The organism is Amycolatopsis sp. CA-126428, from assembly GCF_002904335.1.
Lineage (GTDB): Bacteria > Actinomycetota > Actinomycetes > Mycobacteriales > Pseudonocardiaceae > Amycolatopsis.
The window spans coordinates 394,634-451,746 of record NZ_PPHF01000030.1 but is presented as its reverse complement, the minus strand read 5'-3'; the positions used below and the strand labels follow the sequence as shown (position 1 = coordinate 451,746).

General features: G+C 72.1%; 50 protein-coding genes and 1 pseudogene (1 of these 51 cut by a window edge). 28 read left to right on the top strand and 23 right to left on the bottom strand.

Features of this window, described 5'->3' with window-relative positions:
- The 3 genes from C2L58_RS08825 to C2L58_RS08815 all read left to right on the top strand — a co-directional run.
- Positions 1-655: the end of an RICIN domain-containing protein gene (locus C2L58_RS08825; protein ID WP_233225626.1), read on the top strand. It extends 1,040 nt beyond the left edge of the window; the window shows 655 of its 1,695 coding nt (coding positions 1,041-1,695); its start codon lies beyond the left edge, outside the window; the stop codon is at positions 653-655.
- A gap of 68 nt (positions 656-723) precedes the next feature.
- Complete coding sequence (locus C2L58_RS08820; protein ID WP_103337030.1) at positions 724-2,091, top strand: 3' terminal RNA ribose 2'-O-methyltransferase Hen1; 1,368 nt, start codon at positions 724-726, stop codon at positions 2,089-2,091.
- The gene (locus C2L58_RS08815) at positions 2,088-4,580 is read left to right on the top strand and encodes a polynucleotide kinase-phosphatase (RefSeq protein ID WP_103337029.1); all 2,493 of its coding nucleotides are present in this window, start codon (positions 2,088-2,090) and stop codon (positions 4,578-4,580) included. The genes C2L58_RS08820 and C2L58_RS08815 overlap by 4 nt, the downstream gene beginning before the upstream one ends.
- 82 nt (positions 4,581-4,662) lie before the next feature.
- On the opposite strand, the gene C2L58_RS08810 is transcribed toward C2L58_RS08815, so the two are convergent.
- Both C2L58_RS08810 and mca read right to left on the bottom strand, forming a co-directional pair.
- A complete protein-coding gene (locus tag C2L58_RS08810) occupies positions 4,663-4,986 on the bottom strand; it encodes a hypothetical protein (RefSeq protein WP_103337028.1) in 324 nt (107 codons plus the stop codon).
- Positions 4,983-5,903: a mycothiol conjugate amidase Mca gene (gene mca / locus C2L58_RS08805; RefSeq protein WP_103337027.1), complete on the bottom strand. Its 921-nt coding sequence runs from the start codon at positions 5,901-5,903 to the stop codon at positions 4,983-4,985. Before mca ends, C2L58_RS08810 begins: the two co-directional genes overlap by 4 nt.
- A 134-nt stretch (positions 5,904-6,037) precedes the next feature.
- On the opposite strand from mca, the gene C2L58_RS08800 reads away from it, so the two are divergent.
- The 3 genes from C2L58_RS08800 to C2L58_RS08790 all read left to right on the top strand — a co-directional run bounded on the left by C2L58_RS08800 (position 6,038) and on the right by C2L58_RS08790 (position 8,053).
- Positions 6,038-6,493: a DUF4307 domain-containing protein gene (locus C2L58_RS08800; RefSeq protein ID WP_103337026.1), complete on the top strand. Its 456-nt coding sequence runs from the start codon at positions 6,038-6,040 to the stop codon at positions 6,491-6,493.
- 195 nt (positions 6,494-6,688) lie between these two features.
- Positions 6,689-7,192 carry a transcription elongation factor GreA gene (greA, locus tag C2L58_RS08795; protein ID WP_103337025.1) on the top strand — a complete coding sequence of 168 codons (504 nt, stop codon included), beginning with the start codon at positions 6,689-6,691 and terminating at the stop codon, positions 7,190-7,192.
- Between the two features lie 48 nt (positions 7,193-7,240).
- Positions 7,241-8,053 (top strand): MBL fold metallo-hydrolase, encoded by an 813-nt coding sequence (locus tag C2L58_RS08790; RefSeq protein WP_103337024.1) that lies wholly within the window; start codon positions 7,241-7,243, stop codon positions 8,051-8,053.
- 121 nt (positions 8,054-8,174) lie between these two features.
- On the opposite strand, the gene C2L58_RS08785 is transcribed toward C2L58_RS08790, so the two are convergent.
- Positions 8,175-8,648, bottom strand: coding sequence for an Lrp/AsnC family transcriptional regulator (locus C2L58_RS08785; RefSeq protein WP_103337023.1), 474 nt, complete (start codon positions 8,646-8,648; stop codon positions 8,175-8,177).
- 108 nt (positions 8,649-8,756) lie between these two features.
- On the opposite strand from C2L58_RS08785, the gene hppD reads away from it, so the two are divergent.
- From hppD to C2L58_RS08755, 6 genes are all read left to right on the top strand, one after another.
- Entirely contained in the window at positions 8,757-9,956 is a 1,200-nt protein-coding gene (hppD, locus tag C2L58_RS08780) for a 4-hydroxyphenylpyruvate dioxygenase (RefSeq protein ID WP_103337022.1), read from the top strand.
- A gap of 124 nt (positions 9,957-10,080) precedes the next feature.
- Positions 10,081-10,620, top strand: a complete 540-nt coding sequence (locus C2L58_RS08775) for a YbaB/EbfC family nucleoid-associated protein (protein ID WP_199191164.1) — start codon at positions 10,081-10,083, stop codon at positions 10,618-10,620.
- Between the two features lie 10 nt (positions 10,621-10,630).
- Positions 10,631-10,939: a type VII secretion target gene (locus C2L58_RS08770; RefSeq protein ID WP_103337020.1), complete on the top strand. Its 309-nt coding sequence runs from the start codon at positions 10,631-10,633 to the stop codon at positions 10,937-10,939.
- Positions 10,939-14,913, top strand: coding sequence for a hypothetical protein (locus C2L58_RS08765; RefSeq protein WP_233225625.1), 3,975 nt, complete (start codon positions 10,939-10,941; stop codon positions 14,911-14,913). Before C2L58_RS08770 ends, C2L58_RS08765 begins: the two co-directional genes overlap by 1 nt.
- Positions 14,870-15,760: a hypothetical protein gene (locus C2L58_RS08760; protein ID WP_146073557.1), complete on the top strand. Its 891-nt coding sequence runs from the start codon at positions 14,870-14,872 to the stop codon at positions 15,758-15,760. The genes C2L58_RS08765 and C2L58_RS08760 overlap by 44 nt, the downstream gene beginning before the upstream one ends.
- A gap of 2 nt (positions 15,761-15,762) precedes the next feature.
- Positions 15,763-16,608 carry a ferredoxin gene (locus C2L58_RS08755; protein ID WP_103337018.1) on the top strand — a complete coding sequence of 282 codons (846 nt, stop codon included), beginning with the start codon at positions 15,763-15,765 and terminating at the stop codon, positions 16,606-16,608.
- Here C2L58_RS08755 and ilvA read toward each other — a convergent pair.
- Positions 16,593-17,795 (bottom strand): threonine ammonia-lyase, encoded by a 1,203-nt coding sequence (gene ilvA / locus C2L58_RS08750; RefSeq protein ID WP_103337017.1) that lies wholly within the window; start codon positions 17,793-17,795, stop codon positions 16,593-16,595. The genes C2L58_RS08755 and ilvA overlap by 16 nt on opposite strands.
- 95 nt (positions 17,796-17,890) lie before the next feature.
- Between ilvA and C2L58_RS08745 the strand changes: the two genes are divergently transcribed.
- Both C2L58_RS08745 and C2L58_RS08740 read left to right on the top strand, forming a co-directional pair.
- Positions 17,891-18,163, top strand: a complete 273-nt coding sequence (locus C2L58_RS08745) for a hypothetical protein (RefSeq protein WP_103337016.1) — start codon at positions 17,891-17,893, stop codon at positions 18,161-18,163.
- 81 nt (positions 18,164-18,244) lie between these two features.
- Positions 18,245-18,718 carry a TIGR03618 family F420-dependent PPOX class oxidoreductase gene (locus C2L58_RS08740; protein WP_103337015.1) on the top strand — a complete coding sequence of 158 codons (474 nt, stop codon included), beginning with the start codon at positions 18,245-18,247 and terminating at the stop codon, positions 18,716-18,718.
- Between the two features lie 11 nt (positions 18,719-18,729).
- Here the strand turns inward: C2L58_RS08740 and C2L58_RS08735 are convergent, their stop codons facing one another.
- The 7 genes from C2L58_RS08735 to C2L58_RS08710 all read right to left on the bottom strand — a co-directional run bounded on the left by C2L58_RS08735 (position 18,730) and on the right by C2L58_RS08710 (position 25,554).
- Positions 18,730-19,887, bottom strand: coding sequence for a cystathionine gamma-synthase (locus C2L58_RS08735; protein WP_103337014.1), 1,158 nt, complete (start codon positions 19,885-19,887; stop codon positions 18,730-18,732).
- Positions 19,888-19,937: 50 nt separating this feature from the next.
- Entirely contained in the window at positions 19,938-20,372 is a 435-nt protein-coding gene (locus C2L58_RS08730) for a hypothetical protein (RefSeq protein ID WP_103337013.1), read from the bottom strand.
- A complete protein-coding gene (locus C2L58_RS08725) occupies positions 20,373-20,825 on the bottom strand; it encodes a hypothetical protein (protein ID WP_103337012.1) in 453 nt (150 codons plus the stop codon).
- Positions 20,826-21,170: 345 nt separating this feature from the next.
- On the bottom strand, positions 21,171-22,640 hold the full coding sequence (locus C2L58_RS08720; RefSeq protein ID WP_103337011.1) for a hypothetical protein: 1,470 nt from the start codon (positions 22,638-22,640) through the stop codon (positions 21,171-21,173).
- Positions 22,641-22,885: 245 nt separating this feature from the next.
- Positions 22,886-24,256 carry a cystathionine beta-synthase gene (locus C2L58_RS08715; RefSeq protein WP_103337010.1) on the bottom strand — a complete coding sequence of 457 codons (1,371 nt, stop codon included), beginning with the start codon at positions 24,254-24,256 and terminating at the stop codon, positions 22,886-22,888.
- 143 nt (positions 24,257-24,399) lie between these two features.
- Positions 24,400-24,558 carry a hypothetical protein gene (locus C2L58_RS49155; RefSeq protein ID WP_158264095.1) on the bottom strand — a complete coding sequence of 53 codons (159 nt, stop codon included), beginning with the start codon at positions 24,556-24,558 and terminating at the stop codon, positions 24,400-24,402.
- A 51-nt stretch (positions 24,559-24,609) separates the two neighbouring features.
- Entirely contained in the window at positions 24,610-25,554 is a 945-nt protein-coding gene (locus C2L58_RS08710; RefSeq protein WP_103337009.1) for a pentapeptide repeat-containing protein, read from the bottom strand.
- Between the two features lie 112 nt (positions 25,555-25,666).
- Here C2L58_RS08710 and C2L58_RS08705 point away from each other — a divergent pair, with 112 nt between their 5' ends.
- Positions 25,667-26,887, top strand: coding sequence for an acetyl-CoA C-acetyltransferase (locus C2L58_RS08705; protein WP_103337008.1), 1,221 nt, complete (start codon positions 25,667-25,669; stop codon positions 26,885-26,887).
- Between the two features lie 61 nt (positions 26,888-26,948).
- Here the strand turns inward: C2L58_RS08705 and C2L58_RS08700 are convergent, their stop codons facing one another.
- Positions 26,949-27,641, bottom strand: coding sequence for an LppU/SCO3897 family protein (locus C2L58_RS08700; RefSeq protein ID WP_103337007.1), 693 nt, complete (start codon positions 27,639-27,641; stop codon positions 26,949-26,951).
- A 193-nt stretch (positions 27,642-27,834) separates the two neighbouring features.
- Positions 27,835-28,668 (bottom strand): Bax inhibitor-1/YccA family protein, encoded by an 834-nt coding sequence (locus C2L58_RS08695; RefSeq protein WP_103337006.1) that lies wholly within the window; start codon positions 28,666-28,668, stop codon positions 27,835-27,837.
- Positions 28,669-28,986: 318 nt separating this feature from the next.
- On the opposite strand from C2L58_RS08695, the gene C2L58_RS08690 reads away from it, so the two are divergent.
- From C2L58_RS08690 to C2L58_RS08675, 4 genes are all read left to right on the top strand, one after another.
- Positions 28,987-30,459: a hypothetical protein gene (locus C2L58_RS08690; RefSeq protein WP_103337005.1), complete on the top strand. Its 1,473-nt coding sequence runs from the start codon at positions 28,987-28,989 to the stop codon at positions 30,457-30,459.
- A gap of 4 nt (positions 30,460-30,463) precedes the next feature.
- Positions 30,464-31,288: a class F sortase gene (locus C2L58_RS08685; protein ID WP_103337004.1), complete on the top strand. Its 825-nt coding sequence runs from the start codon at positions 30,464-30,466 to the stop codon at positions 31,286-31,288.
- 102 nt (positions 31,289-31,390) lie between these two features.
- Positions 31,391-33,385, top strand: coding sequence for an SDR family oxidoreductase (locus tag C2L58_RS08680; protein WP_103337003.1), 1,995 nt, complete (start codon positions 31,391-31,393; stop codon positions 33,383-33,385).
- Between the two features lie 198 nt (positions 33,386-33,583).
- On the top strand, positions 33,584-34,753 hold the full coding sequence (locus C2L58_RS08675) for a cell division protein DivIVA (RefSeq protein WP_103337002.1): 1,170 nt from the start codon (positions 33,584-33,586) through the stop codon (positions 34,751-34,753).
- A gap of 96 nt (positions 34,754-34,849) precedes the next feature.
- Here C2L58_RS08675 and C2L58_RS08670 read toward each other — a convergent pair whose 3' ends face one another.
- From C2L58_RS08670 to C2L58_RS08655, 4 genes are read right to left on the bottom strand one after another with little or no spacing between them, the layout of a single operon-like run.
- Entirely contained in the window at positions 34,850-36,175 is a 1,326-nt protein-coding gene (locus C2L58_RS08670) for an amidase family protein (RefSeq protein ID WP_103337001.1), read from the bottom strand.
- A 48-nt stretch (positions 36,176-36,223) separates the two neighbouring features.
- The gene (locus C2L58_RS08665; RefSeq protein WP_103337000.1) at positions 36,224-36,826 is read right to left on the bottom strand and encodes a helix-turn-helix transcriptional regulator; all 603 of its coding nucleotides are present in this window, start codon (positions 36,824-36,826) and stop codon (positions 36,224-36,226) included.
- Positions 36,827-36,872: 46 nt separating this feature from the next.
- Positions 36,873-37,118, bottom strand: a complete 246-nt coding sequence (locus tag C2L58_RS08660; RefSeq protein ID WP_103336999.1) for a WXG100 family type VII secretion target — start codon at positions 37,116-37,118, stop codon at positions 36,873-36,875.
- Entirely contained in the window at positions 37,115-37,360 is a 246-nt protein-coding gene (locus C2L58_RS08655; RefSeq protein ID WP_103336998.1) for a WXG100 family type VII secretion target, read from the bottom strand. The genes C2L58_RS08660 and C2L58_RS08655 overlap by 4 nt, the downstream gene beginning before the upstream one ends.
- A 171-nt stretch (positions 37,361-37,531) precedes the next feature.
- On the opposite strand from C2L58_RS08655, the gene C2L58_RS51370 reads away from it, so the two are divergent.
- Positions 37,532-40,789, top strand: a complete 3,258-nt coding sequence (locus C2L58_RS51370; RefSeq protein ID WP_103336997.1) for a BTAD domain-containing putative transcriptional regulator — start codon at positions 37,532-37,534, stop codon at positions 40,787-40,789.
- A gap of 177 nt (positions 40,790-40,966) precedes the next feature.
- Positions 40,967-44,596, top strand: a complete 3,630-nt coding sequence (locus C2L58_RS08645; RefSeq protein WP_233225623.1) for a BTAD domain-containing putative transcriptional regulator — start codon at positions 40,967-40,969, stop codon at positions 44,594-44,596.
- Here the strand turns inward: C2L58_RS08645 and C2L58_RS08640 are convergent.
- Genes C2L58_RS08640 through C2L58_RS08620 form a run of 5 tightly spaced genes read right to left on the bottom strand, consistent with a single transcriptional unit; the run spans position 44,555 to position 49,523 of the window.
- A complete protein-coding gene (locus C2L58_RS08640; protein ID WP_103336995.1) occupies positions 44,555-45,940 on the bottom strand; it encodes a GH1 family beta-glucosidase in 1,386 nt (461 codons plus the stop codon). The two genes, C2L58_RS08645 and C2L58_RS08640, sit on opposite strands and share 42 nt — an antisense overlap.
- Positions 45,937-46,761: a carbohydrate ABC transporter permease gene (locus C2L58_RS08635; RefSeq protein WP_103336994.1), complete on the bottom strand. Its 825-nt coding sequence runs from the start codon at positions 46,759-46,761 to the stop codon at positions 45,937-45,939. The genes C2L58_RS08640 and C2L58_RS08635 overlap by 4 nt, the downstream gene beginning before the upstream one ends.
- A complete protein-coding gene (locus C2L58_RS08630) occupies positions 46,758-47,663 on the bottom strand; it encodes a carbohydrate ABC transporter permease (protein ID WP_103336993.1) in 906 nt (301 codons plus the stop codon). Before C2L58_RS08630 ends, C2L58_RS08635 begins: the two co-directional genes overlap by 4 nt.
- A gap of 6 nt (positions 47,664-47,669) precedes the next feature.
- Positions 47,670-48,935 carry an ABC transporter substrate-binding protein gene (locus tag C2L58_RS08625; protein ID WP_103336992.1) on the bottom strand — a complete coding sequence of 422 codons (1,266 nt, stop codon included), beginning with the start codon at positions 48,933-48,935 and terminating at the stop codon, positions 47,670-47,672.
- Between the two features lie 9 nt (positions 48,936-48,944).
- A complete protein-coding gene (locus C2L58_RS08620; RefSeq protein ID WP_103336991.1) occupies positions 48,945-49,523 on the bottom strand; it encodes a helix-turn-helix transcriptional regulator in 579 nt (192 codons plus the stop codon).
- 151 nt (positions 49,524-49,674) lie between these two features.
- Between C2L58_RS08620 and C2L58_RS08615 the strand changes: the two genes are divergently transcribed.
- The 5 genes from C2L58_RS08615 to C2L58_RS08595 all read left to right on the top strand — a co-directional run bounded on the left by C2L58_RS08615 (position 49,675) and on the right by C2L58_RS08595 (position 54,665).
- Positions 49,675-50,859, top strand: a complete 1,185-nt coding sequence (locus C2L58_RS08615) for a glycoside hydrolase family 3 N-terminal domain-containing protein (RefSeq protein ID WP_369904170.1) — start codon at positions 49,675-49,677, stop codon at positions 50,857-50,859.
- 57 nt (positions 50,860-50,916) lie between these two features.
- Complete coding sequence (locus C2L58_RS08610) at positions 50,917-52,341, top strand: serine hydrolase domain-containing protein (protein WP_199191163.1); 1,425 nt, start codon at positions 50,917-50,919, stop codon at positions 52,339-52,341.
- A gap of 24 nt (positions 52,342-52,365) precedes the next feature.
- Positions 52,366-53,079 (top strand): MerR family transcriptional regulator, encoded by a 714-nt coding sequence (locus C2L58_RS08605; RefSeq protein ID WP_103336988.1) that lies wholly within the window; start codon positions 52,366-52,368, stop codon positions 53,077-53,079.
- A 265-nt stretch (positions 53,080-53,344) separates the two neighbouring features.
- Positions 53,345-54,214 carry an oxidoreductase gene (locus tag C2L58_RS08600; protein ID WP_103336987.1) on the top strand — a complete coding sequence of 290 codons (870 nt, stop codon included), beginning with the start codon at positions 53,345-53,347 and terminating at the stop codon, positions 54,212-54,214.
- A 43-nt stretch (positions 54,215-54,257) separates the two neighbouring features.
- Positions 54,258-54,665, top strand: a complete 408-nt coding sequence (locus C2L58_RS08595; protein WP_103336986.1) for a hypothetical protein — start codon at positions 54,258-54,260, stop codon at positions 54,663-54,665.
- On the opposite strand, the gene C2L58_RS08590 is transcribed toward C2L58_RS08595, so the two are convergent.
- Complete coding sequence (locus C2L58_RS08590) at positions 54,643-55,992, bottom strand: MFS transporter (protein WP_103336985.1); 1,350 nt, start codon at positions 55,990-55,992, stop codon at positions 54,643-54,645. The genes C2L58_RS08595 and C2L58_RS08590 overlap by 23 nt on opposite strands.
- On the opposite strand from C2L58_RS08590, the pseudogene C2L58_RS50290 reads away from it, so the two are divergent.
- Together C2L58_RS50290 and C2L58_RS50285 are read left to right on the top strand one after the other, a co-directional pair.
- Positions 55,880-56,698, top strand: a pseudogene (locus tag C2L58_RS50290) (Lrp/AsnC family transcriptional regulator); the annotation flags it as partial. The gene C2L58_RS08590 and the pseudogene C2L58_RS50290 overlap by 113 nt on opposite strands.
- Positions 56,699-56,844: 146 nt before the next feature.
- Positions 56,845-57,048 carry an Lrp/AsnC ligand binding domain-containing protein gene (locus C2L58_RS50285; protein ID WP_233225622.1) on the top strand — a complete coding sequence of 68 codons (204 nt, stop codon included), beginning with the start codon at positions 56,845-56,847 and terminating at the stop codon, positions 57,046-57,048.
- The last annotated feature ends 65 nt before the right edge of the window (positions 57,049-57,113 follow it).

The window sequence follows — 57,113 nt, the reverse complement described above, 5'->3', positions numbered from 1 at the left end:
GCAGGACATGATCGACATCGAGCCCGACTTCTGGGGCTACGTCCGCTCCCTCGGCAGCCCGCACCAGGTCGCCGCGCAGGTCAAGGCCGCGAACCCGGCGGACTGCGGCGGGCAGGAGAACAGCGCCGCCGGCCTGGCCGCTTGCCTGGTGGCGATGGCGCACAAGTACGCACCGAACGCGGGCGCCGGGCTCCACCTCACCTGCTGGGACTGGGAGACCAACGTCCAGGGGTGTGTGAAGGACTACGCGGAACTCGGCGCGAAGAACGCCGACTTCCTCGTCACCGACGTGTCGGACCGCGACGCCGGCTGGTACGCGAAGCCGGCGAACGGCGGCCGCAACACCTTCTGGACCGACCAGCAGGCCAGGGCCGCGCTGAAGTTCTACAAGACCATGGCCGAATCGGCGGGCAAGCCCGTGGTGCTGTGGCAGGTCCCGGTGGGCAACATGGCGCAGAACAACACCCTGAACCACTACCAGGACGACAAGGTCGACTGGTTCTTCGCGCACCTGGACCAGGTGGCGGACGCCCACGTCGCCGCCCTCCTGTTCGGTGCGGGGCAACAGGAACAGACCGGCGTCGAGACCGACGGCGGAAACCTGATCGGCAAGACGATCGCGTACCGCAGCTCGGGCGGCACTCCGCTCGAGTAGCCGACCGGTGACCGCGCACCCGGGAAAACCGGGCGCGCGGTCACCGGCCGCTCCGCCACACTGAGCCGGTGTTGCTGACCATCACCACGACCCGGAACCCCGCCACCGACCTGGGCTTCCTCCTGCACAAGCACCCGGAGAAGGCGCAGTCGGTCGAGCTGTCCGCCGGTATCGCGCACGTCTTCTACCCGGAGGCGGCGCCGGACCGCTGCACCGCCGCGCTGTTCGTGGAGATCGACCCGATCGAGCTCGTGCGCGGAGGCGGGACGTCGCTGACCCAGTACGTCAACGACCGGCCGTACGCCGGGGGCTCGTACCTCGCGGTCGCGCTGCGGGCCGCGTTCACGACGGCGCTCGCGGGCCGGTGCGCGGCGCGGCCGGAACTGGTCGACGAGGCCTTCGACCTGGCGATCCACGTGCCGTCGCTGTCGGCTCGTGGCGGGGCCGAGGTCGTGCACCGGCTGTTCGAGCCGCTCGGCTGGCGGGTTTCGGCGACGCCGATCCCGCTCGACCCGGAGTTCCCGCAGTGGGGCGACAGTCGCTATGTCGACTTGACGCTCACCGGCACCCAGCGGGTCACTGACGCGCTGCGCCACCTGTACGTCCTCCTGCCCGCGCTAGACGGCGACAAGCACTACTGGGTCGGCCAGGACGAGGCCGACAAGCTCCTGCGCGCCGGTGAGGGCTGGCTCGCCGGGCACCCCGAACGGACGCTCATCACGAACCGCTACCTGGAGCGGCGCCGCCCGGTCGTCACGTACGCGCTTTCGCGGCTGGCCGAGGCCGACGACGTCCCGGCGGAGGCCGAAGCGCTGGTCACCGAGGTGCCGGACAAGCCGGAGAGCCTCGCGTCGCAGCGCCACGGCAGCGTGCTCGCCGCACTGCGGGCCGTGGGCGCCCGGCGCGTACTGGACCTCGGGTGTGGCTCCGGCGCGCTGCTGCGTGTGCTCGAGAAGGAGCGGTCGTTCACCGAGATCGTCGGCGTCGACGTGTCGAGCAGTGCGCTCAACATCGCGGAGAAGCGGCTGAAGGACCGCTCCCGCGTCACGCTGCGCCAGTCCGCGCTGACCTACGCCGACCCGGCGCTGGCCGGGTTCGACGCCGCCGTGCTCATGGAGGTCGTCGAGCACGTCGACTCCGACCGGCTGCCGGCCCTGGAACACGCGGTGTTCGGGGTCGCGGCGCCGCGCACGGTGCTCGTCACGACGCCCAACGCGGAGTACAACCGGCTGTTCGAGTTCCTGCCGATGGGGCATTTCCGGCACGCCGACCACCGGTTCGAATGGACGCGAGCCGAGTTCCGCGCCTGGGCGGACGGTGTCGCGACCCGGCACGGCTACGACGTCCGGTACCTGCCGATCGGACCGGAGGACCAGGAATCGGGACCGCCGACCCAGCTGGCGGTCTTCACCACCCACGAGGAGGTGGCCGCGTGAAGCTGACCGTTCCCGACATGGCGCTCGTCGTGCTCGTCGGCGCTTCCGGCTCCGGCAAGTCGACGTTCGCGCGCACGCACTTCGCGCCGACGCAGGTGCTCTCCAGCGACTTCTTCCGCGGGCTCGTCGCCGACGACGAGAACGACCAGTCGGCCTCGGCCGACGCCTTCGACGCACTGCACTACGTCGCGGCGAAGCGGCTCGCGGCCGGGCGGACGACCGTCATCGACGCGACGAACGTCCAACGTGCTTCGCGGGCAAGCCTGGTGAAGCTCGCGAAGGAGCACGACGTGCTGCCCGCGGCGATCGTGCTCGACCTGCCGGTGGCCGTCTGCGCCGCCCGCAACGCGTCGCGCACCGACCGTGAATTCGGCGACCACGTGATCCGGCGGCAGCGCGGTGAGCTGCAGCGGTCGCTGAAGTCGTTGGAGCGCGAGGGTTTCCGGCGCGTGCACGTGCTGCGCTCCGAAGCCGAGGTCGCCGAGGCCGAGATCGTCGTCGAGCCGCTGCGCAACGACAAGCGTGTGCTGACCGGGCCGTTCGACGTGATCGGCGACGTCCACGGCTGCGCGGCGGAACTCGAGGAACTGCTGGCGGAGCTGGGGTACGTCGACGGCGTGCACCCGCACGGGCGGACCGCGGTGTTCGTCGGCGACCTCGTCGACCGCGGGCCGGACACCCCGGGCGTGCTGCGGCGCGTGATGGCGATGGCGGAGACCGGCAGCGCGCTGGTCGTCTGCGGCAACCACGAGCAGAAGCTGGTGCGTGCCCTGCACGGGCGGAAGGTCAACGTCGCGCACGGGCTCGCCGAGTCGCTGGACCAGCTCGGCGCGGAGAGCGAGGAGTTCCGCCGTCGCGTCCACGAGTTCTGCGACGGGCTGATCGCGCACTACGTCCTCGACGGCGGGAAGCTCGTCGTCGCGCACGCCGGGCTGCCGGAGCGGTACCACGGGCGCGCGTCCGGGCGGGTCCGGAGCATGGCGCTCTACGGCGACACGACCGGCGAGACCGACGAGTACGGCCTCCCGGTGCGGCTGCCGTGGGCGCGTGACTACCGCGGGTCGGCGATGGTGCTCTACGGGCACACGCCGACGCTGGAGCCGGAGTGGGTCAACAACACGATGTGCCTCGACACCGGCGTCGTGTTCGGCGGGAAGCTGACCGCGCTGCGCTACCCGGATCGCGAAGTCGTCTCGGTGAAGGCGCACCGGGTCTGGTACGAGCCGGTGCGCCCCTTGGACGCGGCGCGGCCGCTGGCCGGGCGCGAGCCGGCGGTGCTGGAGCTGACCGACGTCACCGGGAAGCGGATCGTGCAGACCGCGCACCACGGCCGGGTCGGCGTCTCGGCGGAGCAGTCGGCGGCGGCTCTGGAGGTGATGAGCCGGTTCGCGGTCGACCCGCGGTGGCTGGCCTACCTGCCGCCGACGATGGCGCCGTGTTCGACGTCGTCGCGCTCCGATTACCTGGAGCACCCCGAAGAGGCGTTCGCCGAGTACCGGGCGGCCGGGGTCGGCGCCGTGCTGTGCGAAGAGAAGCACATGGGCTCACGGGCCGTCGTGCTGGTCTGCCGGGACGACGAAGTGGCGTACCGCCGCTTCGGGATCCGCGGCGGCGGCGCGGTGTACACGCGGACCGGGCGCCCGTTCTTCTCGGCCGCGCAGAACGAGGCGCTCCTGGCGGACGTGCGCGCGGCGGCGGCCGGGCTGTTCGAGGAGCTGGACTCGGGCTGGTTGCTGCTCGACGCCGAGCTGCTGCCGTGGAGCGCGAAGGCCGGTTCGCTGATCGCTTCCCAATATGCGTCGGTGGGAGCGGCCGCCCAGGCCGTGCTGCCGGAGGCGGTTTCGGCGCTGGCGACGGCGGTCGCGCGGGGCATCGACGTTTCGGATTTGCTGGCACGAACGGCTTCCCGGTCGTCCACAGTGGACTCCTACCGGACGGCGTACCGGCGTTACTGCTGGCCGACATCGGGCCTGGACGGCGTCCGGCTGGCGCCGTTCCAGCTGCTGGCGTCGGAGGGGAAGGCCTACCACGACCGGCCGCACGCGTGGCACCTCGCGCAGCTGGATCTTTTGCGCGGATCGCGCTTCCAGCGCACCCGGACGCTCGAGGTGGACCTGCTGGACGACGCGTCGGTCGCCCGGGGCGTCTCGTGGTGGGAAGAGCTGACGGCCGCCGGCGGCGAGGGCATGGTCGTCAAGCCGGCGGGGAACCTCACCCGCGGGACGCACGGGCTGGTCCAGCCCGGGGTGAAGGTGCGCGGGCGCGAGTACCTGCGGATCATCTACGGCCCGGACTACACGCTGCCGGAGAACCTGGAGCGGTTGCGCAAGCGCGGGCTGAACCGCAAGCGCATGCTGGCGCTGCGCGAGTACGCCCTGGGCCTGGAGGCCCTGGAGCGCGTCGCGCGCGGCGAGCCGCTCTGGCGCGTGCACGAGTGCGTGTTCGCGGTGCTCGCGCTGGAGTCGGACCCGGTGGACCCGCGGCTCTGACCTGCCGCGCCCCTCGTGAGTGGTAAGGCGGGTTAGAACCCGCCTTACCACTCACGACCCGCTGCGGCAGGGGTCGAACGTGTCACTCCGATTTGGCCGGGGAGGCGCCGTTCGGCTGCTTCTTCTCCGGCTCCGCGGGCGCCTCGGCCGGCGGCTCGGCGGCCGAGGCCTCCTCCGCGGGCGGGTCGTCGAAGCTCGCCGGGACGCGCTTGAGGTGCTTGGTCATCGAGCGGACCAGGAAGGCCACCGCGATGAGGAACAGGATCAGCACCAGGAAGCCGACCGGGGACGACTTGCCGAAGTCCTCCCCCTGCCCGCCGTTGTCGCCGTTGCCCGGCTGCTGCGTCAGGACCAGGGCCGACGCGGTCACCGGAAGGGCCACGCCGGCCGGCAGCGTCAGACTCATGTGTTCACCTTCTCCTCGGCGCCGGCGATGCCGGCGAACAGGTCGTCCTCCGGCAACGTGCTGTCGACCAGCGACTTCACCAGCTCGTACTCCTCGGTCGGCCAGACCTCGCGCTGCATCTCCCGGGGCACGGCGAACCAGCGGCTGGTCGGGTCGATCTGCGTGGCGTGCGCCTTCAGCGCCTCGTCCCGCACCTCGAAGTATTCACTGCACTCGACGCGGGTCGTCACCCGCTCCATCACATCGCCGCGGTTCGGGTCCCAGTTCGCCAGCCACTCGGTGTACGGCGACTCCAGGCCGGCCTCCTTGAGCGCCTCGTCGAACAGCACCATCCGGGCGCGCGAGAAGCCGTGCATGTAGTACAGCTTCAGCGGCTGCCACGGCTCACCGGCGTCGGGGAACCGGCTCGGGTCCGGCGCCGCGTCCCACGCCGCCATCGACACCTCGTGGGTGCGGATGTGGTCGGGGTGCGGGTAGCCGCCGTTCTCGTCGTAGGTCGTGATGACGTGCGGGCGGAACTCCCGGATCACGCGCACCAGCGCCTCGGTGGACTCCTCCAGGGGCACGACGGCGAACGACCCCTCCGGCACCGGCGGCAGCGGGTCGCCCTCCGGCAGGCCGGAGTCGACGAAGCCCAGCCAGTGCTGGCTCACGCCGAGGATCTTGGCCGCCCGGGCCATCTCCTCGCGGCGGATTTCGCGCATGTTCGCCAGCACCTCGGGCCGGTCCATGGCCGGGTTCAGGATGCTGCCTGCTTCGCCCCCGGTGCACGTGACCACCAGCACCTCGTGACCTTCGGCGGCGTAGCGCGCCATCGTGGCGGCACCCTTGCTCGACTCGTCGTCCGGGTGCGCGTGCACGGCCATCAGCCGCAGGCGCGGGTTGGCGGTGTTCCTCAGCTCGTCGGCGTCCACCATGCTCCGAACGACTCCCCTTCTGCCCTTATTCCGCGACCCACCTGCGGGTCGCCCACCCAGCGGGCGGATAATCGAGACGTACCCGCGTCACCATTGTCCTCACGGGTACGACAAGAACGAGCAGGAGGCCCGGGTTGGCAGGCGGACCGGCGAAAACGGCCGTCGGTGGCAGTGCGCCCGCGCTGCCCGAGGGCCGGTACGGCACCGGGCGCGCGCAGACGTCCCGGCGCTGGCGGCGCTGGCTCTTCCTGGCCATCGCCCTGCTGGTCAGCGGCCTGATCGCGTGGGTCGCGTACGTCAACCTCGGCTCGGCGCCGATCGACGCCGAGCGCGTCGCGTTCAGCGCGAAACCGGGCAACGCGATGGAAATCACCCTCAACGTCACCCGGGACGACGACAACAGGCCGGGCGTGTGCGTCGTCCGCGCCCGCGACAAGACCGGCGCCGAGAGCGGCCGCAAAGAGCTCCTGATCCCCGCCGGCGCGAAGCACAACCGGATCACCACGACGATCAAGAGCATCGGGGAACCGGTGACGGCCGACGTCTTCGGTTGCTCGTACGCTATACCACGGTATCTGTCAACCCCATAGCGGCCAACGGGGTGAACCGCGCGCTCAACGCCCGGGGCGCGGGGAAATAATGGGCGTCGACCTCTCGCGCCGTGATACTCTGACCCCTCAGCACGGCCCGCGACGGGCCGTGTTTTTCCTTTATCTCAGCCACGCGGGCACCTAGGCCCGCGTGGGCCGGCTTGAACACGCAAGCCTGGCAGGCCCGACGAGGAGATGGTGACCGTGAGCGACACCAAGGTGACCTGGCTCACCCAGGATGCCTACGACCGGCTCAAGCACGAGCTCGACGAAATGATCGAGAATCGTCCGGTCATCGCCGCGCGCATCAACGACAGCCGCGAAGAAGGTGACCTCAAGGAAAACGGCGGTTACCACGCGGCTCGCGAGGAGCAGGGCCAGGCCGAAGCGCGCATCCGGCACCTGCAGGAGCTGCTGCGCTCGGCCAAGGTCGGTGAGAAGCCCGCGAACGACGGCACCGCCGGCCCCGGCAAGGTGCTCACCGTGCGGTACGAGGGTGACGACGAGGACGAGAGGTTCCTGCTCGCCACCCGCGAAGAGGGCGCCGAGGGCGAACTCGACGTGTATTCCCCGGAATCGCCGCTCGGCAAGGCGCTGCTCGGCGCCAAGGAGGGCGAGTCCCGCGAATACGAACTGCCCAACGGCAAGGTCCAGAAGGTGACGCTCGTCAAGGCGGTTCCGTACACCGACGCGAAATAGCCCGGCTAGCGTGTCCTCCCAGGATCCACGTTCTGGGAGGACGAAGTCGTGAGCACCGAACCGATGTGCCAGGCCTGCGGCATGCAGTACGCCGCGGCCCGTGAGGACTGCCCGATCTGCGAGGACGAACGCCAGTACGTCCCGCGGTCCGGGCAGCAGTGGACGAACCTGTCCGCCCTCCGCGAAAGCGGCACCTACACCCCGCGGATCGAGGACCAGGGCCCCGGCATCATCGGTGTCGGCTCGGACCCGGGGTTCGCGATCGGCCAGCGCGCGCTGCTGGTGCGGGCCCGCTCGGGGAACTTCCTCTGGGACTGCGCGGCGTACCTGGACGACGCCCTGATCCAGCAGGTCCGCGACCTGGGCGGCATCACCGGCATCGCGATCAGCCACCCGCACTACTACACGACGATGGTGGAGTGGGCGCACGCGTTCGACGTGCCGATCCACCTGCACGAGGGCGACCAGCAGTGGATCGGCCGGCCCGACCCGGCGGTGGAGCTGTGGTCGGGCACCACCCTCGACGTCGCCGACGACCTGCGGCTGATCAACCTCGGCGTGCACTTCACCGGCGGCACGGTGCTGCACTGGCCGGACGGCGAAGACGGCCGGGGCGCGCTGCTGTCCGGCGACATCGTGCAGGTGATCCCCGACCGCACGCACGTCGGCTTCATGTACAGCTACCCGAACCTGATCCCGGAGCGGCCCCAGGTCGTCCGCCGCGCGGCGGAGCTGCTGGCGGGGTACCGCTTCGAGGCGATCTACGGCGCCTGGTGGGACGCGGTCGTGCGGACCGACGGCTTCGAGGTCGTCCAGCGCTCGGCCAAGCGGTACCTGGCCCACGTGACCGCCGAGGACTGAGCAGGTAGCCGACGAGGACTGAGCAGGTAGCCGACGAGGACTGAGCAGGTGGCCGACGAGGACTGAGCAGTCTGCCGCGGCTTTCGTGAGTGGTAATGAGGGTTCTAACCCTCATTACCACTCACGACCGGGCGGTGCGTTCGAGCAGGGGGCGGACCCGCGGCGGCACCGGCGTGGACAGCGCGATCGACGTCGACGTGCGCAGGACGTCGGGGACGCCGACCACCTTGTCGATCACCCGCTGCAGGTCGTCGTTGCCGCGCGCGACCATGCGGACGAACAGGTCGCCCTGGCCGGTCGTCGCGTGGACCTCGCACACCTCGTCGATCGCGGCGAGGGCCTCCGCGACCTCCGCGCGACGGCCCTGCGCGATCTCCAGCACGGCGAACGCCGTCAGGCCGTAGCCCATCGCCGCCAGGTCGAGTTCCGGCGGGAAGCCGCCGAGGATGCCGCGCTCGGTGAGGCGGTCGAGGCGGGCCTGGACCGTGCCGCGGGCGACGCCGAGCCGCCGCGCGCACTCCAGCACCCCCAGGCGCGGGGAGTCGGTGAGCAACAGCAGCAGTCGCGCATCCAGCGCATCCAGGTTCTCCGGCATGCGCAGATTGTCCACGATGACGGCCGATCTCCCATGATCACCGGTCATCTTGCCCAGTAAATTCTCGCTCCATTGCTCAACTTGCCTCGCTGGGTTGATCCTTCGGGTATGACCCAGACTGCCGAACCCCAGGGTGCCCTCGACGACGTCAGCTATGACCAGCTGCGTCAGCTGGTCGGGCTCGTCGACCACGACGCCTCGACCGACCCGTTCCCGGTCAAGGCCATGGACGCGGTGGTGTTCATCGCCGGCAACGCCACCCAGACCGCCTGGTACTACCAGATCGCGTTCGGGATGCAGCTCGTCGCGTACTCGGGACCCGAGACCGGCGACTTCGAGCGCAAGTCCTACGTGCTGAAGTCCGGCTCGGCCCGGTTCGTCATCACCGGCGGGGTGAAGCCGGACTCCCCGCTGCTGGACCACCACCGCAAGCACGGTGACGGCGTCATCGACCTGGCGCTGGAGACCACCGACGTCGACAAGTGCATCGAGCACGCCCGCGCGCAGGGTGCGACCGTCCTCGAGGAGCCGCACGACGTGTCCGACGAGCACGGCACCGTGCGCGTCGCCGCGATCGCGACCTACGGCGAAACCCGCCACTCGCTGGTCGACCGGTCGCGCTACAAGGGCGTCTACCTGCCCGGCTACGAGCCGCGCGAGAGCACGATCAAGCGGCCCGAAGGTGCGCCGAAGCGGCTGTTCCAGGCCGTCGACCACTGCGTCGGCAACGTCGAGCTCGGCAAGATGGACTACTGGGTCGACTGGTACCACCGCGTCATGGGCTTCGTGAACATGGCGGAGTTCGTCGGCGACGACATCGCGACCGAGTACTCGGCGCTGATGAGCAAGGTCGTCTCGAACGGCAACCACCGGGTCAAGTTCCCGCTGAACGAGCCGGCCGTGGCGAAGAAGAAGTCGCAGATCGACGAGTACCTCGAGTTCTACGGCGGCGCCGGCTGCCAGCACATCGCGCTGGCCACCAACGACATCATCGCCACGGTTACGGCGATGCGCGCCGCCGGCGTCGAGTTCCTCGACACGCCGGACTCCTACTACGACGACCCGGAGCTGCGGGCCCGGATCGGCAACGTCCGCGTGTCGATCGAGACGCTGAAGGAGCACAGCATCCTGGTCGACCGCGACGAGGACGGCTACCTGCTGCAGATCTTCACGAAGCCGATCGGCGACCGCCCGACCGTGTTCTACGAGCTGATCGAGCGGCACGGCTCCCTCGGCTTCGGCAAGGGCAACTTCAAGGCGCTGTTCGAAGCGATCGAGCGGGAGCAGGAGCGCCGAGGCAACCTGTAACGCACAACTGCGTGAAGGCCACCGTAGGAGACCTCCGGGTCCCCTATGGTGGCCTTTGACGTGAATCGGGAACCGAGGGCGGCCCGGATCCGTCAGTGTGGGGAAGCAGAGAGAAGGGGCCGTGATGCCGGACAGCATCGACGCCAGCGACGCGATGATCGACAACTGGACCAAGCGGCTCGAGGAGAACGCCGCCCGGTACCAGGCGCTGGCCGATCGCATGCAGGGCCAGTCGGTCACCGAGCGGTCGAAGGACGGGTCCGTTCAGGTGACCGTCGATTCCCGCGGGCTGCTGAAGAACCTCGTGATCGCGGAGTCGGCGGCCGGCAAGCGGATGGCCGAGGTGTCGGCGCAGGTCATGCAGCTGGTGCAGCGGGCGCAGGCGCGGATCCCCGAGCTGCTGCAGCAGGCCATGACCGAGACCACCGGCACCGGCGACCAGGCCGCGGCCGAAATCGTCCGCGAGGCGCAGAGCACGTTCCCGGAACCGCCGCCCGAGGCCGAGCCGGCGTTCCCGGGACCCGACCGCGTCCGCCGGTTCCTGCCGGACGACGCCGAGGAGCCGCCGCCCGCGGCGCCGCGCACCCCGCCGCCACCACCGCGCCGCCGCCGTCCGGGCGGCGACGAGGACGACGACGACTTCGGCGGACCGATCCTTTCCTGAGGGGGAACCGATGACGGATGTGGAACTCAGCACCGACCTGACGGCGCACGCGAAGCAGCTCGACGCCATCGGTGACGGGCTGCAGCAGGCCGTCGACGCGGCGAACCAGGTGAGCATGCCGACCGACGCGTACGGCATCCTCTGCCAGCCGTTCCGGATGCTGCTCGACCCGGTGGAGCAGTACGGGATCGACGCGCTCAAGGACGCCGTGCAGGCGATGACGGCCGTGTCCGGCAAGGTCCGCGAGGCCGCGGCGGCCTACCACAAGTACGAAGGCGGCGTCGCCGACGACCTGAACAAGTCCGTGGACGGTGCCTGATGCCGGACGGGAACCCGCTCGTCGCGGACGCCAAGAAGGACCCGGACGGGCCGGGCGCGTTCACGGCGGGCAACGGCGACTACGGCTGGGCGGGCGGCATCGGGATCGCCGAGTCGTCGATGGACGCGTTCAACGGGATCAAGGACGGCGACTGGGTTTCCGGCGGTCTCGGCATGCTGTCGCTGGCCGGCGAGATCGCCGGGGCGGCGATCGACCCGTTCGGGTACCTGATGTCGTCGGTGGCGTCGTTCCTGATGGAGCACGTGCAGCCGTTGAAGGACATGCTGGACTCCGTCGCGGGCAACCCGCCGGTGATCCAGTCCTATGCGGACACTTGGGGCAACGTCTCGAAGGCGCTCGGCGAGCGGAAGACCGACTTCGACAACGCGGTCAAGAACGGCACGACGGGCTGGACCGGCGCGGGCGCGGACGCGTACCGCAAGTTCGCGGCCGAGCACAGTGAAGCCCTCTCCGGCGCGGCCACGGTGGCCGGCGCGATCAGCACGGTCACGATGATCATGGGCCAGGTCGTCTCGTTCGTGCGCGAGACGGTGCGGCAGCTGATCGCCGACCTGGTCGGCAAGCTCATCGCGTGGGTGATGGAGGAGGTCTTCTCCCTCGGCTTCGGCACGCCGGTGGTGGTGGCGCAGGCGTCGGCCGCGATTGCCAAGTGGGGCAAGAAGATCGGCGAGCTGCTCAAGAAGCTGACCGACACGATCCGGAAGGTTTCGCCGCTGCTTTCGAAGCTCGTGGACATCTTCGAGAAGATCGCGAAGGTCTTCGGAAAGGTGCTGGGCAAGGTCAGCGGCCTGGACGGGCTGAAGGTCAAGGAAGGCGGCTTCGTCCACAAGATACCCAAGGGCGAGAGCGGCGGAGTTCACGCCCGCGCACACGGCGACTCGCCCGACGGCTCCCACGGCGGCGATGGGGACGCGGGCGGCCATGCGGATTCGGATGCGCCAGGTTCCGACCCGATGAACACGGATTCGGCATCCGGTTCGCGTCGGAGCCGGGAGGGATCGGACTCGCCGGACGGTTCCTCGTCGCGTGGAGCCGACGGAGACGGTTCACGGTCCTCCGAGGCCGACGGAGACGGCACAGCGCATGGCGGCGACAGCACCCCGGACGGCAGCCCCTCGGCGGTCCGCTCCGGTGAGAGCAGTCCATCCGCCCGGTCGGGTGACGCGTCTCGCGCCGGGGACACGCACGCGGGCGACGGGACTTCTTCGCACCCAGGCGACTCGAGCCCGTCGCCCACCCGCGGAAGCGACAGCCCGCCCTCCCACACCGGAGACTCCAGCCCTTCCCCGGCCCGCGGCGCAGACACCACCCCGGCACCCACCCACAGCGGCAACGGCACCCCCTCGCACACCGGAGACTCCGGCCCCTCCCCGGCCCGTGGCGCGGACAGTTCTCCAGCGCCGACCCGCGCGGGTGACACCAGCCCGGCGCCCACGCATTCCGGCTCGCCGGACCACGCCGACGGGAGCGGTCCCGCGCACTCCGGCTCTTCGCCCGCCGCCCGGTCGGATGCGTCCGGGACGCACTCCGGCGCCGACACCCCGAGCAGTGCCGCGCCGCCGCGAGCCGATGGCACCTCGGCCAGCGGGACCGCTCCTGTCGCGCCTCGGACCGGTGACCCGGGCACCCAGGTGCCGTCGCCCCGAGGTGGTGACGGCACGCCCGCACCCGGCAGCCAGCCGATGCCGAGCGGCGGCATGCCGCCCGGCGGCGCACCCGGTGGCACTCCCGGCGGCGGTGGTCCCGGCGGCGGGTCGCCGCGCACCGGCGGCGGCCCCGGCTGGACGGGCACGCCCGGCAGCCCCGGGGCCCACGTCGACGCCCCCGCCCGGCCCCGCACCGGCGGTGACCTGCCCGGAGGGCGCCCCGCGCCCCGCACGCCCGACACTCCCGCACCGGCCGCCCGGTCCGGCGGCCCCGGCACGCACAGCCCCCAAGCTCCCGCACCGGCCGCCCGCGGCTTCGGCCCCGGCACGCACGGCCCTGACACTCCCTCGCCAGGCGCCCGCCCCGGCGGCCCGGGCACGCACGGCCCCGGCACACACGGCCCTGGCACTTCCCCACCGGGCGCTCGCCCCGGCGGGCCGCACGGTCCCGACGGCGGCCCTCCCGGCCACGGTCCCCACGAAGGGGGCCCGCACGAGAACGGCCCCCACGACCCCGACGGCGGTCCGCACGCCGGCGACTCCGGCCCGCTCACCCCGGACGAGGTCAACGCGCGGCACGCCGAGAGCACGCCGTCGGGCAGCTCGTACCACGCGGGCGACCCGGAGATGGGCGACCTGCCGCACCGCGTGCACCCCGACCCGGACGGGCGCTACACCGTCGACGTGCACGTCACGCCCGATGGCCACGCCCGGATCGGCGACCGGCTGTACACGCCGGAGGAATTCGCGGACATCCTGCGCCGCAACGCCGACTACGACGGCCGCCCCGTCCGGCTGATCGGGTGCGACGCGAGCTCGAACGACTTCGCGCACCGGCTGTCGCGTGAGCTCGACACCGAAGTGCTCGCCCCCACCAGGCCCGCCTGGACCGACTCGCACGGCCGCGTCTTCTCGTCCGACTACGAGATCGGCCCCGATGGGCGCATGCGGCCGCGGATCCCGCCGGACGGCGAGTGGAACACCCACCACCCGGACGGCTCCGTGCACCGGGCTGGGGACGACGGCTTCGCGCCGGACACCCACCACGGGGACGCGCACGACGTCGACGCCGACAGCGCGCTCAGCCGGGGCAAGGACCACCCCGACATGCACGACATCGACGGCGGCTGGCGCGAACCGCGTTACGAGCACCACGAGGACCTGGTGCTCGGGCGGAACGAGCGGTTCTTCGACCCGGCGAACCCGCGGCACCTCGAACCGAACACGCGGTACGAAATCACCGGCGAAAACGGCCGCTTCACCCGCGTCTACACCAACGACGAGGTGCCGCCGCGGATCACGCACGTCGACGCCGACGTGCCGAACACCCGCGTCGGCCCCGACCTGGACCCGAAGCTGCAGGTCGGCAACCCAGACTGCTCGCACCTGCTCGGCGACGTCCAGTACCGGGTCAACACCGGCGAAGGGCACTTCGAGTTCCGGACGGACGCGCACGGGCAGCCGGAGCTCGACCTCGACCACTTCGACCCGCCCCTCGACACGCCGGAGCGGCCGATCACCGAACGCCGGATCACCGGGTACGACCCGAGCCACGACGGCGACGGGCCCTTCGGGGCCACGCCGCCGGAGGACCTCCGGCCCAACAGCCGGTACGAGATCTACTCGAGGGCACCCGACGGCACCGACCAGTGGCACGGCACCTTCTACACCAACGGGGAGAACCCGCCGGAGTTCACGCACATCAAGACCTGGCACGACAACGAACGCGGCATGATCAACCCGGAGACGGGTGACGCGAACACCCGGCACGACCAGCACGGGGGCCGTCCCGAGGGCATGCCGGTGCGCGGGGTCAAGTACGAGATCGGCGACATGCACTACCACGCCGACGCGCACGGCAACGCGGCCGTTTCGTGGGAGCCCGACTACAGCAGCCCGGCGCAGCGCCGGGTCGACGAACGGGTGCAGCGCGAACTCGGGCACACCGGCCTGGCGGACCACCCCGGCAGCAGTGTCAACCGCGGCGGGCACACGGCCGACCACCGCTCCGGCGGGCTGCAGGGCCGCCTCGGCATGGTGCCGCAGGACTACTACCAGAACCACAGCGTGAAGAGCGACCCGGACAACTGGCGGCGGATGGAGATCGACCGCCAGACGTTCGAAAACCGAGGCGGGGACCACGGGCCGGTCCGGGTCTACGGGGACGCGCCGACGGTCGGGGAGACCCCCGACCGCTTGCACGTGATGTCCGAGAGAATCCACCCCGACGGCACCCGCACCTACAACTACAGGAGTTTCCGCAATGCCCCGAACCCAGCCCCCGTGGTACCCCCCACCCGGACCTGACCTGCGGGACGCGGAACCGGAGCAGGTGGTCCGCTGGATCGCCGGCTGGCTGATGGAGGCCGCGCCGGAAGGCTGGCTGCGGATCGACATGACCGTCCGGCTGACCACGTCGGTCGAGGAGATCTCGCTGGCGGTCGTCATGCCGGACGGGAGCGCCGCGCACCTGGAGCCGCCCCCCGACATCAGCCCGCTGCTGCACGAGCTGCGGAACAAGAAGTACTCGCCCGGGCGCGGGACCTGGCTTTCCCTGCGGATGACGGTCGAACCGTCGGGGGCGTACCAGGTCGTCTACAACTACGACCTCGACCCGATGTGGGACCCGCTGATCGAGACCGACGTCCTCGACGAGGACTTCGAGGTCTTCCACCGCGACGACGAGTGGCTGCCCGCCTGGTACCTGGAGCGCAAGGGCAAGAGCGGGGGCCGGAAGGCCGCCGACGAGCCGAACGACCTGCTGCGCGACCTCAACGACCAATTGGCGTTCGCGCTGCCGCCGGGCTGGGACTACCTGCAGCTGCAGTACCGTGCGGTCGGCGATCACGAAGAGTACGGCGCGATCGTGCACACGCTCACCGGGACGGTGTACCCGTGGACGCCGCCGGAACAGGTGCTCGACCTGCTCCGCCGCCACCGCGCCGCCTCGCTGTCCGACGGCCGGGGCACGTGGGTGAGCCTGAAGTACGAGCTCAAGTTCCCCGATTCGGTCAAGGCGCAGTTCAACACGACCGAGGACCCGGGCTTCCAGCAGCCGCCGCCCGCCGGGGCCTACGCCGAGGAGCTGCGGCGCTACCCCCGCTCCGAGCGGCGCACGCCGGACTGGCTGCGCCAAGGCGCCGAAGGGGCCTGACCATGACGCAGCCACCGGGACCGCTGCGGCCGGAGCAGCAGCAGGAGCTCGTCCGGCAGATCGGCGCGGTGCTGGCCACGCAGCTGCCGCCGGGGTGGGGCCGGCTGCGGGTCGAATACCGCGCCGCGGGCCGCCACGTCGAGGCCGACCTGCTGGTGACCGGCCCGGACGGGCGGCCCCGCGTGCTGCAGCCGCCGCCGGAGGTGGTCCGGCTGCTCGGCGTGCTGCGGTCGGGCATGTACCGGCCCGGCGCCGGCACCTGGCTCGGCGCGATCCTGGTCTTCGAGCCCGGGCTGGAATCCCCGCACGTCGACTTCGTGCGGCCCGACCTCGAACCGCCGTTCCGGCAGCAGCCGCCGCCGCTGGGGTTCCAGGACGAGCTGCGGTTCTTCCCGCGAACCGACGAACACATCCCGGGCTGGCTGCGGGACCGTGCCGGGCTGACCCCGCCGGCGGCCGGGGGTTCGGTGCGGACCCCGCGGATCTACGACGGCCTCGACGCCTCGGGCAAGCCGCTCGTGCGCCGTCAGCCGCTCGTCCCGGCGGAGGCCGAGCGGGTGCTCGCGTACCTCGACGCGGCGCCGGTCATCCTGGCCTCGCGCAGCAACGGCCCGGACGCGTTCGCGCCGGACCGCCCGGACGCGGTGCCGATGAACTTCCGCACCGACGGCGCTTGGGCCTGGCCCGGCGCGGTGGCGTACTACCTGCGTGAGCACGGCGTGCCGCCGGACCCGGATCTGGTCGCCCACATCCGGGCCCGCCGCTTCACCGCGCCTTCGGACGTCCCCGAGCCCGCCAAGGACCTCGCGTTGGCGGCGATCACCGGGGAAGATCAGACGACCGTGTAGCCCGCGTTCGTCAGCGCGACCTCGACTTCCTTGCAGTGCTCGGGGCCGCGGGTCTCCAGCGAAAGCACGACGTCGGCCTCACCGAGGTCCAGGCTGCCGGAGATGCGCGAGTGCTCGACGTCGAGGACGTTCGCGCCCAGTTCGCTGACGCAGGACAGCACGCCGACCAGCGAGCCGGGGCGGTCCGGGACCCGCAGCCTCAGGTGCAGGTAGCGGCCGCCCGCCGTCATGCCGTGCTGGATGATCTGCAGCAGCAGCACCGGGTCGACGTTGCCGCCGGAGAGGACGGCCACCACCGGGGGCTCGAACACGCCGGGGTGCTGCAGCAGCGCGGCGACCGTGGCCGCGCCGGCCGGCTCGACCACCAGCTTCCGCCGCTCCAGGCACAGCAGCACGGCGCGGGAGAGGAACTGCTCGGACACCGTCACGACGTCGTCGACCAGCGATTCGACGTGGGCGAAGCTGACCAGGCCGGGTTCGCCGACCGCGATCCCGTCGGCCATGGTCGAGGTCGTGCTCAGCCGCACCGGCGCGCCCGCGGCCAGCGACGGCGGGTACGCCGCGGCTTCCTCGGCCTGGACGCCGACCACGCGGACGTCCGGGCGCAGCGCCTTCACCGCCGACGCGACCCCGCCGACCAGCCCGCCGCCGCCGGTGGCGACCAGGATGGTGTTCACGCCCGGTACCTGCTCGAGGATCTCGAGGCCGACCGTGCCCTGGCCGGCGATGACGTCCGGGTGGTCGAAGGGGTGGATGAACACCGCGCCGGTCCGCTCGCCGAACTCGATCGCGGCCCGGAGCGTCTCCTCCAGGAGCGCGCCGTGCAGGTGGACGTCGGCGCCGTAGCCGCGGGTGGCGGCGAGCTTCGGCAGCGGGGCCCGCAGCGGCATGAAGACGGTCGACTTGGCGCCGAGCAGCGACGACGCCAGCGCGACGCCCTGTGCGTGGTTGCCGGCGCTGGCCGCGACGACGCCCCGCTCGCGTTCGGCCTCGGTCAGGCCGTGGATGCGGGTGTAGGCGCCGCGGATCTTGAACGAGCCGGTCCGCTGCAGGTTTTCGCACTTCAGGTGCACTGGCCCGCCGTGGAGCCGGCGCAGGTCGCGCGCGTGCTCCATCGGCGTCACCCGGGTCACTCCTTTGAGGAGCTCCCGGGCGGCCTGGATCCGCTCGAGGGTGACGAGTTCCATGGGCCGGACTATGCCACTCAGGAACTCCACAGGTTGACCGGACCAAGACCCGGGTACCCTGGGTCGCGTCAACAGGCGGTAAACAAGGAGCAACCATGGCATCGGGGAACGACGCGAACACGGCCCGACGGGCTCGCGCCACCCGCTCCGCCGGCTTGCTCCCGCTGGTGATCGGGCTGGCCTCGGCCGCCGCGCTGACGGGTGCCGCGTACATCACCGTGGACAACGCCTCGTGCGGCTCCCCGGCCCAGTACATCCGCCACGACAGCCACGTCGAGCTGGTCGGCGGCTGTGTCGACGGCGCGAAGCTGCCGGCCACCGGCACGTCGTCGCCCGGCGGTGTCGTGCACGGCAACTACAACCCCTGACCTGGCGGGTTACCTCCGTGTTCCCCGGGAACACGAAAGTGCCTTCTTCCGCCGGGTGCCCCGGTCCCCGATGATCATCGGGTGACCACCGTTTACGAGCCGGGCCGCGGCCCCGGACCCGCCAAGCCCACCGAAGAAGCGTCGAGCCGGCTGCTGGCCGCCCACAGCCTGGGCGCACTGGCCACCGTCAACCGCGGCGGCTTCCCGCACCTGTCCACGGTCGCCTACGCCTGGGATCCGGGCGAGCGCGTGGTGCGGATCGGGTCCACGGCGGGGCGGGCGAAGGTTCGCCAGCTCGCGCGTGACCCGCACGCTTCGCTGCACGTCAGCAGCGACGACCACCTGGCCTTCGCCGTCGCCGAAGGGCTGGCCGAGGTGTCACCGGTCAGTGCGGTGCCCGGGGACGAGACCGGCCGCGAGCTGCTCGCGATGCAGGCGCCGTTCGGCGACCCCGGCGACGAGGCCGCGTTCCTGCGGAACATGGTCGAGGACCGCCGCGTGGTCATCCGGCTCCGGGTGGAGCGGCTCTACGGCGGCGGCCTCGACGTGAGTTGATCCGGGCGAACTCAGCCCAGGGCGGCCAGCAGGTCGTCGACCAGGTCGCGGCCGTCCTCGATGCCGACCGAGAGGCGCAGCAGGTCGGCCGGGACCTGGAGGGTCGAACCCGCGGTGCTCGCGTGGGTCATCTTGCCCGGGTGCTCGATCAGCGACTCGATGCCGCCGAGCGACTCGGCGAGGATGAACAGCTTCGTGCGCGAAGCCACCTCCAGCGCGGCCTGCTCGCCGTCGACGTGGCTGAAGGACACCATCCCGCCGAAGCGTCGCATCTGCTTCGCCGCCGTCTCGTGGCCGGGGTGCTCCGGCAGGCCCGGGTAGTAGACCTTCGCCACCTTCGGGTGCTTGACCAGGGCCTGGACGACCTTCTCGGCGTTGTCACTGTGCCGCTCCATGCGGAGGGCGAGGGTCTTGATGCCGCGGAGCGTCAGCCAGGCGTCGAACGGCCCCGGCACCGCGCCCGCGGCGTTGCGCAGGTAGAAGAACTGCTCGCGCAGCTCGTCCTCGTTCGTGATGATCGCGCCGCCGACGACGTCGGAGTGGCCGCCGAGGTACTTGGTCGTCGAGTGCAGCACGATGTCCGCGCCCAGCGACAGCGGGTTCTGCAGGTACGGCGTCGCGAAGGTGTTGTCGACCACCAGGCGGGCCCCGGCGTCGTGCGCCACCCCGGCCAGCGCCGCGATGTCCGCGATGCCCAGCATCGGGTTGGTCGGCGACTCGCACCAGATCAGCTTGGTCTCGGGCCGGATCGCGGCGCGCACCTCGTCGAGGTTCGCGAGGTCGGCGACGGTGTGCTCGACGCCCCACAGGCTGAGCACCTTGTCGATCAGGCGGAACGTGCCACCGTAGGCGTCGTTGCCGAGCACGAGGTGGTCACCGGGGCGGAGGGTGCTGCGCAGCACCACGTCGGAGGCGGCCATGCCGGACGCGAAGGCCAGCGCGTGCCGGCCGCCTTCCAGCGAGGCCAGCGCCTCCTCCAGCGCCGAACGGGTCGGGTTCGCGGTGCGCGAGTATTCGTAGTCGCCCTCGCGGGTCCCGCCCACGCCGTCCTGCGCGTAGGTCGAGGTCTGGTAGATCGGCACGATGACCGCGCCGGTGCGCGGATCGGGCTTCTGACCGGCGTGGATCGCGCGCGTCTCGAAGCCCAGTACGGAGTAGTCGTCCACCATCGGTTCAGCGTACGGGCCACCCCTGACATTCCCGGCAGGTGGGATGGATCTCAGCGGCGTGTCCAGCGGCGGGTGGCCGGCAGGGCCGCGAGCACCAGCAGGGCCACGAACGGCACCGCCATGACGATCGCGCGCAGCAGGAGGACGTTGATCCCCGTCGGGCCGCCCACGACGAAGACGATGATGTACTGGTAGCGGAGCACCGTGTCGACGATCGGGGCCACCAGCGCCAGGACGGCGGAAACCAGGCACAGCAGCCGGCCCGCCTCCGCACCCCCGAGCAACGAGACCCCGCCGAGCAGGAGGAGCAGGCCGATGACGGCGTCGGCGATCTGGCCGGGGACCATCAGGTCCCGCTGGCCGAACCCCAGGACGAGGCTCGCCCAGAAGATGCCCAGCAGGAACCAAAGGCCGCCGAGCACGGCGAGCACCCCCGCGGCGACCGCCGGTCCGGTACCCCGCTTCGGCGGGGCCGTGACCGCCACTCACCAGCTCCGGGACGAGTACGCGCCCTGGCCGGACAGCACCGGGACCACGGACGTGCGGTAACGCAGGTAGCGGAACGTCGGGGGCAGGAACGCCAGCACCAGCACGAGCACCGCCAGCGCCGCCAAGCCGACGCGGTCGGCCATCGCGAACCCGCCGTGGGTGAACATCGCGTCGGCGAACCGGGCCGGCGGGACGCCCACCGACATCGGCTCGGTGAGCAGGGCGCCGATGGCCAGCAACGCGCCCAGGCCGAGCAGGACCGCTCCCGCCGTCGCGCGGAAGAGCGTCGCCACCGAACCGAGGAGCAGGACCAGGCCCGCGAGGACGTAGGCGGCGAAGTCCACCAGGACCCAGCCCGGCAGCGCGCCGAGGCTGAATTCCGCCGGCATGTCGAGGAAGGTCTTGACCGGTACGTATCCCGCGGCGACCGCGGCCGGAAAACCGAGCACGCCGGCGAGAACCGCCGTTACTCCGGATGGCCGAGCCGATGAATACGAATGCGAATACGACACCGGATGACGGTGCGGACCGGTCACAACTCCCCCATCAGCCGAGCGCAGGGCAACAGCGTTCACCCTAGTGGGAATTCGGGGGAGCGGTCCGGGATGAGAACGGAATTCGGCCGGACGGCGGAACCCAAGATCATTTCTGTGCGGTAGTGGCGGAAATGCCCTCACGCGATTACGGGCCGTGGCGTCACTCGCTAATTGTCCTCTTCGGACAATCAGCGGACCCGGAAAATGCAGCGTGCCCCGGAGCCGAATGGGCTCCGGGGCACGAATGCTCGCTTCAGCTCACCACTGCTGCTGCGGGGGCTGGCCCGGCTGGCCGAACCCACCGCTCGGCGGACCCTGCTGGCCCGGCGGCTGACCCCAGCCCTGCGGCGGCTGACCAGGCTGACCGTGCTGACCATGCTGTCCCGGCTGACCAGGCTGACCAGGCTGACCGTGCTGGCCCGGCTGGCCGTACTGCCCTGGCTGTCCCGGCTGCCCGTACCCACCGGGCTGACCCGGCTGGCCGTACCCGCCCGGCTGACCCGGCTGCGGGAAGCCCCCGCTCGGCGGCTGCGGGAACCCGCCACTGGACGGGTTGGGCCCGCCCGGCTGGCCGTACCCACCCGGCTGGCCGTAGCCCTGCGGCGGCTGACCCGGCTGGCCGTACCCACCAGGCTGGCCGTACCCGCCCGGCTGACCGTGCTGACCCGGCTGCCCGTACCCGCCCGGCTGCTGCGGGCCGCCGAAGCCCGGCGGCGGTCCGCCGAAGCCCTGCGGGCCGCCCGGCGCGGCACCACCGTCGCCGAGGCCGACGAACTGCCGGGTCGCCGGGATGAGCCCGGCGACGCCGACGATCAGGATGAGGACGCCGAAGATCAGCGGCGGCAGGCCGAGGCCGAAGGTGTCGCGCTCGGTGGCGGACGCCCGCGCGAGCGTCTCGGCGTTCGGCGTCATGCCGATCTTGAGCAGCAGGGCGAACAGCGTGAGCACCGCGCCACCCGCGACGACCGCGATCGGGACGAACTTCCGGATCCCGCCCAGCTTGCCCACCAGCGCCAGCCCGACGCCGCCGGCCAGCGAGATCAGCGAGCCCAGCAGGATCATGATGACGTAGAACCAGACCGTGCCCGGCCCGACGAGCCCGGCCGAGTCCAGCAGCTGCTGGACCGCCGCCTGGTTGGGAGCGCGGTCCAGGAGGGCCGAATAGTCGCTCGCGTCGCTCATGTAGGCGAACGAGTAGATCAGCGCGGCCAGCGCCAGCAGGGCGACCAGGCCGCCGGCGACGTAGCCGAACAGGCCGTTGCCACCCGCGGCCGGACCACCGAAACCGGGCTGCTGCGGCCCGCCGAAGCCGGGCTGCTGCGGGCCACCGAAGCCGGGGCCGCCGAAACCCTGCGGCGGCTGGCCGGGCTGACCGAAGCCCGGCTGCTGACCGAAGCCACCCTGCTGCTGCCCGAACCCGCCCGGCTGCTGGCCGTAACCACCGGGCTGCTGACCGAAGGCCGCGGCCGGGTTGTCGGCCGCGCTCGGCGGCGGGGTGTACGGGATCGCCGGCGGCTGGGAGCCAGGGGGCACCAGCTGCGTCGAGTCCCCGACCGGGGCGTCGCCGCCGAACGGGTTCACCATCTGGGTCGCGTTCGCGTCGACCGGCGGCATCGCCTGGGTCGCGCCGGCCCCGCCGTCACCCGGCTGGCCCGGCTGGACGACCTGGGTCGGCTCCGGCGTCTCCCCGAACGGAGAACCACCGTGGGGCTGGGCGGGCTGCACCACCTGGGTCGGTTCCGGGCTGCCGAACGGGTTGTCCTGCTGCGGCTGGGGGCCACTCGGCGGGCCCTGAGGTGGCTGGCCGCCACCCCACGGCTGGTTCGGTGGCTGCGGTGCACTCATGTGGGTCTTGAACCCCCTTGACGAGGACGCGAAATTGTTCTATTTGCGCCCACGCTATCGGATCACCCGGCAGGGCGCTCGTAACGCCCCTGCCGGGTCCGCCGATCAAGACTCCTTTGCGGTCGGAGTCAGCGACCGGCCAGGAAGCCCAGGAGGTCGTGCCGGGTGAGGACCCCGGCCGGCTTGCCGTCGACCAGCACGAGCGCGCCGTCGGCCCCCTCGAGCGCGGTCATCGCCGCCCCCACCTGCTCGCCGCCGCCGATCGTCGGCAGCGGCGGGGACATGTGCTGCTCGAGCCGGTCGGCCAGCTGCGCCTTGCCGGTGAACAACGCGTCGAGCAGGTCGCGCTCGTTGACGGCCCCGACGACCTCGGCGGCCATCACCGGCGGCTCCGCGCTGACGACCGGCATCTGGCTCACGCCGAACTCGGAGAGGATCGCGATGGCCTCGGCGACGGTCTCGTTCGGGTGCGAGTGCACCAGGTCCGGCAGCGAGCCGCTCTTCTTCGTGAGCACGTCGGCGACCGTCGCGCCCGAGGAGTCCGGCGGCAGGAAGCCGTAGGAGGACATCCAGGTGTCGTTGAAGACCTTCGTCAGGTAGCCGCGGCCGCCGTCGGGCAGCAGCACGACCACGACGTCGTCCTCGGTGAGCCGCTCGGCGAGCTTCAGCGCGGCCGCGACGGCCATCCCGCAGGAGCCGCCGACCAGCAGGCCCTCCTCCAGCGCGAGGCGGCGGGTGACCTGGAAGGAGTCGGCGTCGGAGACCGGGATGATCTCGTCGGCGACGTTCCGGTCGTAGGTGTCCGGCCAGAAGTCCTCGCCGACGCCTTCGACCAGGTACGGCCGCCCGCTGCCGCCGGAGTAGACCGAGCCCTCCGGGTCGGCGCCGACCACCTGCACGACGCCGTCGCTGACCTCCTTGAGGTACTTGCCGGTGCCGGAGATCGTGCCGCCGGTGCCGACGCCCGCGACGAAGTGCGTGATCTTGCCTTCGGTCTGCGTCCACAGCTCCGGGCCGGTCGAGCGGTAGTGGCTCTCCGGGTTCTGCGGGTTGGCGTACTGGTTGGGCTTCCAGGCGCCCTCGATCTCGCGGACCAGGCGGTCGGAGACGTTGTAGTAGGAGTCCGGGTGCTCGGGCGCGACCGCCGTCGGGCACACCACGACCCGGGCGCCGTACGCCTTGAGCACGTTGCGCTTGTCTTCGCTGACCTTGTCCGGGCAGACGAACACGCACTCGTAGCCCTTGCGCTGGGCGACCATGGCCAGGCCGACGCCGGTGTTGCCGGACGTCGGCTCCACGATCGTGCCGCCCGGGCGCAGCTCGCCGGAAGCTTCGGCGGCCTCGATCATGCGCAGCGCGATCCGGTCCTTGACCGAGCCACCCGGGTTCAGGTACTCGACCTTGGCCAGCACGAGCGGCTTGAGCCCCTTGGTCAACGAGTTCAGCTTGACCAGGGGGGTGTTGCCCACGAGGTCTGCGATGTGCTCTGCGTACTCCACGACCGCCAGCCTACTGTGCCGATCGTTGCTGGTCCGACCACAGTCACGGCCGGACGGTGTGGCCCACTCCGCGGGCGGACACTCCGGGTGCGCGTCGGTGATGCCGGGCAGCGAGCGCGGGGCCGGGCCGCCCGGCGGGGACCTCAGGCGGCCACCAAGCCGCTCGTCCGCACCGGTACCGGCCCGGGGGCCGCCGCACGCTGAGCCGTCATCCCGTCCCGGAGGTTCCGCCCGGCGTCGAGGGCCGTGCGCCAGCCGGTCCGGAAGGACGGGCACGTCCAGTAATCGGCCTGGACCATCATCGCCAGTTCACCTCCTGCGTGGAATGGCGACCTTTCACGAGTGGGACGATCCTATCGGGCCGCCGGTTGCCCGGGTTCATCCTTTCGTGCCAATTCCGCCCAGCCCGGACGGTCGGCGATCGGCCGTTCTTCCCACTCCGCCGGCCAGGTCCGGGGAAACCCCTCCTTCGCTGTCGCACCAGCGAGCCGGACGGTGGACTTCGCGCCGAAATCGGCCGGACCCGCGAAAACGGCGCCGTTGAAACTTTCGCGTTCGCCACCGAAAGCGGTTCCGCGGAAATCGACGCGATCGGTGAACTCCGCCTGGTTGAAGTCCGCCTTGGTGCGGAATTCGGTGCCGCGAAAGGTCGTCAGTTCGAGAAACTTCGCGCCGTAGCAGGTGATCGACCGGATCGTGCAGTGCGTGAGGGTGAGCCCGACCAGCTCGGCCCCGGAGAAGTCGAGGTCGGTGTCCGGCCAGAAGTCCCCGCCCGGCTGCTCCGCGCGTCCGCGACGCAGGTGCAGCATGAGGATGCGCTGCGCGGCCTTGCGGACCTGCAGCTCCTCTTTGTCGTGTTCGGCGTCGAAGGGCATCCGCAGGTAGGCGCAGAAGACGTTGACGATCGTCTGCCGGTGCTCCGGGTGCCCGGCCGCGAGCCGTTCCAGGGCGTACAGCCCGGCCAGCCGGACCGGCGCCTTGTCGCTGCCGAGCTGGTCGGCGGCCTTGCCGTACATCTCGGTGATCCGGCGCTCGGTGGCGTCGTGGTCCTTCCGCACCAGCTCCAGCTCGGCCGACCGCTGCCGCCGCGCGGCGAGCAGCAGGGCGGCGGCGCCCCCGGCACCGACGACGATGTTGGCCGCGGTCTTCAGCGCGTCGAGCCGGGCCGAGTCCTCCGGGCGGCCGCCGCCCAGCAGCGTCAGCAGCACCGCAGCGGCGACCCCGGCCACCAGCAGCAGCCCGGCTCCCCACAGCAGGATCGTCCTGGTCCGCAGCACCCGTTCGAGGTCGTTCGCCACGGCGCCCGATCCTGCCAGCTGTTGCCTTGGTCGCGTTCGGCTTTGACCCGGGCGGCGGAGGCGGCAGTATGTGAGCAACCGCTTAGCTCGCGATACGAGGATGTGTCACGTCATGCCTGAAGCCGTCATCGTCTCCACCGCTCGCTCGCCCATCGGGCGGGCCAACAAGGGCTCGCTGGCCGGCATGCGGCCCGACGACCTGACCGTGCAGATGGTCCGGGCGGCGCTGGCCAAGGTGCCGCAGCTCGACCCCGCCGACATCGACGACCTGATGCTGGGCTGCGGCCTGCCGGGCGGCGAGTCCGGGTTCAACATGGGCCGCGCGGTCGCCGTCGAACTGGGCTACGACCACCTGCCCGGCTGCACGATCACCCGCTACTGCTCCTCCAGCCTGCAGACCACCCGGATGGCGTTCCACGCGATCAAGGCCGGCGAGGGCGACGTCTTCATCTCGGCCGGCGTCGAGACCGTCTCCCGGTTCTCGAAGGGCAGCTCGGACTCCTGGCCCGACACGCACAACCCGCTGTTCGCCGACGCCGAGGCGCGCACCCGGGCGACCGCCGAGTCCGGCGCCGACAGCTGGACCGACCCGCGCACCGAGGGGAACGTCCCGGACGTCTACATCGCCATGGGCCAGACCGCGGAGAACCTGGCGCGGCTGAAGGGCGTCACGCGCGAGGAGATGGACGAATTCGGCGTCCGCTCGCAGAACCTGGCCGAGAAGGCCATCGCGGACGGCTTCTGGGCCAAGGACATCACCCCGGTGACGCTGCCCGACGGCACGGTCGTCTCGAAGGACGACGGCCCGCGCGCCGGCGTCACCGTGGAAGGCGTCTCCGGCCTGAAGCCGGTGTTCCGCCCCGACGGCCGGGTCACGGCGGGCAACTGCTGCGCGCTCAACGACGGCGCGGCGGCGCTGGTCGTCATGTCCGACACGAAGGCGCGCGAGCTGGGCCTGACGCCGCTGGCGCGGATCGTGTCCACCGGCGTCACCGGGCTTTCGCCGGAGATCATGGGCTACGGCCCGGTCGAGGCGTCCAAGCAGGCGCTTTCGCGCGCGGGGCTGTCGATCGGCGACATCGACCTGGTCGAGATCAACGAGGCGTTCGCGGCGCAGGTCATCCCGTCGTACCAGGACCTCGGCGTCGACCTGGACCGGCTGAACGTCAACGGCGGCGCGATCGCGGTCGGCCACCCGTTCGGCATGACCGGCGCCCGGATCACCTCGACGCTGATCAATTCCCTGCAGCACCACGACAAGCAGTTCGGCCTCGAGACGATGTGCGTCGGCGGCGGCCAGGGCATGGCGCTGATCATCGAGCGCCTTTCCTGATCCCTCGACGCGAAGAAGGCCCCCTCGCCGGTGTGGCGAGGGGGCCTTCTTCAGATCACGGCTATTCGTTCGTCTTGACGCACATCGTCGTCGCCGGCTCCGGGTACACCGCGACGCGGGTGGCGTCGGTGCCCTCGCAGACGCTCTTGTCGGCCTGGCCCGTCACGACCTTGACGAGCTCGCCGTCCTTGGTCGGGTCGGTGCAGGGGACCTTCAGGTAGCCCTTGGTCTGCGACGTGAAGTTCGCCAGGCAGTCGCCCTGCTTCGCGTTGATCATCAGGCACAGCTTGTACGAGCTGCGGCCGCTGACCGAGTAGGTGTCGTAGCCGGCGTCGGACCCGCCGGGGCAGTTCTCGGAGGAGGTCTCCAGCTTCTTGGCGACCTTGACGTTCGCCTTCGGGTCGTTGCAGTCGGCCTTCGCCGGGTCGTCACCGCCCTGGGTGAACTCGGTGATCGTGAGGCAGTCACCGGCGTTCGAGGTGGCGGGCGACTTCATGAAGGCGACGATCCCGAAGATGACCAGCGCGATCACCACGACGGCGCCGATGCCGCCCAGGATCAGGCCGAGGGCCTTCGAGCGCTTCGGCGGGGCCGGCGGCGGGGGCGGGAACCCCTGCTGACCGGGCGGGAACTGGCCGGGCGGCGGGCCGTACTGGCCCGGCTGGCCCGGCGGCGGCCCGTATTGGCCCGGCTGGCCGTACGGCTGCTGCGGCTGACCACCCGGAGGCGGTCCATACGGATCGGGCTGACCCACCGGCTGCTGGCCCCCGGGGGCCGGAGGGGGAACGCTCACTGTGAACCTCACACATGTGAAATGAGAACCGACCGGCTCATCAAACACGCAGGGTGATCGCCGCCCGCAGCGGGGTCCGCGAATGCACGAATCACCCACAGAAAAGGCGCCCCGCCGGTTACGGAGCGCCTTCACTGCGGAACTGTGAGCCAGATTACTCACGGAAGTACGAAAGCAACCGCAGGATCTCGAGGTACAGCCAGACCAGCGTCGTCATGAGGCCGAACGCGGTGTACCAAGCCCACTTCGACGGCATGCCCTCGCGGATCATCCGGTCGGCCTGGTCGAAGTCGAGCAGGAAGCTGAAGGCCGCGATGCCGATGCAGACGAGGCTGAACACGATGGCGAGCGGACCGCCGTCGCGCAGCGGGTTGAAGCCGAAGGCCAGCGCGCTGATCAGGTTGAACAGCATCAGGATCGCGACGCCGACGGCCGCGCCGACGATCCACTTGGTCAGCTTGGGCGTGACCTTGACCGCGCCGGTCTTGTAGACCACCAGCATGCCGATGAAGACGCCCGCGGTACCGATGATCGCCTGCAGCGCGATGCCCGGGTAGATCGCCTCGAACACGCCGCTCAGCGCACCGAGGAACAGCCCTTCGGCCGCCGAGTACGTCAGCGTCAGCGCGCCGCTGGGCTTCTGGCGGAAGATGATCACCAGCGAGATGACGAGCCCGACGATCAGGCCGGCGAGCATCGCGCCGAGGAGCGCGCCGGAGATCCGGCCGGTCTCGGTGATCTGGACCTGCGCCCAGATGCCCGTGATCACCCCGACGAGCAGCGCGACGCCGAGGGACATGCCCGTCTTGACGACGACGTCGTCGACGGTCATCGGGCGGTCGCCCTCGCCGGCGGTCGCGCGGCCGGGGCCGTAACCGGGCACGCCGCCCTGGGGTTGGTTGAAGCCCACCGGGGGCCCGTACTGCCCGTAAGTCTGGGTTCCGCCGCCGGGCAGGTTGCGGAACGCCGGGTTGCTACTGGAACGCACCTGATCCTCCTGGATCTGCTGCTTCGTGGATCATCGCTGCATCGGGTTCAACGACCGCCGGGGACGAGCGGTTCCCGTCGAGTAAAGACGACTTTACTCGACGGCCGTCCCCCGGCCGCCGACGACACGGTAAGCGAGGGGACGACACGACCGTTCGGCGACAGCCACCCGAAGAGCGGTACACAGTTTCTCCGCTTGACGCAACGCTCACCTCGCGTGCTCGGATGTTCACCGAACGCGTGTCGGGGACTTGATCAGTCGTGTGACCTGCAGAGACGCCGGGCGCTGCCGCGCGTCAACCGAAGGAGCATTGACACCATGGGGTGGTCAACACGCCCGCGCGCGGGTCTTCGCGCGCTCACCGGTCTCGTCGCCGCGGCCCTGCTCGGCACCCTTTCCGTGACGGCCGGCGCGCCTGCCGCCTCGGCCGCGGTCCAGGAAGGCCTCGGGGCCCACGTCGGGGGCCAGGACAACCACGATGAGAAAACGGTCTGGCTGGGGTCGTACGTCGTCGGCGGGCAGCAGGTGTTCTGCGTGAGCTTCATGCTCAAGGCGCCGGACACCGACGAGCAGTACAAGCCCGGCGACGAACTGCTCACGAAGTGGGGCACGAAGCTGCCCGCCGAGGACGCCGCGAACATCTCGTACCTGCTGCTGCGCTACGGCGACACCAAGGACCAGAACGAAGCCATCGCGCTCGCGCACCTGCTGCACTCGTGGACCGCGGCGCCGCGCACCGAGGCCGACAAGAACGTGGACCTGCCCGCCGACAAGATCGCCTACGACGCGGACGGGCACCTCAAGTACATGCAGAACCCCGACAACCACCTGGAGGCCGCGGCCGACGCCGTCAAGCGGCTGAAGGCGGACGCCGAAGCCAACCGCGGGCCGTGGACCGCTTCGATGACCACGCCGAAGGGCGACCAGCACCTCGGCGAAGCGGCCGAGTGGACCACGACCGTGAAGAACGCCGAGGGCAAGGGCATCCCGGGCGTCGCGGTGAAGCTGACGGCGACCGCCGCCACCCTCGGCGACGGGACGGCGGACAGCGCCGCCGGGAACTCGAGCCCGCAGGCCGCCGCGAAGGACGTCACGCTCAAGACGGGCGCCGACGGCACCGTGCGCGTGAAGCTGACTCCGACCGGCGACCAGCCGAAGCTGGTGGCCTCGCTGACCGCGCCGGCCGACCGGCCCTACGTCCGGCTGCCGATCGACACCGGGAAGCAGCGGGTGGTCTCCACCGGCGGCGAGAAGGAACTGACCGCCCAGGGCGTCGTCAACGTCGCCAAGCCCGGCAAGGTCCAGGTGACCAAGACGGACGCGAACACCGGCGCCGGCGTCGGCGGTGCGGTCCTGCGGATCACCGGCAAGGACAAGACGTCCGCGGCACTCGGCCAGGACGGCAAGCCGCTCACCGGGGCCGACGGCAAGCCCGCGGTCGTCACCACCGACGGCAAGACCGGCGGCGTGACGGTCGAGAACCTCCGCGCCCCGCAGGACATCTGCGTCGTCGAGGCGAGCCCGCCGCCGGGGTACACGAACGCCTACGACCCGCAGAACCCGCCGTCGGCGTGCGGCACCGTGCAGCCGGGCGAGACACTCGCGCTGACCTTGACGAACAAGCCGAACGAAGTCCCGCGCGCGATCCCGGCCGGCGACCAGCCGGTCGCGCAGGCCCACGGGGTCGTCGAGACGAGCTACTCCGGGCCGGGCCTGGCCGGGCTCGGCCTGCTCGTGCTGCTGGCGGCCGGGCTGATCGGCGTCGCCGCGCGGCGGGCGTCCCGGCGGTAACGGCGTGGCGAACCACGGCGGCGACTGGCGGGGTGACGACTGGTTCGTCGACGAATGGCACCGCGGCACCGGCTGGGCGGCCGTCGACGACGAGCAACCGGGCGGCCGCTGGGATCCGCCCGCGCCCCAGCGCGGGCGGGGCCGGCTGCTCGCCGGCTTCGCCCTGGGCGCGGCGACGGTGCTCGCGGTGCAGTTCGGCCCCGACGTGGTCGCCGCGTCACCCATGACCGTCGTGACCGGCACGGCCCTGCCCGCCTCGGGCGCGGCCGGAGCCGCGGCGCCGGTGCCGTCCCCGTCCCCGACGGCCACCGCTTCCGCGACCCCGGCCGCTCCGGCCGCGCAGACGCCGTCGTCACCCTCGTCACCGGGGGCACCGCCGTCCCCGCCACCGCAGCCGCCGGGCACCGTGCGGCTGCCCGGCGGCGGGACGGCGACGCTGGTGCGCCAGAACCTCGGCCCGGGCGGCGAACTGCCGGTCCCCGCGAACCTCGGGCAGGCGGCGTGGTGGGGCGCGGCACTCGACGCGGCCGGCGGCGCGAGCGTGTTCGCCGGCCACGTGAACTGGCGGGGCGCGACCGGGCCGTTCGCCGAGCTGTGGGCCGAACGGATCGGCACCGACGTGACCATTGTGGACAGTGCGGGCAAGACGTGGCGATACCGGATCTCGCAGCTGGTCACCGTGCACAAGAGCGACCTGGCGGCGCGCGCCGACTACCTGTTCGGCCCGTCCGGCCCGCACCGCGTGGTGCTGGTGACGTGCGGCGGCCGCTGGGTCGGCGGATCGGACGGCTACGAGGAGAACCGCGTCGTCATCGCCGACCCGGTCTAAGTTACTCGTGGGTAACATCACGTTTAGAAACGGTGGTCCTGTCCGTCGCCATGCAGCAGAATGCCCAGGGTCAGGGCTGTGGCGGCGAGAGGTGTGAAGACAATGGCGACGTTCTTGGTGACCGGCGCGACCGGACTGATCGGGCGTCACTTCACCCGGCTGCTGCTCTCCCGCCCCGACGACGACCGCGTCGCGCTCGTCGTGCGCGCGTCCTCGCGGGCCAAGCTGGCCGCGCTGGTCGACCAGTGGCCGCACTCCGACCGCGTCACGCTGATCACCGGCGACCTCGGCGAGCCGCTGCTCGGCGTGTCCGAGACCGACCGTGAGGAGCTGCGCGGGAGCGTCGACCACATCGTCCACCTCGCCGCGCTCTACGACCTCACCGCCGACGACGAAGCCAGCATCAAGGCCAATGTGGACGGCACGCGGGCCGTCGTCGACCTCGCCGCGGACCTGCGCGCGGGCTGCCTGCACCACGTGTCGTCGGTCGCCGTCGCCGGCGACCACGAAGGCGTGTTCACCGAGGAGATGTTCGACGCCGGGCAGCGGCTGGTCACGCCGTACCACCGGACCAAGTTCGAAGCCGAGAAGATCGTCCGCGAGCAGGACGAGGTGCCGTGGCGGGTGTACCGGCCCGCCGTCGTCGTCGGGCACTCCGAGACCGGCGAAATGGACAAGATCGACGGTCCGTACTACCTCTTCCCCGCGATCAACCGGCTCGCCGGGCTGCCCGACGTGCTGCCGATCGTCGGCCCGGACCTCGGCGACACCAACATCGTGCCGGTCGACTACGTCGCCAAGGCGCTGCTGGAGCTGGTGGTCAAGCCCGGTCTCGACGGCCACGCCTTCCACCTGGTCAACCCCGAGCCGCAGCCGGTCGTTTCGGTGTACAACGCCTTCGCGCGGGCCGCGGGCGCGCCGACGATCACCGTGCAGCTGGGCGAAGGCATTTCGAAGCGGATCGTCGGGCTGGTCAAGCTGACCGAGCACATCCCCGGCGTCACCATCGCGCGCGACGCCGTCATGGAGCGGTTCGGCATCCCGCCGGTGCTGCTGGACACGATGGCGTTCCCGTCGGTGTTCTCCTCGGCCGAGACGCGCAAGGCACTGGCCGGCACCGTGGAGGTCCCCCGGCTGGAGGACTACGCGCCCACGCTGTGGCGCTACTGGCGCGAGCACCTCGACCCCTTCCGCGCGCGCAAGCACGGCCCCCGCGGCGAACTCGACGGCCGCCGCGTGATCATCACCGGCGCGTCCTCGGGCATCGGCCGCGCGACGGCCTTGAAGGTGGCGGCCGCAGGTGGTGTCCCGCTGCTCGTCGCGCGCCGGCAGCACGAGCTGGAAGAGGTCCGCGACGAGATCGTCGCCGCCGGCGGCACGGCGTCGGTGTACCCGGCCGACCTGACCGACGAGGACTCGGTGCGCAAGGCCGTCGACGCGATGCTGGCCGAGCACGGCCGGATCGACATGCTGGTGAACAACGCCGGCCGGTCGATCCGCCGGTCGATCAAGCTGTCCTACGACCGGATGCACGACTACGAGCGCGCGATGGCCATCAACTACTTCGGTGCGGTGCGGCTGATCCTCGCGGTGCTGCCGCACATGTCGGAGCGGAAGTTCGGGCACATCGTGAACGTGTCGTCGATCGGCGTGCAGGGCATCGCGCCGCGCTTCTCGGCGTACGCGGCGTCGAAGGCGGCGCTGGACTACTTCTCGCGGATCGCCGCGACCGAGACGCACGGCGACGGGATCACCTTCACCACCATCCACATGCCGCTGGTGCGCACCCCGATGATCCGGCCGACAAAGATCTACGACGCGTTCCCGACGAAGTCGCCGGAGCAGGCCGCGGACATGGTGATGACGGCGCTCGTCGAACGGCCGAAGCACATCGGCACCCCGGCCGGGCAGGCGATCGGGCTGGCCTACACGCTCACGCCCGGGCTCACCGACGCGATCGCGTACCAGGGTTTCCGGATCTTCCCGGATTCGACCGCCGCGGGCGGTTCGGGCGAACTCAAGATCGGACGTGGCGAGAAACACCTCTCGCGCGCGGCGATGGCGCTGGCCCGGCTCTCCCGCGGCTTCCACTGGTAACTGAGGCTTATTCCGGTCAGGCCGCCGCGCCCCGCGCGCAGGCCGCCACGCAGCACGGATGTCATGCGGCGGCCGACGGCTGAACAAGCCTCACTCTGCGTTTCCGGGGTGAGGCCGTTCCGGCGACACGGCGACACGTGTTGGTGATTCGTCAAGCCGGAAGGCGGAGGCGGCGAGTGCCCGGGTACGGTCGGGCCCATGGTTCCTGAGCGCGACCCCGCCGCAACCGCCCTCAACGGCCTCCTCCCCCTTCGTCGTGAGTACACCCAGGCCTGGCACGGCTTCGACCGCAACGAGGTCCGCCAGTACCTCGACCACATCGAGGCCCAGCTGCGCCGGGTGCTCAGCGAACGCGACGCCGCCGCCGCGCAGGCCGCCGCCGCGACCCGCGAGGTCGAGTCCGTCCGGCAGCAGGTCGCGGTGCTGGAAGCCCGCGTCGAGGAGCTGAAGAAGCCGCCGGAGCGGCTCGAGGACCTCGACGAGCGGATGCAGCGCACGGTGACGCTGGCGCAGGCCCGCGCCGACGAGATCATCAAGCGCGCCGAGGTGGCCGCGGAGAAGACGTGGGCCTCCTCGACGGAGGCGTCGACGAAGCTGCGCGAGCGGTACACGAGGCTGGTCGAGGAACTGGACAAGCAGGCCGACCTGCTGCACACGGAGCACGAGAGCGCGCTGGCGGAGACGCGCGCCGAGGTCCAGCGGCTGACGGTCGAGGCGGCCCAGCGACGCGAGCTGCTGGACAACGAGGCCGAGCGGAAGCGCCGGAAGCTCGAGCGCGAGTTCGAGGCGTCCCAGGCGGCCCAGAAGGCGGCGCTGGAGAAGCACGTCGCCGACCAGCGCACGGCGAGCAAGAACCAGGCGGAGCGCCGGCTCGCGGAGGCCACGGCGGAGGCGAAGCGCCGGCTCGACGAGGCGACCGCGGAGGCCAAGCGGCGGCTCGACGAGGCGACCACGCAGGCGGCCCAGCGGACGACGGTGGCCAACCGGAAGGTCGAGCGGCTGGCGGAGATCCGCGAGCAGGCGCGCAAGAGCCTGGCGATGGCGGAGGACATCCTCAACCGGAGCGAAACGCAGCTGGCGACCCTGCCGGAGGAGGCCGTGATCCCGCAGGCTTCCCGGCTGGTCGGCGGCGACTCGGACGCGGCGACCACGCCGGCGGCACCGGTCGTTCCGGTGGTGCAGCCGACCACCCCCAAGGCGGCGGCGCCGAAGCCGGCCCCGAAGCCGGCCGCGGCCCCGAAGCCGGCGCCCCAGGCGGCCAAGCCGGCGAACTCGAACGGCCCGGCGACCAAGCCGGCGAACGGCAACGGCTCGAACGGCAGTGGCGCGAAGCCGCTGTCGCCGACCGGGAGCAAGCCGGGCAACTGAGCAGGCCCCGTTTTCCACGCTACCGGCAAGCACCGACAGTTCCGGGCCGCCGGCAGCGGCGCCTGAGCGCCTGTCCCCAGGTGGCCTTCGAGCGCTTCAGTTGCGCGCGGTCCGGGGCCAGGGGTTCGCCGCTTCCAGCTGGGCCGCCAAGCCCAGCAGCAGTGACTCCCCTCCCGGACGCGCCACGAGCTGCACCGAAGTCGGCAGCCCGGACACCGCCGACCGGCCCGCCGGGACCGTGATCGCCGGGTAGCCCGCGAAGTTCCACTGGCCCGTGAAGCCCGCCAGGCGCGTCGACGGCAGGACGTTCGCCGGCCACCCCTTCTCGTGCCAGCGGCCCGCCTTCACCGGCCAGTGCGACAGCGTCGGCGTCAGCAGCACCTCGTGCGACGCGAAGAACTCCTCCGCCCGGGAAACCCACCGGTCGCGCGTGCTCTCCCGGATCAGGCCCGCCCGCTCGACCAGCCGTCCCGCGCGGACGTGGGCTCGCGTCCGGCGCTGCAACCGCGACACGTCGAAAGCGCGGGCCTGGGCCGCCGGACCCGCGAGCCAGCGGGCCGTCATGCCCAGGACCATCGTCGCCGGGTAGCGCGGGGCCGCCGGGGCGATCGCGTGACCGGCCGCCGCCAGGTGGCCCGCCGCCGTCGAAACCGCCGCCACCAGCTCCTTCGGGACCGGGGTGTGCAGCAACGGCACCGTCGTCGACAAGCCGATGCGGACCGGCGACGGCGAAGCCACCGAGGCCAGCTCCGGAGCGGAAGCCAGCACCGAGACCAGCAGGGCCGTGTCGGCGACCGTCGTGGCCAGGGGGCCGTGCACCGACATGCCGAACCAGCCACCCTCGGCCAGCAGGTCCGCGCCCGGCTTCAACCCCACCAGGCCGCACATCGCCGCCGGCAGGCGGACCGAGCCCATGCCGTCCGTGCCGTGGGCCAGCGGGACCAGGCCGGCCGCCACCGCCGCCGCGCTGCCGCCCGACGATCCGCCCGCCGCGTACGTCGGTTCCCAGGGGTTGCGGGCGATGCCGTCCGGGGTGTCGCTCATCGGCCAGATGCACAGCTCCGGCACCCGCGTCAGCCCCACGATCACCGCGCCCGCCGCGCGCAGCCGCGTCACGATCACGCCGTCCGCGTCGGCTCGCGTGGACGATCCCGCCAGCGAACCGTGCGACGCGTACTCGCCGGCCAGCTCCGTGACGTCCTTGACGGCGACCGGCACCCCGGCCAGCGGCAGCGACGCGAGATCAGGTCGCGCGGCGACCTCCGCGGCTTCCTTCACCGCCTCCTCGGCGCGCACCCGGCGGAAGGCGCCGATGACGCCGTCCGCCGCGGCGATCCGCTCCAGGGCCTCTTCGGTGACCTCCACCGGATCGAGCTTCCCGGCCCGGACGGAGGCCGCGATCTCCACTGCCGTGAGCGCCATGATCGCGACCCTAGCCCACGAAAAGGTGACAGTGGCAAAGAAAACGTCTCAGATTGCGCCGGCTCGCAGGGCGTAGGCGACGGCGTGGGCGCGGTTGTTCAGGCCGCAGCGCGTCATCAGGCCGTAGAGGACGTTCTTCACGGTCCGCTCCGAGTAACACAGCTTGGCCGCGATCTCCTCGGTGCCGAACCCCTCGGCGACCAGCCGCAGCACGTCGCACTCGCGGGCGGCCAGCCCCGACAGCGTGAGACCGTTCGGCTCCAGGACGTCCTTGCGCATCCGCTGCACCTGCGCGAGCAGCGCGCCCTGCAGCCGCGGCGGCAGGTGGGCGGTGCCGTCGCCCGCGGCGAGCACCGCCGTCAGCAGCTCGGCGCCGCCCGTCTCGCGGCGCGGCAGGATCGCCACCACGCCGCACTCCAGCGCCGCCATCAGGTCGCTTTCGCGGAAGTGCTCGACGACCAGCACGACGTGGGACGCCTTGGCCGCCCGGATCTCGCCCAGGACGGCCTCGGTGACGTGGTCCTCCATCACCAGCAGCACGTCCGGCACCAGGTCGGTCAGCCGGACGTCGGGATGGTTGTCCAGCAGGCTCACCGCGCCGGCGTGTGTGATCGGGTCCGAGGCGAGGACGCTCACTTCGACGGGCTTCATGGGCGCAGTGTGGACGGCGTGTCTTCACGCCTTCCCTATTCCGTCTTCACGCCCGTGAAGACAGCTCCCCGAACGCCGCCCGCGCCCGCTCCAGGCACCCGGGCATCCGGCCGGCCGCGCGGGCCCAGTCGCGCTTGGCGCGCCAGTACTCCTCTCGCGCCTCCGGGGTCCAGCCCGCCAGCTCCGGCTCGACCCGGGCCTCCAGGTCGGCCAGCAGCTCGCCGAGCTCACCGGTGATCGCCCCCATCCGGTCCAGCACCAGATCGGCGAACCGGAAGTCGAGCCGGGTCACGGCAGGCGCGGCCGCGGCATCGGGCCGCCGGTCGTCTCCAGCAGCTCCGCCAGCCGCGAAAGGATCACGTCGAACTCCTGCTCCCAGTCGTTCATCGCCTGGCCGAACCGCACCGATGCCTCACCGCGCCACGACGCCTGCGCCATCGCCATCTCGCTGTTGACGTCGCGCAGGCGGGACCGGGCGCCTTCGAGGGCGGAGGCGAAGCAGGCGGCGGCCCGCTGCATGTCTTCGGTCGGCATCGCGCTCCTCTCCGGCTCCCCGAGGGTGGCGCACCCGGTGGCGGCGCGGAACCCCAGCCGGGTGCCGTTGCCCGAATGTCCGCCATCCTTGCCTGCCGGTTCACGGCGTCCGCGTATGCTCACGGCAGGCATCCGGCGCGTGACGATTCGTTCACGCACGAAGGGAGACCGATGTCGGCCGCGGACGGCTCCGCACCGAGACTCCAGCTGCTGGGCCCGCTGAAAGCCTGGCAGGGCGATACGGAGCTCGACCTCGGCTCCGCGCACCGCCGTACGGTCCTCGCCGCACTGGCGATGTACCCGAACCGCACGGTTTCGCGCGAGGAGCTGATCGACGCCGTCTGGGGCGAGGCGCCGCCGCAGAGCGCACAGGGCTCCATTTACACCTACGTCTCCGGGCTGCGCCGCGCGCTCGAACCCGGCCGGGTCAAGGGCGAGGGCCCGCAGCTGCTCGCGTCGATCGGTTCGGGCTATTCGCTGCGCCTCGACGCCGAAGCGATCGACGTCCACCGGTTCGAAGCCCTGCGCGAGCAGGCGCAACGCCGGCACGCGGCGGGCGATCTCCGCGGGGCCCGCGAGGCCTTCGACGAAGCTCTGGGGCTCTGGCACGGCGTCCCGCTGTCCGGCCTGCCCGGGCCCTTCGCCGCCGCCCAGCGCGCCCGGCTCACCGAGGTCCGGCTCGCGACCACCGAGCGGCGCGCCGAGGTCGTGCTGGAATCGGGTGGGCACACCGAACTCGTCGCCGAACTGACCGCGCTGACCCGCGAGCACCCGTTCCGCGAGACGTTGCGCGGCCTGCTCATGCGGGCCCTCGTCCGGGCCGGACGGCGGACCGAGGCGATCGCGGTCTACGCCGACGTCCGCGACCGGCTCGTCGAGTCGTCGGGCACCGAACCCGGGCCGGCCCTGCGGCGGCTGCACGACGAACTGCTGGAGAAGCCCGCCGCGGCACCGCAGCCGAAACCCCCACCGTCGCGACCGGCGCGGATGCCGGCGGCGGCGCTGCCGGAGCGGGCGGAGATCTTCGCCGGCCGGGCGGCCGAACTCGACCGGCTGCACGAAGCCGTCGTCGGCCTCGGTGCCGGGGTGGGGCGCTCGGTGTGGCTGGACGGCGAGCCGGGCAGCGGCCGGACCGCCCTGCTCGCCGAACTCCTCGCCGCGGCGCGCGATTTCCATCCGGCCTTCGCCGCCGCGGACGCGCTGGACCAGCGGTTCTCCCTGCGGCCGCTGCTCGACGCGCTGGGCGTGCACCCGCGCGCCACCGACGAACGCCGGGCCGCGCTGGCCGCGCGGCTCACCGGGCAGTCCGGCGAGGATCCCGTCGACGACGTGCTCGGGCTGGTCCGCGAGCTGTGCGCGGAGGCGCCGCTCGTGCTCGTGGTCGACGACCTGCAGTGGGCCGACGACACCACGCTGCGCGCCTGGCGCTACCTGAGCCGGGAGACGCGGCAGCTGCCGCTGCTGCTCGTCGGCGCCTGCCGTCCGGTGCCGCGACCGGCCGCGCTCGACGACCTGCGGGCCGAGCTTGACAACGATGACACCACCGTCCTGGTCCTGCCGCCGCTGACCGAGGACGCCACCCGCGAGCTGGCCACCGAGCTGGCCGGCGCGCCACCCGGCCCCGGGCTGCAGCTGCTCGTCTCCTACGCGGCCGGAAACCCGCGCTATGTAAGGGAAATCGTCGAGACGCTGCTCGTCCAGTCGATGATCGTGCTCGACGGCGTCCACGCGCACCTGGACGGCAACGCGTCCCAGACGATCCCGCCGCCGCTGGGCTCGCGGATCACGCTGTACCTCAACTTCCTCTCCAGCGGAACCCGCGACACCCTGCGCTGGGCCGCGCTGCTGGGGCCCGAGTTCTCGCTGGCGGACATCGCCGTCGCCACCGAGCGGCCGCCGACGGCGCTGGTCGGCGCGGTCGACGAGGCGATCACGTCCGGGGTGCTGGTCGAATCGGGCGACCGGCTGGCCTTCCGGCACCCGCTGGTGCGCCGGGTGCTCTACGAAAAGACGCCCGCCGCGATGCGGGTCGCGCTGCACCGGCAGCTGGCCGAGGCGTTCGCCGCCGCGGGCGCGCCCGCGGAACGCGTCGCCGAGCAGCTCGCCGCCGCGCCCGCACAGGTGGACCCGTGGGTCACCGGGTGGCTGCTGGAGCACATCGGGACGGTCGCCACCGAGACCCCGCGGGTCGCGGTCGACCTGCTGCGCCACGCCGTCACCCAGGGGACGTTGCCGCCGGACGCGCGGGAGACGCTGACCGCGACGCTGGCCCGGCTGCTGTTCTGGCTCGGCCGGGAGCCCGAAGCCGAGGCGCGCTCGGTCGTCGCGCGGACGTCGGACAGCAGGCGCGCGGCCGAGATGCGCTGGATCCTGGCCTACGTCTACTACCGCCGCGGCGACTTCGCCGAGGCGACCGCCGAGCTGAAGCGGACCCTCGACGACACCGACGTCCCGGAGATGTGGCGCGGGCGGCACGAGGCGCTGCTGGCGACGCTGGAGAAGCTCGGCGACGAGACGGCGCTGGCACCGGCCGGGCTGCACCCGCTGGACGACGCGGCCCTGACCGTGCCGAACCTCGACAGCCTCGACGACGCCGCCGAACCGCTCGACGCCGCCCGCCGGATCGCCGCGACCCGCGCGGTGCCGGGCGAAATGCACCTGGCCGGCGCGGTGCACTACTACTGGCTGGGCCGCTGGCCGGCGGCACTGGCCGAGCTGGACGCGGTGATCCGCGACGGCGCCGAGACGGCGTCCTACGTCCTGCGCAGCCCGGGCTCGGCCCTGCTGGTCCACGGCGTCGGCGCGCTGATCGCCGGGCACCGCGCCGAACCGGGGCAGGCGAGGACGCACCTGGACGCGGCCGACCGCCGGGAGTGGCCACCGGGCCTGGAGCCGGACGGCGGAGACTTTCTGCTCGCGGCGCGGGCCCTGCTGGCGGAGCAGGAGGGCAGGCCGGAGGCGGCCCTGACGGCGTTGCTGCCCCTGCTGGAGGACAACCACCCCCCGGCGGCGCGGTACCAGTGGCTCCCCGACCTGGTCCGGCTCGCCTTGTCCCTCGGCGACCGCCGGCGGGTGCAGGAGGCGTTGCGCCTGCTCGAGCCCGAGGGAGAGGTTCCGCCGGCCCACGCGGCGGCGGCCGCGCACTGCCGAGGTCTGGCGGCCGGTGACCCGGGGCCGGTCCTGACGGCGGCCGGGCACTACCGGGTGGCCGGCCGGCTGCTCAAGCACGCGAAGGCCACCGAGGACGCGGCGATCCTGCTGGCGGAGTCGGGCGAGCTGACGGAGGCGCGGACGGCGTTCCGGGCCGCGTTGACGGCGTACACGGAGATGGGCGCGGTGTGGGACGTGCGGCGCGCGGAAGCCCGGATGGGGCCGTTCGGCATCCGGCGGGCACCCGCGGCGAGATCGCGAGCCACTGCCGGGCAATGACCTGCCGGGGTCGTGAGTGGTAAGGCGGGTTGGAACCCGCCTTACCACTCACGACGGGGTGGCCGCGCAACCTCGGGAGGGGTTGCCACGTCGGTAAGGTCATCGGAGTAGCCGGTACCGAGATGTCCCTGGGGGAAAGGGGTCTGGGGCGCACGCCCCAGAGGGGACGGCAGCGACATGCCAGGGGATGCGGAACCCGGCCTGCGGGTGGGCGTGCTCGGCCCGCTGCGGGCCTGGCGCGGGGCGGCCGAGATCGGCCTCGGCCCCGCCCGTCAGCGTGCCATCTTCGCGGTGCTCGCGGTCAATTCCGGCCGGCCGGTTCCGCGGGCCGAACTGATCGCCGGCGTCTGGGGCGATTCCGCGCCCGCGAGCGTCGAAGGCAGCGTCCACACCTACGTCTCCGGGCTCCGCCGCGCCCTCGAACCGGACCGGTCGCGCTGGTCGGCGGCCAGCGTCCTCGTCTCCGATCCCGCCGGCTACTCCCTGCTCCTCGGCGAAGACGCGCTCGACGCGGCCCTGTTCGAACGGCACCGCGAACGCGCGCAGCGGCACCTCGAGCGGGGTGATCCGCGGGCCGCGGTCACCGAACTGGACGACGCTCTCGCGCTCTGGCAGGGCGAGGCCCTTTCCGGGGTCCCCGGCGGGTTCGCCGAGCGGCACCGCGAATACCTCGCCGAACTCCGGCTGAACACGCTCGAGCGGCGTGCCGAAGCCGTGCTCGCCCTCGGGGGGCACCTCGACCTCGCGCCGGAGCTGGCCGTGCTGGCCGGCGAGCACCCGCTGCGCGAGTCGCTGCGGGAATCGCTCATGCTCGCCCTCTACCGCAGCGGACGGCCCGCCGATGCCCTCGACGTCTTCCGCGACGCCCGCGCCACGCTCGTCGCGGAGCTCGGCGTCGAACCCGGGCCCGCTATGCAGCGGCTCCAGCGGCAGATCCTCGCCCAGGACGCCGCCCTCGACGCGCCCGCGGCGCCGGTCGTGGTCAACGGGCACCGGCTGTTCGGCCGGGAAGCCGAGACCGCGCGGCTCGCCGAGCTCGTCGCCGATGTCCGGGCCGGGCGCGGCCGGGCCGTCTGGATCGAAGGGGACGCCGGGATCGGCAAGTCCGAGCTGCTCACCACCTCGCTGCCGGACGGCCCCGGCTTCCAGCGGCTCTGGGCGGCCGCCGACGAGCTGAGCACCCGGTTCCCGCTGCAGGTCGTGCTGGAATGCCTGGCGATCGACGCCCATTCCCCGGACCCGCGGCGCGCGCGGGTGGCGAAGGAACTCGCGGGCGAGGGCCCGGCGCGGCGCAGCTGGGGGCCGGCCGACCCGGTGCTCGGCGCCGTCGACCGGCTGCTGGCGCTGGTCGACGAGCTCTGCGCGCAGTCGCCGCAGGTACTGGTGCTCGACGACCTGCAGTGGGCCGACGAAGCTTCCGTGCTGGTCTGGCACCGGCTCTGCGCCGCGACCCGGCAGCTGCCGCTGCTGCTGGTCGCCGCCACTCGCCCGGCGCCGGACCGCGCCGAACTGGCCCAGCTGCGGCGCGGCGTCCAGGCCCGGGACGGGGTCGTGCTCGACCTCGGGCCGCTGACCGGCGAAGACGTCGGCCGGCTGATCGAGGACCAGCTCGGGGCGGCGCCCGGGCCGGGGCTGCGCGAGCTGGCCGCCCGCGGTGCCGGAAACCCGTTGTACGTCAAGGAAATGGTCGACGTCCTGCGCCGGGCGGGCGCGGTCGCGGTGAGCGACGGCCAAGCCGACGTCGACGACCCGGCGGAGTTCGAAGCACCGCGCTCGGTGGTCGCCGCGGTCGACCGGCGGCTGGACTTCCTGACCGCGCGGACGCAGGAAGTCCTGCGCTGGGGTGCGCTGCTGGGCATGGAATTCGCCGTCGGCGACGTCGCCGCGGTGCTCGGCACCCGGCCGTCCGACCTGCTGGCGCCGCTGGAAGAAGCCGTCGCGGCGAACGTCCTGATCGACACCGGGACGCAGCTGGCGTTCCGGCACCCCTTGCTGCGCCAGGCGCTGTACGACCGGCTGCTGGCCGGGACGCGGGCGGCGCTGCACCGGCAGGCCGCCGAGGCACTCGCCGGCATCGGCGCGCCGGTCAAGCGCGTCGCCGAGCAGCTGGTGGCGGCACCGGCCACAGTGGACGAATGGGTGCTGGACTGGCTCGCCGCGCACCACGCGGTCGTCTCGACCCGGGCCCCGCTGATCGCCGTCGAGCTGCTGGAACGCGCGCTGACCGCGTGCTCCGCCACCGATCCGCGCCGCGAGACGCTGCTGGTCGCCCTGGTCAAGGTGCTGTTCCGGCTGGAGCGCAGCCCGGAAACCCTGACGCGGCAAGCCCTCGACGTCGCCACCGAACCGGACGCCGTCGAGGAGATGCGGCACGTGCTGGCGGCGCTGCGGCACCGCCGCGGGGACACCGAAGGCGCCGTCGCGACGCTCGCCGCGTGGGTCGACGACCCGGCGGTGCCGGAGCTCTGGCGGGTCAAGCACCGGCAGCTGCTGGCCAACTTCCGGCGCGGCAGCCTGTCCGATTTGGACACCGCCGAGCAGACGGCGCACGAGACGAAAGCGCTCGCCGGCGGCGATCCCTACCTGACCGCGCACGCGCTGCAGTCGTTGTGGCTGGTCGATTCGGTGCGCCGCGAGCACGACCGCGCACTCGCCCACATCGACGCGGCCATCGAGGCCGTCGGCGACGAACACGAACTGGCCGACCTGCACTTGGACCTGCTCGACAACCGCGTGTTCACGCTGCAGAACCTCGACCGCCTGGCCGAAGCGGGCGACGCCCTGCGTGCGGCGGGCGAAGTCGCCGCGCGGCACGCGCTGCCGGTCGGGCTGCAGGTGTCCGCCGCGGTGCACCGGTACTGGGAAGGCCGCTGGGACGAGGCCCTGGTCGAGCTGGACACGGTCATCGAGGACGGCCCGGCGATCACGTTCTACGGCCTGCGCGAGCCGGGCCCGGCGGCGCTGCTGCTGCACGGCGTCGCGGCGCTGATCGCGGGCCGCCGCGACGACCGGGCCCAGGCGGCGGCCCACCTCGACGCGGCGGAGGAGTACGCCCCGGCGACCGGCGCCGAGCGCGAGAGCTTCGACTTCCTGCTCGTCGCCGACGCCCTGGCGGCCGAGCAGCGCGGCGATCGGGTCCGCGCGCTGACCGTCCTCGAGCCGATCCTGAACCCGACGTACGCGGCGATGATGCTGCGGCACCAGTGGCTGCCGGCGTTCGTGCGGCTGGCAATGGAACAGGACGACGTCGGCCGCGCCCGCCGGGCGCTGGCGGTGTGCGAAGAGGAAGCGGCGAAGGAGCGGAGTCCGGCGCGGGCGCACGCGGCGGCGTCGTGGTGCCGCGGGCTGATCGACGAGGACCCGGCGCCGGTGCTGGCCACGGCCGAGCACTTCCGCGCGGTCGGCCGCCGCCCCGAGCTGGCCTCGGCGCTGGAAGACGCGGCCGTGCTGCTGGCCCGCGCGGGCCGGCTGGACGCGGCGCACGCGGCGTTCGAAGAGGCGGCCGAGCTGTACACGGCGCTGGCGGCGCGCTGGGACCTGCGGCGCGCGGAAACCCGGCTGCGCCGCCTCGGCGTGCGCCGGGGTGCGCTGTTCTCCCCGATCCGGCCGGGCCACGGCTGGGAGTCGCTGACGCCGATCGAGGTCCGCATCGCCGGCCTGGTCGCCGAGGGCCGGTCCAACCCGGACATCGCGGCCGAGCTGTCCCTGCCGCGCCGGACGGTCCAGGCGCACGTGGCGCGGCTGCTCGGCAAGCTGGAGACGCCGTCACGCTCGGGGGTCGCGGACGCCTTCCGCCGGCGTTCCTAGCCCGTTGGCCTTCGCGACCCGGCCGAGGAAGCGGCCCGATTCCTTGACCGTCCGCCGCTGCGTCTCGAAGTCGACGTGCACCAGGCCGAACCGTTGCGTGTAGCCCATCGCCCACTCGAAGTTGTCCAGCAGCGACCAGGCGAAGTAGCCGCGGACGTCGACGCCGGCGCGGAGGGCGTGGTGGACCGCGCCGAGGTGCTCCATGAAGTAGTTGACCCGCGCCGCGTCGAACACCCGGCCGTCGACCACCCGGTCCACAAAGGACGCCCCGTTCTCGGCCACCACCAACGGCAGATCGGACCGCGAGGAAAGCCACTCCAGCAGCGAAGTGAGCGCTGAGGGTGCCTGTTCCCAGCCGAACGCCGTCAACGGGCCCTTGGCCGGCAAGACGTCCATTCCGCGCAATCCCGGCAGCGGGCAGTTGCTCGGGGCGAGTGGGTCGGCGAGCGGGGTGACCCGCGCCGGGGCGTAGTAGTTCACGCCCAGCCAGTCGATCGGTGCCGCGATGACATCCGTGTCGCCGTCGAGCACCGAGGCCGCGAAGCGGCCGCCGTGGAACGCCACGTCGGACACCACGTCCGGCGGATACCCGTGGCCCAGCACCGGGTCGAGGAAGAACCGGTTGTGGATGCCGTCGAACTTCCGCGCCGCCTCCGCGTGCGCCGGCGAGGAACCGTCCGGGATCGCCGGGGCGAAGTTCAACGCCAGCGAGAACTCGTGACCCGGCCCGGCAAGCGCGCGGGTCGCCAGGCCGTGCGCCAGCAGGAGGTGGTGCGCCGCAACCAGCGCTGTGTCGTGGTCACAGACGCCCGGCGCGTGCACCCCGCTGCCGTAACCGAGGAAGGCCGCGCAGAACGGCTCGTTGATCGTCGTCCACTGGCGCACGCGGTCACCCAGTGCGTCGTGGACCGCGGTGGCGTACTCGGCGAACCGGAAGGCCGTGTCACGCGCGGGCCAGCCGCCCGCGTCTTCGAGCGCCTGCGGCAGGTCCCAGTGGTAGAGCGTCAGCACCGGCACGACGTCACGGCTCAGCAGTTCGTCGACCAGCCGGTCGTAGAAGGCGAGCCCGGCCGCCGACGTCGTCCGGCCGTCCGGCATCACCCGCGGCCACGCGACCGAGAACCGGTAGGCGTTCAGCCCCAGGTCGGCCAGCAGGCCGATGTCCTCGGGGAAGCGGTGGTAGTGGTCGCAGGCGACGGCGCCGGTCGCGCCGCCGAGCACCTTGCCTTCGGCCGCCGCGAACGTGTCCCAGATGGACGGTCCGCGGCCACCCTCGGTGACGGCGCCCTCGACCTGGTAGGACGCGGTCGCCGCGCCCCACAGGAAACCCGCCGGGAAGGTCATACCGGTGCCCCTTTCAGGATGCCGCGCACGAGGTGGCGGCCCAGCAGCAGGAACAACGCGATGACGGGCACGACGGCGACGGTCGCGCCGGTGAGCATCAGCGCGTAGTCGGTGTAGTAACCGCTGGCCAGCTGCGAAAGCGCGACCTGCACGGTCGGCGTCTCGTTGGGGTCGAGGACCACCAGCGGCCAGAAGTAGTCGTTCCAGGTGGCCATGAACGTCAGCATCGCGAGCACCGCGGCCGGCGCGCGCAGGGCGGGCACGGCCACGTGCCAGTAGGTGCGCAGGATCGAGCAGCCGTCGACGGTCGCGGCGTCGACGAGGTCCGCGGTGATCGCGTTCTCGCACGCCTGGCGCATCCAGAACACGCTGAAGGCGCTGATCAGCGCGGGCACGATCACCGCTTCGAGCCGCCCGTACCAGCCGAGGTCTCCGACGACGAGGTACAGCGGGATGACACCGAGCTGCGCCGGCACCATCGCCGAACCGACGACCAGCAGGAACAGCGTGTTGCGGCCGCGGAACTCGAGCCGCGCGAACGCGAACCCGGCGAGGCTCGCCAGCACGACGTTGGCCACCATGACGGTGCCCGAGACGATCAGCGAGTTCCCGATGGCCGCCCAGAAGTCGACGGTGCCGAAGACGCGCCGCACGTTCCCGGCCAGGTTCCCGCCCGGCAGCAGCAGCGGCGACGTTTCCCCGATCGCCGAGTTGTCCCGCGTGGCCACGACGAACGACCAGTACAGCGGGAACACCGACGCCCCGAGCACCCCGGTCAGCGCCGCGTACACCCAGCCGCCCGGACGGCGCCGCGCGGTCACGCCGACCTCACGAACCGGCGCACCAGCCGGTAGTTCACCAGCGCGAACACCGCGCAGATCACGAACATCACCCAGGTCAGCGCGGCCGCGTAGCCCGCGTCGAGGTGCGTGAAGCCCTTTTCGTACAGGTACATGACCAGCGTCTGGAACTGGCGGTCGTTGCCGCCGGTCCCGGCCGAGCCGCCGGCGTCGAACAGCTGCGGCTCGGCGAACAGCTGCAGGCCGTTGACCGTGCCGGCGATGGCGGTGAAGGCCAGCGCGGGCCGGATGCCCGGCACGGTGATCGACCAGAACGTCCGCCACCGCGAGGCGCCGTCGAGCTCGGCGGCTTCGTACAGGTCGCCGGGGACGGCCTGCATCGCGGCCAGGTAGATCAGGGCGTTGTAGCCGGTCCAGCGCCAGAGGACCATGCTCGCCACGGCGAGGTGCGACGACCAGGTCGTCGCCCGCCAGTTGACCGGCGCGACGCCGAACCAGCCGAGGACCTCGTTGACGACGCCGTAATCGCGGCTGAACAGCTGCCCGAACACCAGCCCGACAGCGACGACGGACACGACGTTCGGCAGCAGCACCCCGGTGCGCCACCAGGTCGCGGCCCGCAGCGGCCGGTCGAGCAGCGCCGCGATGCCCAGGGCCAGCAGGAACTCCGGGATCGCGGCCAGCAGGAAGATGGAGACCGTGTTGGCGAGCGCGTTGTAGAAGTGCGGATCGGTGAGCAGGTCGCCGTAGTTGGCGACGCCGAAGGCGCCCCGGTCGCCTTCGAGCAGGTTCCAGTCGTGCAGCGAAACCCACGCCGTGTACAGCAGTGGAAAGGCACCGAAGACGACGAACAGGACGAAGAAGGGCGCGACGAACAGCAGCGGCGTGACCTTGCGGTCCCAACGGGCGAGCCGGCGCGGCACGAACGGCTACTTCAGGGCGGCTTGGGCCTGCTGGACGGCTTTCGTCCAGGCCTGGTCGACGGTGTCGGTCCGTTCCTCGATCCGCCCGAGGGCGCGGCCGAACTCCGGCCGGACGTCGGCATCGCGCAGGCCACGGTAGTTCGGGCGCAGCTGATCGGCCGAAGCGGCGAAGATCCGCCCGGTCGGCGCATCGCCGAAGTACGGGTCGGCGTGCGCGAGGACCTCCGGATCCTCGTACACCGCGGGCTCGCTGGGCAGGATGCCGTCGGAGAGGAAGAGCTTCTTCTGCTGCTCCGGGGCGGTCAGCCAGCGGGCGAGCTCGTACGCCTCCTTCTGGTGTGCGCCCTGCTTCGGCACGGTGAGGAACGAGCCGCCCTGGTTGCCGCTCTTGCCGGGCACGGTGGTGACGTCCCACTTGCCGCGGTTGGCGTCCCCGCCGGCTTCCTTGATCTGGCTGAGCATCCACGCGGGACAGGCGACGGTGGCGAAGGAACCCTGTTTGATCGCCACGTTCCACGCCTGGGTGAACGTGGTGGCCGCCGCTGTCTGCCCCTTCTCGGCGAGGCCGCCGGAGAGGAAGAAGGCGCTGCGCACGCTCGGGTTGCGGTCGGCGATGAAGGAGTCGTCACGCTGGGAGAAGTAGTTCTCCGGCGATTGGTTGAGCATCGCCGTGTAGACGGTCCCGGCGGAGTCGGCGAACTTCACGTTCGGCGTCTGGGCGGTGAACCGCTCGGCGGTGGCGGCGTAGGCGGCCCAGTCGGGCATCAGCTTCGCCACCTCTTCGCGATCGGTCGGCAGGCCCGCGGCCTGAAACAGATCGCGCCGGTAGCAGAGGGCGAGGCTGCCCATGTCCGTGCCGAGGCCCAGCACGAAGGCGCCGTCGGTGCCCTGCGCCCACTTCCACGGCACCCACTGCTTTTCGAGTTCGCGGGCGCCGTAGCCGGCGAGGTCGGCGAACTTGTCCTTCGCCTTCCGGTACTGCGGCATGTACTGCTCTTCGATCGCGACGACGTCGGCGGCGCCACGCCCGGTGGCGAGCTGCGTGGCGAGCCCCTTGTGGTGGGTGTCGAAGTCGGTGACGCGGTTCTGCACCGTGATGTCCGGGTGCAGCTTCTCGTACTCGGCGATCAGGGGCGCGTAGCCGAACTCACCGAAGGTCGCGATGGTGAGCTTCGTCTTCCCCCCGGCGTCCCCAGCGTCACCCGGAGTGCAGGCGGCGAGCGGGAGCAACGCGGCGACCACGAGGGCGGTCCGGCGGGCGATCGTTCGCAACAGGCTTCCTCAGATCACACCGGCCCGCACGGCGTACGCGACCGCGTGCGGCCGGTTGCGCAGGTTGAGCCGGTTGGTCATGGCGTAGATGACGTTCTTCACGGTCCGTTCCGAGTAGCAGAGCTTGCCCGCGATCTCGGCAGTGTCCCAGCCTTCGGCCATCAGGCGAAGCACATCCACCTCGCGCGGCGTGAGTGCCGCCCCGCCGCCCTCGTTGGCCAGGGCCTCGACCTGCTCACGCAGCGAAGACGAGCGGCCCCGCGCCGCGCCGAGCACGTTCGCGGTCAGCCGGTCGAGCGCGGTCCGCGGCAGCACGGCGGAGACGTGGCAGTCGGCGAGCACGCCCACGTGCTCGGGGTCGACATGCCCGGCGACCAGCACGATCGCGGCCGGCGACTCGGCGGCCGCGGCCCGCAGCGCGGCGACGGCCTCGCGGTCGACCTCCCCGACGGCGAACACCAGCACCGCCGCCTCACCCCGGCGGGCGCGCGGCAGGACCAGCAGCTCCGGGCGCGACTTCAGGTGGTTGGTCAGCCCGGTCAGGGCGATCGGGTCGGATGCCCACGCCGCCACTCGCACCTGGTCCATCGAACCCTCCCCGCCCACGACGAAACCTGACTCGGGCCAGTCTGCTGAGGACGCCTTCACGAATCCTCTAACGCCGGCGGGACCTTCTTCACACCGTGAAGTTTGGCCGTCGACTACGGTCGAGGGGACACATCGACGAGTGAAGGGACCGATGAACCGCCGAAGTCTTGCCGCCCTCGGGGTGGCGTTCTCCATCGTGGCCGGGTGTCTGCTGGTCTCGGGCCTGCAACCGCGGATCGTCTCCGGGCTGGCGGTGCCGCTGACCTCCGATCGGCCGGTTCCTCCTCCTCCGCCGGCGGCTCCTCCTCCCGCGGCGCCCACCCCCACCTCGCGTCTCGAGCGGCCGGACGGCTGCGCGCCGCTGGTCGGCGGGCTCGACGTCCGCGCCCAGGTGGCGCAGCTGGTCGTCGTGGGCGTCTCCGGCGACAACCCGGCGGCGACGGTGTCCCTGGTACGTGATCACCAGGTGGGCGGGATCTTCATCGGGGGTAACGCAACAGCGTTGTTGAAAGATCGCTCGCTGGCCGCGGTCCAAGCCGTGGCCCGGGTGCCGGTGGCGGTGTCGGTCGACGAGGAAGGCGGCCGCGTCCAGCGCATCGACGACCTCGACGGCGAGCTGCCTTCGGCCCGGACGATGGCCGCGACCAAGTCGCCCGACGAGGTCCGCGCGCTGGCCGCCGAGCGAGGCCGCCAGCTGCACGCCCGCGGGGTGACGGTGGACTTCGCCCCGGACACCGACGTCACGGGCGCCCCGGACGACGACGTGATCGGCGACCGGTCGTTCAGCCCGGACCCGGCCCGGGTGAAGACGTACGCGAAAGCGTTCGCGGAGGGCCTTCGCGACGCGGGTGTCCAGCCGGTGCTGAAGCACTTCCCCGGCCACGGCCACGGCTCGGGCGACTCCCACAAAGGCACGGTGGTCACGCCGCCGCTCGACAAGCTGCGCGCGGTCGACCTGGTGCCGTACCGCGGCCTGGCCGACTACGGCCCGGTCGCCGTGATGGTCGGCCACCTCGACGTGCCGGACCTGACCAACGGCCTCCCGGCGTCCCTCTCGCCCGCCGCGTACCAACTGCTGCGCGGCGAGTTCGCGTTCACCGGCCCGATCGTGACGGACGACCTCGGGGCGATGAAGGCGATCACCGCGCAGTACTCGCTGCCGGAGGCGGTGCTGAAGGCGCTGCAGGCCGGCGCGGACGAGGCCTTGTGGTCCTCCGGGGGCCGGGTGGACGAGGTGCTGGACCGGCTGGTGAAGGCCGTGCAGGCCGGCGAGCTGCCGAAGACGCGGGTGCAGGAGTCGGTCGCCCGGGTGTTGCGGGGCAAGGGGCTCTGCTGACGTTCCGGGACATCCGGCTTGACCCCGCCCCTGGGGGAGGGTTCGACGATGGTTCGCATGACCGAGAACGCACTGCGCACCATCGAAGCCCGGATCCGCGCAGAGATCGCCGCCCGCTGCGAGGCCGACCACATTCCCGGGTTCGTCGCCGGCATCCACCACGCCGGCGCACAGATCGTCTTGGCCCACGGCACCGCGAACGCCGCCACCGGGGCCCCGGTGCGCGAGGACACCGGGTTCCTCTTCGGCTCGGTGACCAAGGTCCTGACCACCACGCTGGTCCTCCAGCAGGTCGAACGCGGGCTCCTGGACCTGGACGCACCGGTGGCGAAGTACCTCCCGAAATTCGCCCTGCGCACGCCCGGCGCCGCGGACCGGATCCTCGTCCGGCACCTGATCTCGCACACCAACGGCATCGACGCGGACCTCTACTTCCCCGACGCCTCGGGCCGCGACGCCCTGAAGACGTACGTCGAGGGCCTGGCGAGCAGCTGCGGCACCCTGTTCGAGCCCGGTGAGCAGCTCAGCTACTCCAACGGCGGCATGATCGTCGCGGGCCGGCTGCTGGAGGTGGTCACCGGCTTGCCCTTCCCGGAGCTGCTCGAGCGGGACGTCTACGCCCCCGCCGGGATGAAGGACTCCAGCACCTCCGCCGCCCGGGCCATCCTGCGCGGGACCGCGATCGGCCACTTCCCGGATCCCACCACCATGACGCCCCGGCCGACGGACATGTTCATGCTGCCTGACACCTGGGGGCCGGCCGGTGGCACGCCGATCGGCACCGTCACCGACCTGCTCGCGTTCGGGCGCACCCACCTCGCGGGCGGGGTGTCGCCCGCCGGAGCCCGCCTCCTCTCCGCCGAGTCGGTCGCGCTGATGCAGCGGGTGTCGCACGACATGGCCACCCCGAACGTCCCGCCGATGGGCCTGGGCTGGGTCCGGTACCCCTTCGGCGACACGACGGTGCTGGCCATGTCGGGTGCCTCGCCCGGTGGCGTGGCCATCCTGTGCGTGGTGCCCGGGCACGACCTGGTCTTCACGGCCTTCGGCAACACTCCCGGCGCCATCGTGCTGCAGGACCGGATCCTGCAGCTGCTCCTGCGCGACCACCTCGGAGTTCCGGTGCCTGCCGTCCTCACCGAGCCGGAGCCGGACGTCGATCTCGCGCCCTACGTGGGCACCTACCGCTCCGACCAGCTCCGCATCGACGTCAGCGTCGTGGACGGCCGGCTTGAAGAGCGCATGACGTACGAGCCGGCGGACGAGGCGCAGGAGCGGATTTTCACCGCGTTCGCCGGTGGGGCGACCTCGGCGCCGCCGCGGTACTACGTGCCGATCCGCCCCGGGCTCTTCGCGCCCGCCGGCTACCCGCCGGAGACGTTCGACGGCTACCTCCGCCTCCTGCTCGTCTCCTACCACGACCTGCGCAACGGCCGGGCGCGCTTCCGCAACGGCGGCGGCCGCCTGACCCGGCGGGTTTGACCGATGTCCTGGAAGGATGCGCGCATGATCACGATCGGCCGGCTCGCGGACTACGCCGGCGTGACCGTCAAAGCCGTGCGGCACTACCACGAGCGCGGCCTGCTCGCCGAGCCCGGCCGCGACTCGTCGGGTTACCGGCGCTACACCGCGCAGCACGCCATCGACCTGGTCAAGATCCGGACGCTGGCCGCCGCGGGGGTGCCGCTGGCCCGGATCAAGGACCTCCTCGACGCCGACGAAGCCACGCTCGCGACCGCCATCGCCGAAATCGACGACGAGCTCGAGGAGCGCATCGCGCAACTGCGGCGGACCCGCGACCAGCTCGCCCAGCTGCGCGGCGGCGACCGGCTCTTCGTTTCCCCGGAGGTCGCCGAGTACCTGGACGACCTGCGCGAGCTCGGCGTCAGCGAGCGCCACCTGCGCCTGGAACGCGACGGCTGGATCCTCATGCGGACGGCCTCGCCCGGGGACGCCGCCCGGTGGATCGCCGAGAAGCGGGATCTGTTGGCGGACGCCGAATTCCGGGCCCTCTGCCTCGAGCACGACGCCGCTTACGACTGGGCGGCGGATGATCCCCGCCTGCCCGGGCTCGCGGACCGCACGCGGAACTGGTTCGCCGGGCGGCCGGAATCCGCCGCGGCCGGCAATCCGGCGATGGCCCGGCTGGCCGCGGAGTCCTTGCCCGGCGGGTCTTCGCCGGCCTGGGATCGTCTTGCCCGGCTGATGGCGGAGCGGTGAGGCCTCGGCCGGCGTTTTCGGTTGTGTGGAAGGAATCGTCGTAGTCACACCAACGACGTTACCGAACACGCGTTCGAACGTCACCGCTGAATCGGGTGAACCTCGGGAAGAGATTTCGGTCGCGAATTCCCTTGTGGTGCAAGGGAAACAGCAGCGTGGCGACGTGAGCAGCCCCCGATTTACACGCTACCGGTTGCCACCGACAAAAACCGGAAGCCGGACGCGGCTAGACTTTCCCGCGACGGCACCCGGAGCAAGGAGCGGCATGGCGAACCTCGGCGGTACCTTCACCCTCGGCGGCGAACTTTCCGTTACCCGCATGGGTTACGGCGCCATGCAACTGGCCGGGCCCGGTGTGTGGGGGCCGCCGAAGGACCACGACACCGCCGTCGCCGTGCTGCGGGAGGCCGTCGATCGCGGGGTCACGCACCTCGACACCAGTGACTACTACGGCCCCCACACCGTGAACGCCCTGATCAAGGAAGCCCTGCACCCCTACCCCGAATCGCTCGTCATCGTGACGAAGGTGGGGGCGCGGCGGAGCGCGGACAAGGGCTGGCCGCCCGCGCTGTCGGCCGCGGAGCTCACCGAGGCCGTGCACGACAACCTGCGCAACCTCGGCGTCGACGCGCTCGACGTCGTCAACCTGCGGCTCAGCAACGCCGCCGGCGACTACCCCGTGCCGATGTCGCTCGCCGAACCCTTCGGGGTGCTCGCCGAACTGCGCGAGCAGGGGCTGATCCGGCACCTCGGCGTCAGCCACGTCAGCGCCGAGCAGCTCGACGAAGCGAAGGCGATCGCGCCCGTCGTCTGCGTGCAGAACCAGTACAACCTCGCCCACCGCGAGAACGACGACCTCGTCGACAAGTGCGCCGCCGAGGGGATCGCCTTCGTGCCCTACTTCCCGCTCGGCGGGTTCAGCCCGCTGCAGTCCGGGCTGCTCGACGACTGCGCCGCGCGGGTCGGTGCCACGCCGATGCAGGTCGCGCTCGCCTGGCTGCTGCGGCGGTCGCCGTCGATGCTGCTGATCCCCGGGACGTCGTCGCCCGGGCACCTGCGGGAGAACCTCGCCGCCGCCGATCTCGAACTGCCCGCCGACGTTCTCGCCGATCTGGACCGGATCGGCGCCGCCTGATCGCTACGCTGAGCGCTCGGACTGGCACGAGGACGGAGAAGCCGTGGCGGAGTGGGGCGATCTGGTCGCTTACATCAGGGAGTCGTACCGGGTGGTGCGCGACGAGCCCGACGAGCTGCGCATCCGCCTCGTCTTCGGCGACGATCCCGACACCGAACAGCGCGCCCAGATCGTGGTGATCGCCCGCGAGATCCTCGACCAGCGCGAGGACTGGGTGCAGATCGCCACGCCGTTCGCCCGCCACGACGAGGTCGACCTCCTCGAGGTGCTGACCGAGGTCGGCGAGGCGATCGTCGTGGGCGGGCTGGCGGTGATGGGCGAACACGTCGTGCTCCGGCACTCGCTGCCGCTGATCAACCTCGACATCAACGAGTTCACCGATCCGCTCGAGCTGGTCGCCGGCGCGGCCGAACTGCTGGAGCAGCAGTTCACCGGCCGCGACGACTACTGAATTCCGGGGCGCTGCCCTCCTTGCGAGCAGTGAGCGGAACCACCGCCACCGCGGCGGCCACGGCGAGCGCGGCACCCAGGCCGAGCGCCGCGGCCGCCGTGCCGGTGCCGAGGTAGAGGCCACCGAGCAGGGCGACGCCCAGGGTGCCGCCGAGCTGCTGCACCGCGTTGAGCAGCCCGGCGGCCGAGCCCGTCTCGTGCGGCCGCACCCGGCTCAGGGCCGCGGTGAAGAACGGCACCGTGAACGTCCCCATCCCGAGCCCGCACAGCGCCAGCGCCCACGGGTAGGCGCCCACCCCGCCGGCTTCCATGGCCAGGATCCCGGTCACCAGCAGGGTCAGCCCGGCGAACATCACGCGCGAGCCGAACTTCGGCACCAGCCGGGCGCCGGCGACGTACGACGACACCGCGAGCCCCGCCGAGAGCGGCAGCAGCGTCAGGCCCGCGGTGCGGACGTCGGCGCCGGACCCGAGCTGGAGCTGCATCGGCACGACCTGCATCAGGCCGGTCATCACCGCGAAGAACAGCAGCGAACCGGCGAGCGCCGCCGGGAACCCGCGGTGGGCGAACAGGCTCCGCTCGACCAGCGGCGCGGCCGCACGGCGCTGCTGGAAGCCGAACACGACCAGCAGCACGGCCCCGGCCGCGAGCAGGCCCCAGTCCGTTCCCGCGGGATCGATCAGCGGGTAGACGAGCAGCCCGGCCCCGCCGACGACGAGCAGCGTGCCGGTGACGTCGAGCCGGGGCCGGGTGGCGGCGCGGTCCTCCCGCAGCAGCCGCGCGGCGAAGAGCACCGCGAGCCCCAGCGGAACGTTCACCAGGAACACCGCCCGCCACGACACCGCCTGCGTCAGCAGGCCCCCGAGCAGCGGGCCGGTGACCGCGGACAGGCCCATGACCGGCCCGATGGTGCCCAGCGCCTTGGCGAGTTCGCCGCCGTCGAAGAGGGCCCGGATGAGGCCGATGGTCTGCGGGATGATCAGCGCGGCCGCCGCGCCCTGCACCGCGCGGGCCGCGATCAGCGGCCCGGCGGCCGGGGCGGCCGCGCAGGCCAGCGACGCGAGCACGAAGCCCGCCACGCCGATGCGGAAGATGCGGGCCCGGCCGAAGATGTCGCCGAGCCGGCCGCCGGTGATGAGGAAGACGGCGAAGGGCAGGGTGTAGGCCGCGCTGAACCAGGGGATGCCGGCGGCCGGGCCGCCCAGGTCGGCGTGGATGGCCGGGCCGGCGACCTGCACGATCGTGGCGTCGAGCAGGTTCATCGCCTCGGCGACGAGCAGCACGGCCAATGCGGCCCAGCGCCGCCGGTCACGCGTGATGGTGGGCAAGGGTGGCTCCTTTCGTTCGACGCCCACCCTGACAACTCGGCCGCTCAACGTTCCATCTTCTGGCACTAGTTGGCGTATTTCTTCCGTCCAATACGGTTCAATGAGGGATATGACCACGCTGGATGCCGTCGATCGCGCGCTGATCCACGCGCTGCACATCGACGGCCGGGCGCCGTTCACGAAGATCGGCGACGTCCTCGGCGTCTCGACGCAGACGGTGGCGCGGCGCTACCGGCGTCTTCGTGCGGAGGCGTCGCTGCGCGTCGTCGGCCTGCCGGACCCGCAGCGGGCGGGGCAGGCCGAGTGGATGGTCCGGCTGACGGCGACCCCGCACACGGCACAGGACCTGGCCCAGGCGCTGGGCCGCCGCGCCGACACGGCGTGGATCAAGCTGATGTCGGGCGGCACGGAGATCTGCGTGAACGTGCACACGCCGGCCGCGAGCGACCACGCGTTGCTGCTGCGCGACATCCCGCGCACGGCGAGCATCACCGCGGTCTCGGCGCATCAACTGCTGCACCGCTACTTCGGCGGCCCGACGGCGTGGCTCGGGCGGGCGAACGCCCTCGACGCGGCCCAGGTCGCAGCCCTCACGCCGGTGCACGCGAGCCCGGGCAAACCGCTGACCGCCACCGACGACGCCCTGATGGCGGCCCTGCAGCGCGACGGCCGCGCGGGCCTGGCCGAGCTGGCCACGGCGACCGGCTGGTCGGCGGCGACCGTCGCGCGCCGCCTGGCCGACCTCCAGGCGGGCGGCACGGTGTTCTTCGACCTGGAGATCGCCCCGGAGCCGCTGGGCGTGACGACGCAGGCGCTGCTCTGGATGGCAGTGGCGCCGGCCGGCTGGACCGGGTGGCCCGGACGCTGGCGACGCACCCGGAGCTCGCGCTCGTCGCCGCGACGACGGGCCCGGCGAACCTGGTCGCGCAGGCGCTTTGCCCGGACGCGGCCGCGCTGCACCATTACCTGACGCACCGGCTCGGGGCACTGGACGCCATCCGGACCCTGGAGACGGCGCCTGTGCTGCGGACCGTCAAGGCGGCCGCCTCGCGCTGAGGGTGCGGATGCTCTTGCAGTGCAGGTCAGGACGGTTTCTGCTGGAGACGGCACCCCTGCTGCGG

What these genes read in the sequence shown, in the direction of transcription:
- C2L58_RS08810 (WP_103337028.1), bottom strand. Translation starts at nt 4,986, where the DNA reads ATGAGTCTGACGCTGCCGGCCGGCGTGGCCCTTCCGGTGACCGCGTCG.
- mca (WP_103337027.1), bottom strand. Translation starts at nt 5,903, where the DNA reads ATGGTGGACGCCGACGAGCTGAGGAACACCGCCAACCCGCGCCTGCGG.
- greA (WP_103337025.1), top strand. Translation starts at nt 6,689, where the DNA reads ATGGTGACCGTGAGCGACACCAAGGTGACCTGGCTCACCCAGGATGCC.
- C2L58_RS08785 (WP_103337023.1), bottom strand. Translation starts at nt 8,648, where the DNA reads ATGCCGGAGAACCTGGATGCGCTGGATGCGCGACTGCTGCTGTTGCTC.
- hppD (WP_103337022.1), top strand. Translation starts at nt 8,757, where the DNA reads ATGACCCAGACTGCCGAACCCCAGGGTGCCCTCGACGACGTCAGCTAT.
- C2L58_RS08775 (WP_199191164.1), top strand. Translation starts at nt 10,081, where the DNA reads ATGCCGGACAGCATCGACGCCAGCGACGCGATGATCGACAACTGGACC.
- C2L58_RS08770 (WP_103337020.1), top strand. Translation starts at nt 10,631, where the DNA reads ATGACGGATGTGGAACTCAGCACCGACCTGACGGCGCACGCGAAGCAG.
- C2L58_RS08765 (WP_233225625.1), top strand. Translation starts at nt 10,939, where the DNA reads ATGCCGGACGGGAACCCGCTCGTCGCGGACGCCAAGAAGGACCCGGAC.
- C2L58_RS08760 (WP_146073557.1), top strand. Translation starts at nt 14,870, where the DNA reads ATGCCCCGAACCCAGCCCCCGTGGTACCCCCCACCCGGACCTGACCTG.
- C2L58_RS08755 (WP_103337018.1), top strand. Translation starts at nt 15,763, where the DNA reads ATGACGCAGCCACCGGGACCGCTGCGGCCGGAGCAGCAGCAGGAGCTC.
- ilvA (WP_103337017.1), bottom strand. Translation starts at nt 17,795, where the DNA reads ATGGAACTCGTCACCCTCGAGCGGATCCAGGCCGCCCGGGAGCTCCTC.
- C2L58_RS08745 (WP_103337016.1), top strand. Translation starts at nt 17,891, where the DNA reads ATGGCATCGGGGAACGACGCGAACACGGCCCGACGGGCTCGCGCCACC.
- C2L58_RS08735 (WP_103337014.1), bottom strand. Translation starts at nt 19,887, where the DNA reads ATGGTGGACGACTACTCCGTACTGGGCTTCGAGACGCGCGCGATCCAC.
- C2L58_RS49155 (WP_158264095.1), bottom strand. Translation starts at nt 24,558, where the DNA reads ATGATGGTCCAGGCCGATTACTGGACGTGCCCGTCCTTCCGGACCGGC.
- C2L58_RS08705 (WP_103337008.1), top strand. Translation starts at nt 25,667, where the DNA reads ATGCCTGAAGCCGTCATCGTCTCCACCGCTCGCTCGCCCATCGGGCGG.
- C2L58_RS08690 (WP_103337005.1), top strand. Translation starts at nt 28,987, where the DNA reads ATGGGGTGGTCAACACGCCCGCGCGCGGGTCTTCGCGCGCTCACCGGT.
- C2L58_RS08680 (WP_103337003.1), top strand. Translation starts at nt 31,391, where the DNA reads ATGGCGACGTTCTTGGTGACCGGCGCGACCGGACTGATCGGGCGTCAC.
- C2L58_RS08675 (WP_103337002.1), top strand. Translation starts at nt 33,584, where the DNA reads ATGGTTCCTGAGCGCGACCCCGCCGCAACCGCCCTCAACGGCCTCCTC.
- C2L58_RS08670 (WP_103337001.1), bottom strand. Translation starts at nt 36,175, where the DNA reads ATGGCGCTCACGGCAGTGGAGATCGCGGCCTCCGTCCGGGCCGGGAAG.
- C2L58_RS08665 (WP_103337000.1), bottom strand. Translation starts at nt 36,826, where the DNA reads ATGAAGCCCGTCGAAGTGAGCGTCCTCGCCTCGGACCCGATCACACAC.
- C2L58_RS08655 (WP_103336998.1), bottom strand. Translation starts at nt 37,360, where the DNA reads ATGCCGACCGAAGACATGCAGCGGGCCGCCGCCTGCTTCGCCTCCGCC.
- C2L58_RS51370 (WP_103336997.1), top strand. Translation starts at nt 37,532, where the DNA reads ATGTCGGCCGCGGACGGCTCCGCACCGAGACTCCAGCTGCTGGGCCCG.
- C2L58_RS08645 (WP_233225623.1), top strand. Translation starts at nt 40,967, where the DNA reads ATGCCAGGGGATGCGGAACCCGGCCTGCGGGTGGGCGTGCTCGGCCCG.
- C2L58_RS08640 (WP_103336995.1), bottom strand. Translation starts at nt 45,940, where the DNA reads ATGACCTTCCCGGCGGGTTTCCTGTGGGGCGCGGCGACCGCGTCCTAC.
- C2L58_RS08620 (WP_103336991.1), bottom strand. Translation starts at nt 49,523, where the DNA reads ATGGACCAGGTGCGAGTGGCGGCGTGGGCATCCGACCCGATCGCCCTG.
- C2L58_RS08615 (WP_369904170.1), top strand. Translation starts at nt 49,675, where the DNA reads ATGAACCGCCGAAGTCTTGCCGCCCTCGGGGTGGCGTTCTCCATCGTG.
- C2L58_RS08610 (WP_199191163.1), top strand. Translation starts at nt 50,917, where the DNA reads ATGACCGAGAACGCACTGCGCACCATCGAAGCCCGGATCCGCGCAGAG.
- C2L58_RS08605 (WP_103336988.1), top strand. Translation starts at nt 52,366, where the DNA reads ATGATCACGATCGGCCGGCTCGCGGACTACGCCGGCGTGACCGTCAAA.
- C2L58_RS08600 (WP_103336987.1), top strand. Translation starts at nt 53,345, where the DNA reads ATGGCGAACCTCGGCGGTACCTTCACCCTCGGCGGCGAACTTTCCGTT.